The sequence below is a fragment of the Enterobacter sp. Res13-Sevr-PEC09-46 genome, from assembly GCF_015672585.1.
Classification (GTDB): Bacteria; Pseudomonadota; Gammaproteobacteria; order Enterobacterales; family Enterobacteriaceae; genus Enterobacter; species Enterobacter hormaechei_C.
On the sequence record NZ_JADABR010000014.1, the window covers coordinates 54,357 to 96,099 of the forward strand.

31 protein-coding genes and 2 tRNA genes (1 of these 33 running past the window's edge) are annotated in these 41,743 nt (G+C 54.6%); 21 read left to right on the plus strand and 12 right to left on the minus strand.

Going from position 1 to position 41,743, the window contains the following annotated elements; translation table 11 throughout:
• On the minus strand, window positions 1-277 hold the start of the coding sequence (locus IMQ56_RS07885; protein ID WP_196063788.1) for an N-acetylmuramic acid 6-phosphate etherase. 587 nt of this gene lie to the left of the window's left edge; 277 of the gene's 864 nt are visible here — the first part of the coding sequence; its start codon is at window positions 275-277; the stop codon falls past the left edge of the window.
• 153 nt (window positions 278-430) lie between these two features.
• On the opposite strand from IMQ56_RS07885, the gene IMQ56_RS07890 reads away from it, so the two are divergent.
• Together IMQ56_RS07890 and dcuR are read left to right on the plus strand one after the other, a co-directional pair.
• Window positions 431-2,047, plus strand: coding sequence for a sensor histidine kinase (locus IMQ56_RS07890; protein ID WP_023294962.1), 1,617 nt, complete (start codon window positions 431-433; stop codon window positions 2,045-2,047).
• Complete coding sequence (gene dcuR, locus IMQ56_RS07895; protein WP_003859556.1) at window positions 2,044-2,763, plus strand: two-component system response regulator DcuR; 720 nt, start codon at window positions 2,044-2,046, stop codon at window positions 2,761-2,763. Before IMQ56_RS07890 ends, dcuR begins: the two co-directional genes overlap by 4 nt.
• On the opposite strand, the gene IMQ56_RS07900 is transcribed toward dcuR, so the two are convergent.
• Both IMQ56_RS07900 and IMQ56_RS07905 read right to left on the minus strand, forming a co-directional pair.
• Window positions 2,744-3,706, minus strand: a complete 963-nt coding sequence (locus IMQ56_RS07900) for an FAD:protein FMN transferase (protein ID WP_017383329.1) — start codon at window positions 3,704-3,706, stop codon at window positions 2,744-2,746. The genes dcuR and IMQ56_RS07900 overlap by 20 nt on opposite strands.
• 58 nt (window positions 3,707-3,764) lie before the next feature.
• Complete coding sequence (locus IMQ56_RS07905) at window positions 3,765-6,545, minus strand: flavocytochrome c (protein WP_048247131.1); 2,781 nt, start codon at window positions 6,543-6,545, stop codon at window positions 3,765-3,767.
• Window positions 6,546-7,153: 608 nt separating this feature from the next.
• Between IMQ56_RS07905 and IMQ56_RS07910 the strand changes: the two genes are divergently transcribed.
• Window positions 7,154-8,662 carry an anion permease gene (locus tag IMQ56_RS07910; protein WP_017383327.1) on the plus strand — a complete coding sequence of 503 codons (1,509 nt, stop codon included), beginning with the start codon at window positions 7,154-7,156 and terminating at the stop codon, window positions 8,660-8,662.
• 52 nt (window positions 8,663-8,714) lie between these two features.
• Complete coding sequence (gene fumA, locus IMQ56_RS07915) at window positions 8,715-10,364, plus strand: class I fumarate hydratase FumA (RefSeq protein ID WP_196063789.1); 1,650 nt, start codon at window positions 8,715-8,717, stop codon at window positions 10,362-10,364.
• On the opposite strand, the gene IMQ56_RS07920 is transcribed toward fumA, so the two are convergent.
• Complete coding sequence (locus tag IMQ56_RS07920; RefSeq protein WP_133982967.1) at window positions 10,353-11,258, minus strand: LysR family transcriptional regulator; 906 nt, start codon at window positions 11,256-11,258, stop codon at window positions 10,353-10,355. The genes fumA and IMQ56_RS07920 overlap by 12 nt on opposite strands.
• 95 nt (window positions 11,259-11,353) lie before the next feature.
• Here IMQ56_RS07920 and IMQ56_RS07925 point away from each other — a divergent pair, with 95 nt between their 5' ends.
• The 3 genes from IMQ56_RS07925 to IMQ56_RS07935 all read left to right on the plus strand — a co-directional run bounded on the left by IMQ56_RS07925 (window position 11,354) and on the right by IMQ56_RS07935 (window position 15,006).
• A complete protein-coding gene (locus IMQ56_RS07925) occupies window positions 11,354-12,649 on the plus strand; it encodes a serine hydrolase (RefSeq protein ID WP_047735596.1) in 1,296 nt (431 codons plus the stop codon).
• Window positions 12,650-12,909: 260 nt separating this feature from the next.
• A complete protein-coding gene (locus IMQ56_RS07930) occupies window positions 12,910-14,211 on the plus strand; it encodes an MFS transporter (protein ID WP_047056225.1) in 1,302 nt (433 codons plus the stop codon).
• A gap of 6 nt (window positions 14,212-14,217) precedes the next feature.
• On the plus strand, window positions 14,218-15,006 hold the full coding sequence (locus IMQ56_RS07935) for a substrate-binding domain-containing protein (protein ID WP_047063120.1): 789 nt from the start codon (window positions 14,218-14,220) through the stop codon (window positions 15,004-15,006).
• Here the strand turns inward: IMQ56_RS07935 and IMQ56_RS07940 are convergent.
• A complete protein-coding gene (locus tag IMQ56_RS07940; RefSeq protein WP_017383321.1) occupies window positions 14,978-15,880 on the minus strand; it encodes a LysR family transcriptional regulator in 903 nt (300 codons plus the stop codon). The genes IMQ56_RS07935 and IMQ56_RS07940 overlap by 29 nt on opposite strands.
• A 266-nt stretch (window positions 15,881-16,146) precedes the next feature.
• Here IMQ56_RS07940 and mtfA point away from each other — a divergent pair, with 266 nt between their 5' ends.
• Window positions 16,147-16,944, plus strand: coding sequence for a DgsA anti-repressor MtfA (gene mtfA / locus IMQ56_RS07945; RefSeq protein WP_045615595.1), 798 nt, complete (start codon window positions 16,147-16,149; stop codon window positions 16,942-16,944).
• 3 nt (window positions 16,945-16,947) lie between these two features.
• On the opposite strand, the gene IMQ56_RS07950 is transcribed toward mtfA, so the two are convergent.
• Window positions 16,948-18,147 (minus strand): MFS transporter, encoded by a 1,200-nt coding sequence (locus tag IMQ56_RS07950; protein WP_196063790.1) that lies wholly within the window; start codon window positions 18,145-18,147, stop codon window positions 16,948-16,950.
• A 138-nt stretch (window positions 18,148-18,285) separates the two neighbouring features.
• Between IMQ56_RS07950 and IMQ56_RS07955 the strand changes: the two genes are divergently transcribed.
• The 9 genes from IMQ56_RS07955 to IMQ56_RS07995 all read left to right on the plus strand — a co-directional run bounded on the left by IMQ56_RS07955 (window position 18,286) and on the right by IMQ56_RS07995 (window position 29,297).
• A complete protein-coding gene (locus IMQ56_RS07955; protein ID WP_047728034.1) occupies window positions 18,286-20,028 on the plus strand; it encodes an IucA/IucC family protein in 1,743 nt (580 codons plus the stop codon).
• Window positions 20,028-20,975 (plus strand): GNAT family N-acetyltransferase, encoded by a 948-nt coding sequence (locus IMQ56_RS07960; RefSeq protein WP_090278763.1) that lies wholly within the window; start codon window positions 20,028-20,030, stop codon window positions 20,973-20,975. Before IMQ56_RS07955 ends, IMQ56_RS07960 begins: the two co-directional genes overlap by 1 nt.
• The gene (iucC, locus tag IMQ56_RS07965; RefSeq protein WP_277950793.1) at window positions 20,972-22,714 is read left to right on the plus strand and encodes an aerobactin synthase IucC; all 1,743 of its coding nucleotides are present in this window, start codon (window positions 20,972-20,974) and stop codon (window positions 22,712-22,714) included. The genes IMQ56_RS07960 and iucC overlap by 4 nt, the downstream gene beginning before the upstream one ends.
• Window positions 22,711-24,036 (plus strand): SidA/IucD/PvdA family monooxygenase, encoded by a 1,326-nt coding sequence (locus IMQ56_RS07970; protein ID WP_048247129.1) that lies wholly within the window; start codon window positions 22,711-22,713, stop codon window positions 24,034-24,036. Before iucC ends, IMQ56_RS07970 begins: the two co-directional genes overlap by 4 nt.
• Before the next feature lie 26 nt (window positions 24,037-24,062).
• Window positions 24,063-26,252, plus strand: a complete 2,190-nt coding sequence (locus IMQ56_RS07975; RefSeq protein WP_032654151.1) for a TonB-dependent siderophore receptor — start codon at window positions 24,063-24,065, stop codon at window positions 26,250-26,252.
• A 163-nt stretch (window positions 26,253-26,415) separates the two neighbouring features.
• A tRNA-Asn gene (locus IMQ56_RS07980) sits at window positions 26,416-26,491 on the plus strand.
• 329 nt (window positions 26,492-26,820) lie between these two features.
• Complete coding sequence (locus IMQ56_RS07985; RefSeq protein ID WP_017693121.1) at window positions 26,821-27,147, plus strand: phage holin family protein; 327 nt, start codon at window positions 26,821-26,823, stop codon at window positions 27,145-27,147.
• On the plus strand, window positions 27,134-27,523 hold the full coding sequence (locus IMQ56_RS07990; RefSeq protein WP_032654154.1) for a M15 family metallopeptidase: 390 nt from the start codon (window positions 27,134-27,136) through the stop codon (window positions 27,521-27,523). Before IMQ56_RS07985 ends, IMQ56_RS07990 begins: the two co-directional genes overlap by 14 nt.
• Before the next feature lie 247 nt (window positions 27,524-27,770).
• A complete protein-coding gene (locus tag IMQ56_RS07995) occupies window positions 27,771-29,297 on the plus strand; it encodes an aryl-sulfate sulfotransferase (RefSeq protein ID WP_017693119.1) in 1,527 nt (508 codons plus the stop codon).
• Window positions 29,298-29,402: 105 nt separating this feature from the next.
• On the opposite strand, the gene IMQ56_RS08000 is transcribed toward IMQ56_RS07995, so the two are convergent.
• Window positions 29,403-30,578: a cytoplasmic protein gene (locus IMQ56_RS08000; protein ID WP_085939390.1), complete on the minus strand. Its 1,176-nt coding sequence runs from the start codon at window positions 30,576-30,578 to the stop codon at window positions 29,403-29,405.
• A 132-nt stretch (window positions 30,579-30,710) separates the two neighbouring features.
• Here IMQ56_RS08000 and IMQ56_RS08005 point away from each other — a divergent pair, with 132 nt between their 5' ends.
• The 3 genes from IMQ56_RS08005 (at window position 30,711) to IMQ56_RS08015 (ending at window position 34,921) form a co-directional block, all read left to right on the plus strand.
• Window positions 30,711-32,264, plus strand: coding sequence for a bifunctional UDP-sugar hydrolase/5'-nucleotidase (locus tag IMQ56_RS08005; protein WP_032648835.1), 1,554 nt, complete (start codon window positions 30,711-30,713; stop codon window positions 32,262-32,264).
• Window positions 32,265-32,392: 128 nt separating this feature from the next.
• Complete coding sequence (locus IMQ56_RS08010) at window positions 32,393-33,955, plus strand: bifunctional UDP-sugar hydrolase/5'-nucleotidase (RefSeq protein WP_180240593.1); 1,563 nt, start codon at window positions 32,393-32,395, stop codon at window positions 33,953-33,955.
• 84 nt (window positions 33,956-34,039) lie between these two features.
• Window positions 34,040-34,921: a nucleoside-specific channel-forming protein Tsx gene (locus IMQ56_RS08015; protein ID WP_039270462.1), complete on the plus strand. Its 882-nt coding sequence runs from the start codon at window positions 34,040-34,042 to the stop codon at window positions 34,919-34,921.
• A 154-nt stretch (window positions 34,922-35,075) separates the two neighbouring features.
• Here the strand turns inward: IMQ56_RS08015 and cbl are convergent, their stop codons facing one another.
• Together cbl and nac are read right to left on the minus strand one after the other, a co-directional pair.
• Entirely contained in the window at window positions 35,076-36,026 is a 951-nt protein-coding gene (gene cbl, locus IMQ56_RS08020) for an HTH-type transcriptional regulator Cbl (protein WP_017383311.1), read from the minus strand.
• Between the two features lie 96 nt (window positions 36,027-36,122).
• The gene (gene nac / locus IMQ56_RS08025) at window positions 36,123-37,040 is read right to left on the minus strand and encodes a nitrogen assimilation transcriptional regulator NAC (protein ID WP_003859531.1); all 918 of its coding nucleotides are present in this window, start codon (window positions 37,038-37,040) and stop codon (window positions 36,123-36,125) included.
• A 320-nt stretch (window positions 37,041-37,360) separates the two neighbouring features.
• Between nac and IMQ56_RS08030 the strand changes: the two genes are divergently transcribed.
• Window positions 37,361-37,436 (plus strand) — tRNA-Asn (locus IMQ56_RS08030).
• 135 nt (window positions 37,437-37,571) lie between these two features.
• Here the strand turns inward: IMQ56_RS08030 and ldtA are convergent.
• From ldtA to IMQ56_RS08045, 3 genes are all read right to left on the minus strand, one after another.
• Entirely contained in the window at window positions 37,572-38,504 is a 933-nt protein-coding gene (gene ldtA, locus IMQ56_RS08035; RefSeq protein WP_015572412.1) for a L,D-transpeptidase, read from the minus strand.
• A gap of 62 nt (window positions 38,505-38,566) precedes the next feature.
• Window positions 38,567-41,260, minus strand: coding sequence for a cation-transporting P-type ATPase (locus IMQ56_RS08040; protein WP_015572411.1), 2,694 nt, complete (start codon window positions 41,258-41,260; stop codon window positions 38,567-38,569).
• A 47-nt stretch (window positions 41,261-41,307) separates the two neighbouring features.
• The gene (locus IMQ56_RS08045) at window positions 41,308-41,739 is read right to left on the minus strand and encodes a universal stress protein (RefSeq protein ID WP_023303952.1); all 432 of its coding nucleotides are present in this window, start codon (window positions 41,737-41,739) and stop codon (window positions 41,308-41,310) included.
• Between the last annotated feature and the right edge of the window lie 4 nt (window positions 41,740-41,743).

Genomic DNA, 41,743 nt, shown 5'->3' on the forward strand with positions numbered 1-41,743 from the left:
CGGGGTGTTTGCCCGGCGCAAACGCTTCTGCCGCCTGCTCCGCCACGCGTCCGGACGCGCCCGCGCCGGTCAGCACCAGACGTCCGCCGTGACTAAGCGTCGCCGCCGCGTTATCCACCACGCGGGCCAGCATACTTAAGTGAGGGGTAAGTGCAGATGAGATTTGCGCGTCATGCTGGTGTATGACGTTAAGCATATCCAGCGTCGATAATCTGTCGATGTTCGTGGTGCTGGCGTGCCGTCTTTCCCTGGCCGTACCGGTAAGCATAATGCTCATAAACTGCCTCCTTATTATGAGTACCCTCACACTATAAAGTGTTTTATATAGGTCACCTGAGAGGAGGCTCACGAAACGCCTCTCTTTACATGGCTTTATGAAACGCCCGTCATCAGCGATAATTAGCCCTTTCTTATTCATCGCGGAGTGTTAATGAGCGATTTGCAGCCCTTCCCCCCGACGCGCAAGCGCCCTATGAAGCTGAATACGCTGGTTACGCTGATGGTGTGCGCGATTATCGGCTCGGTGCTGCTGGTGGTCTTCGCGCTGTACTCTGTGCAGATCACCCGCGCCACGCGCGATGACGTGAAAGATACCGCGCTGGGTATCGCCAGGACGCTGGCCGACAGCCCGGAGATCAAGCGTGGCCTGATGGAATCGCCGCAGGCTGGCATCATCCAGCCGATTGCCGAGGCGGTGACGAAGCGCAACGACCTGCTGTTTACCGTGGTCACCGACCTGCGTGGGATCCGCTATTCCCATCCAAACGAAGCGCTGTTAGGTTTGCATTTTATTGGCGACGATCTGACGCCCGCCCTGGAAGGGAAAGAGAATGTCTCCGTTAACCGCGGCGCGCTCGCAGAAGCGTTGCGCGTCTTTACGCCCGTGTATGACGACCAGCACGACCAGATCGGCGTGGTGGTGGTGGGTATTTCGCTGAATAAAGTTGAAGATCAGATTGCCCGCGGGCGGCTCAACGCCGTGTGGACCATCTTATTCAGCGTTCTGATGAGCTCAGTGGCGATATGGGGTCTGGTCCGGGTTCTGAAACGTATCCTCTTTGGGCTGGAGCCTTACGAAATCTCAGCCCTCTTTGAGCAGCGCCAGGCCATGTTGCAGTCCCTGCGTGAAGGCGTGATGGCCGTGGATATGCATGGGCGCGTGACGATGATTAACCACACCGCCAGAGAAATATTACTCCTGACCTCGGGCCAGCACTCCGAAAGCAGCAGTGAACCGCTGCTGGCCAGCCTGCGCGAAGTATCCAGGACCGGCATTGCCCGCCAGGATCAGGAGATCGGCTGTAACGGGCGGCTGCTGCTGTGCAACATGGTCCCCGTGAAAAGCCAGAATCAGGTGATCGGGGCGATCAGCACGTTCCGCGATAAGACCGAAATCAGCCAGTTAATGCAGCGTATCGATGGCATGGTCAGCTACGTTGATGCCCTGCGCGCTCATACGCACGAGTTTATGAACAAGCTGCACGTGATCCTCGGCCTGCTGCACATGAAGCGCTACGATAAGCTGGAGGAGTACATCATCCAGACCGCGCAAAATTATCAGACGGATATCGGCGCAATACAGCGCAAAGTTAAATCGCCGGTCATTGCGGGCTTCCTGCTGGGTAAAATTAACCGCGCTAAAGAGGCCGGAGTGACCCTGACGCTGGCGGAGGAGAGTCAGCTTCCCGACACCGCCAATGAAGAGCAGGTTGCGGTGCTGATCACCGTGCTGGGCAATTTAATCGAAAATGCCCTGGATGCGATGGAAGGCCAGCCGGAAGGCGAGATCGGCCTGCTGCTGCATTATCAGAACGGCTGGCTGAGCGGTGAGGTCAGCGATGACGGTCCCGGCATTGATCCCGAGCGGCTGGAGGCTATTTTTACAAAGGGCTACTCAACAAAAGGTGAAAACCGCGGCGTTGGGCTGTTCCTTGCGCGTCAGCAGATCCAGAATCTGGGCGGAGATATTACCGTCGAGTCGGAGCCTGGCGTATTTACCCAATTTTTTGTTCAGATCCCCTGGGATAGCGAGAGGAATATCGCGTGATAAATGTGTTAATTGTCGATGATGACGCCATGGTAGCCGACCTCAACCGTCTGTATGTTAACCGCGTTGAGGGTTTTAGCTGCTGCGGCGTCGCTTCCACGCTCAACCAGGCCGAGGCGTTGATCGCCAACCCAGGCCAGCCGATCGATCTGGTGCTGCTGGATGTCTATATGCAGCAGGATAACGGGCTGGATCTGCTGCCCATCATCCGCGCGTCGGGCCGCCCGATTGACGTCATCATGATCTCGTCGGCCTCCGACGCCGCAACGATCCAGACCTCAATGCACTATGGCGTGGTGGATTACCTGATTAAACCTTTCCAGTTCCCGCGTTTTGAAGAGGCGCTGAACGGCTGGAAGGCAAAGCGCAGCCTGATGGGATCGCATCAGTATTATGAACAGGCCGACGTCGACAGGCTGATCCACGGCGGCGCGCCGGAGCTGGCCGACAGCAAAAAATTACCGAAAGGCCTGACGCCGCAGACGCTGCGCACCATTTGCCAGTGGATCGACAGCCATCCGGAGATAGAGTTTTCCACCGACGATCTGGCGAATGCGGTCAACATTTCCCGCGTCTCCTGCCGCAAATACCTGATCTGGCTGGCGCAAATTAATATCCTGTTCACCAGCATTCACTACGGCGCTACCGGCCGGCCGGTATATCGCTACCGTTTGCAGCCGGAACAGGTCGGCCTACTCAAACAGTACTGCCAGTAATTCGGTAGCTGTCGTCCAGAAGGGTAAAACGGAAGTGGTGCATCGAGGAGATCACCACTTCTTTTGTTTTGGTGACAAAGATGGCTTCAATATCGGGGCGCGAACGCAGCGCGGCGCAGCCCTTTTCCACGCCCATGCCGTAGATCAGCGTGGTCCAGATATCGCCGTCGAGGGAGTCTGGCGAAATAATCGTCACGCTGTCCAGTTCGTTATCCAGCGGGTAGCCGGTGCGTGGGTCAAGTATGTGGTGATAACGTTTGCCGTTCAGCTCGAAGTAGCGCTCATAGGTGCCTGACGTCACCACCGACCGGTTTTCGACCGTCATGGCGCCAATCAGCGCGTCACCGGCGAACGGTTTTTTCAGGCCGACGCGCCAGCCGCCCTCCGGCGAGCCTAACGTCTGGACGTTGCCGCCAAGGTTGATCAGCCCAAGTTCAACGCCCTCTTTATGCAGGTAATCCCGCACCCTGTCGGCGATATAGCCTTTAGCAATGGCCCCCAGATCGATCTCCATTCCCTGGCGAGTAAGGAACACGCTGCTGTTGGCTTCATCCAGCACCACGTCCGCTGGATGCGTGATGCCCAGCAAGGCGGCGATCTCGTCCGCGGGCGGTACCGCGTCCCCCTTAAAGCCAATTTTCCAGCGCTTCACCAGCGGGCCGATCGCCAGGTTAAAGGCGCTGTCCTTAAGCAGGCTGGCCGCTTTCGCGCAGCGGATCAGCTCGAACACCGGGCGACTGACGGCAACCGGATGCTGACCGGCCGCATGGTTGATGTCCATTACCTGGGAGTGCGCTCGGTTAACGGTGAGCAGATCTTCGTACTGTTTGATCAGGCGAAACACGCGAGAGGCAAGCGCTTCGTCATGGGAAAAGAGTTTCAGGAGGATGGGCGATCCCATCAGAACGGCGGAGTAGCTGTAAACGCGATGGCTATCAGGCATTTCATGAGTCCTCAGATGTAGCCCCGGCAGGCACCGCGCCGCCGGGGAAACAGGAGCCTTACCGTGTTTTCGAACGCATAGCCGCCTGATGTCCTGCAAGCGTACCAAAAATAATGATATCTGCCACCGCGTTACCGCCGATGCGGTTACCGCCATGGATGCCCCCGACAACCTCACCCGCAGCAAACGCTCCCGGCAATACGTTGTGGTTGCTGTCCAGCACGCAGGTTTCTGTGTTAATGGTCACGCCGCCCATGGTGTGGTGAACGCCCGGTGCAATCTGAATGGCGTAGAACGGCCCTTCGTTGATTGGCGCACGCAGCGCGGTGGTGCGACCGAAATCATCGTCGTGCTGTTTCTCCACAAAGCCGTTGTAACGTTCCAGCGTTGCCAGGAACTGGTGGTGATCCATCCCCAGCTCTTCCGCCAGGGCTTTTGGCGAGCTGGCGCTGGTAACAAACCCTTTTGCGATGTACTCATCCGCGGCTTTGTTTTTGGCGCGAACATGCTCGTCAAAGACGATGTAAGCGTATTTCTCCGGCAGCGCGATGATCTGCGCCGAGACTTTGTCGCGGGTCGACATTTCGTTATAGAAGCGGTTGCCCTGCTGGTTTACCAGAATCGCCCCGCCGCCGCGGATGGATTCGGAAATCAGATACGACGTTTTCTGCTCAACGGTTGGGTGGATCTGAATTTCGCCCATATCCACGGTGCCCGCACCGATACGCTCCAGCAGCGCGATACCGCCTCCGGTCGCCCCTTTGTGGTTGGTGGTAACGAACCCTGCCAGATCCGGACGGTATTTCACCACCATCTGGCTGTTGGCGCTGAAGCCGCCCGTTGCCACAATCACGCTTTTGGTTGCCACGGTGAGGGTTTCGTTCTCTTCGGTGGTCAGACGCACGCCGGTCACTTCGCCATTTTCGAAAATGATGTCGCTCACGGAGGTATCCAGCATCACCTCGATGTTGCGCTTGTTGACGTTACGCACCAGGCCGCTGATCAGATACCCGCCCACTGCGGAACCGTCTTTCGGACGGTGCGTACGGTCGATGCTCATCCCGCCGGTGGTGGTAATGTCGTTCAGCATAATGCCGCGCGTGGCCAGCCATTCGATAGCCTGCGGCGCGTTCTCGACAAAGCGACGCAGCAGTTCAGGGTCGTTCTTGTTGCCACCGCCTTTCAGACTTTCCTGGTAGAACAGCTCTTTGCTGTCCTGAATACCTTTCACGCGCTGGAAGCGGGTCTCCGCCGCGTTCATCCCGGCCGAGGCTTTAATGGTGTTCCCGCCGATGGTGGGCATTTTCTCGACGATCAGCACGCTCGCGCCTTCGTCATGCGCCTGAATCGCCGCTGCCAGACCGGCGCCGCCGCTGCCGACCACCACCACATCCACGCTTTTAGTCTCATTCGGGTCAGCGCCCTCTTCCGCCGCCAGCGCTTTGCTGGATTTCAGCATCGCCTTCGAGACCGCTTTTTTCACCGCCTCGCTCTGGCTGGTCGCGCCGGTGATAGCATCCACGTGCGGGGTGTTGGCGTCCAGAATACGGGTACGGATCTCTTCGAAGCTGGTGACAAACTCCACGTCTTCACTCGGGCCGGAGGCCAGTTCGATATCGGCGATGCGGTCGGTTTCGAGGCTGACGTTAATCACCAGCTCGTTAGCATCGTCCTGCACTTTTTCAATAAAGGTGCCCGGTTTGAATTTAGATTCGCCCATGCTCATGTCGCGGATCATCGCTTCCACCAGCGAGAAGCGCCACAGCGGTTCCGGGATGCTCAGTTCTTCGCGTCGGGTGCTGTCCATAAACAGCTCCAGGCTTTCGCCCGCCGCGATGCGATCGGTCCAGTCCGGATAGGCGATGGTGGCGCGGCCAACGGCAATCAGGTCGTAACCGTGATCCAGCGCTTCATTCACATCCGTGGCATTCACCACGCCGCCAACGCCCATCACCGGTACCTGCGCCAGCGTGTCAGAGCGCATGGCGCAGTATTTTTCGATAAGTGGCGTCGGGTCCTGAGTATCGACGATAGAAGGACGCAGGGCGGCGCCAAGGGAGAAGTGGAGATAATCCACCCCGCGCGCGGCCAGTTTTTCCAGCAGATACAGGGTGTCTTCGAAGCGAATGCCCGGGACTTCAAGCTCTTCCGGAGAGAAACGGTAGCCAATGATAAACGCGTCGTCCGCGTACTGGCGCACCATCTTGTGGGTAATGTCCAGCACCGCCAGCGGGAATTTCGCGCGGTTTTCGCGGCTGCCGCCCCACTCGTCGTCGCGCTGGTTAGAGTTCGGGGAGAAGAACTGCTGGATCAGATAGGTATTCGCCCCGTGGATTTCGACGCCGTCGAACCCGGCCTGAATTGCGCGGCGCACGGCTTCGCCAAACTTGCCGATCATGCCTTCCACCTCTTCCGCGGTCAGGGCAACCGGCGTGGCGGCACCGTCACGCGGCGCGGCAACGGCGCTTGGGCCAACCGGCGTGCGACCGCCGATCAGTTTTGGGTCGACCATGCGACCGCCGTGGTAGATTTGCAGCAGGGCTTTGGAGCCTTTTGACTTAATGGCGTCAGCGATTTTTGCCAGCCCGGCGATTTTCTCGTCGTTATCAATGCCAATTGCGCCCGGGAACGCCAGGCCGAGATCGTCAACAAAACAGCACTCAACGATGATGGTGCCAATGCTGCCAGCGCGGGCGCGGTAGTACTCCACCAGCTCGCTGGTCACGGTACCATCGTAATAACCGGTACAGGTTGTCATTGGGGCCATTAACAAACGGTTTTTCAGTTCAGTACCATTCGGTAATGTGAAGGGGCTTAAAATACGTTCGTTAGTGCTCATAATAGAAACTCCAAACTTTAAAAATTAAGAATTCGTTATCGGGATGATTTTTTATTTCGTGTTTTTTGCCGATGTCATGATAGTAATATAAAGCTTTTTTTAGTTTCCAAAGCCATTACGTTAGTTAATAAACTATTTAATCCCTTCGGTAACATTAATAACACATTGGTGTTAGCGGGAATGTTTCACCTGTTCACAATAATTTAAAAAAAGTTAAATTAGAAAAGGTCAAACCAATACACCACGCCCGGTAAAAAACCTTATAATACAACAACAAAGAAAATCACCAAAATTTAAATGTTATAGTTTTGATACATAAAATGCGTAAAATCAGCGAATAACCACACTACTCAGAGTGGTTATTATAAAAAGTATAAAAATAGCCATTCAGTTCCGTTTTTTTGATCGCGATCAATAGTTATGGCATTCAAAAGAGCAATATAAAAACATCATCATTTTTTATTTAGCGCAAACCAAAATGCGTTAAATCGCTATTAGTGAAAACACAAATCCGCACCTTAAATAACTAAAAAAAGCAAAAAGGATATTTCAATCGAATTTGTGTTTTCGCCGGGCGACGAATTTTTGACAACTTAAGACGTGAAACTATGAATACAAAAACTGCTGTAACGCCTCCTGCGGCGAATCTGGCATCAAATGGAACAGCAAAACGACTGCTGATGATGGCTTTGCCCGTCATTGTTGCCGTCCTGCTGTTGTTTGTCCCCGTTCCGGAAGGGCTGCCGCCTTATGCGTGGCACTACTTCGCCATCTTTGTCGGCGTCATCGTCGGCTTAATTTTCGAACCGCTGCCGGGCGCCGTGATCGGTCTTACCGGCGTCGTGGCGATTGCGCTGTGCAGCCAGTGGGTACTCTTTAGCCCGGAACAGCTGGCTGACCCAAAATTCAAGCTGGCGGGCGCCTCCTTTAAATGGGCGGTCAGCGGGTTTGGTAACTCCACCGTCTGGCTGATTTTCGGTGCCTTTATGTTCGCCGCAGGCTACGACAAAACCCGCTTCGGCCGCCGTCTGGCGCTGATTCTGGTGAAGTACCTGGGCCGTCGCAGCCTGACGCTCGGTTACGCCATTACGTTTGCGGACCTGCTGCTGGCCCCGTTCACCCCGTCCAACACCGCGCGCAGCGGCGGGACCATCTACCCGATCATCGCCAACCTGCCGCCGCTGTACGGTTCAAAACCCAATGACCCAAGCGCGCGCAAAATCGGTTCATATCTGATGTGGGTAGCCATCACCGCGGCCTGTATCACCAGCTCGATGTTCCTTTCCGCTCTGGCACCTAACCTGCTGGCGCTGGCGCTGGTAAAAAGCACGGTTGGAATTGATATCTCCTGGGGGACCTGGTTCCTCGCCTTCCTGCCGCTGGGCATCCTGCTGATCCTGACCATGCCGCTGCTGGCTTACTGGTTCTACCCGCCGGAAGTGAAGGTAAACAACGAAGTACCGCTGTGGGCGACCCGTGAACTGGAAAAACTGGGCAAACTGTCGCGCAATGAGATCCTGCTGCTGGTGTTCGTGTGCTGTGCGCTGCTGATGTGGATCTTCGCCGCGGCGTGGATTGAACCGGCCATGGCTGCCCTGCTGATCGTTGGCCTGATGCTGTGGACCGGCGTGCTGGAGTGGAACGATATCACCGGTAACAAAGCCGCGTGGAACACCTTCGTCTGGTTCGCCACCCTGGTGGCGCTGGCGGATGGCCTCTCCTCCACCGGTTTTATCAGCTGGCTGGGTAAAGAAGGCGGCCTGCTGATGAGCGGTATCTCTCCGGGTGTCGCCACCATCGTGCTGCTGCTGGCGTTCTACCTGCTGCACTACCTGTTCGCCAGCACCACCGCGCACACCACGGCGCTGCTGCCTGCGATGCTGACCATCGCCTCCACCATTCCGGGCATGAATATGGAAGTGTTCGTTCTGCTGATGGTGACCTCGCTGGGCGTGATGGGGATCATTACCCCCTACGGTACGGGTCCAAGCCCGATTTACTACGGTAGCGGCTACCTGCCAACCAAAGACTACTGGCGCCTCGGTACCATCTTCGGTGCCATCTTCCTGGCAGCTCTGCTGCTGATTGGCTACCCGTGGATGTCCATGATGTTCTGATTCCTGACCGCCGGACATTTCCTCCGGCGGTTAAATTTTTGTGGAGCAAGCTATGTCAAACAAACCCTTTATCTACCAGAACCCCTTCCCTCTCGCGCATGACGACACCGAATATTATCTGCTGACCAAAGAGCACGTTTCCGTTGCCGAGTTCGACGGTCAGGAAGTGTTGAAAGTCGAGCCAGAGGCGTTGACCCTGCTGGCACAGCAGGCCTTCCACGACGCGGCATTTATGCTGCGCACCTCTCACCAGAAGCAGGTTGCGGCTATTCTGAGCGACCCGGAAGCCAGCGAGAACGATAAGTACGTTGCCCTGCAATTCCTGCGCAACTCCGAAATTGCGGCGAAAGGCGTGCTGCCCACCTGTCAGGATACCGGTACGGCAATCATTATGGGTAAGAAAGGCCAGCGCGTCTGGACCGGCGGCGGTGACGAAGCGGCGCTGAGTCAGGGCGTGTATAACACCTATATTGAAGACAACCTGCGCTACTCGCAGAATGCGGCGCTGGATATGTATAAAGAGGTGAACACCGGCACCAACCTGCCCGCGCAGATCGACCTCTACAGCGTTGATGGTGACGAGTATAAATTCCTGTGCATGGCGAAAGGCGGCGGTTCCGCCAATAAAACTTATCTGTATCAGGAAACCAAAGCGCTGATCACCCCGGCGAAGCTGAAAAATTATCTGGTTGAGAAGATGCGAACCCTCGGCACCGCGGCCTGCCCGCCTTACCATATCGCCTTCGTTATCGGCGGCACCTCAGCGGAAGCCACGCTGAAAACCGTCAAGCTCGCCTCTGCGCGCTACTACGATGGCCTGCCAACCGAAGGCAATGCGCACGGCCAGGCGTTCCGCGACGTCCAGCTTGAGCAGGAACTGCTTCAGGAAGCGCAAAACCTCGGCCTTGGCGCGCAGTTCGGCGGGAAATACTTCGCGCACGATATTCGCGTGATCCGTCTGCCGCGCCACGGCGCCTCCTGCCCGATCGGCATGGGGGTCTCCTGCTCCGCTGACCGCAACATCAAGGCGAAGATTAACCGCGACGGGATCTGGATTGAGAAGCTGGAGCACAATCCGGGCCAGTATATTCCTGAATCCCTGCGCCAGCAGGGAGAAGGCGACGTGGTAAGCATTGATCTGAACAAGCCGATGCCCGACATTCTGGCGCAGCTTTCCTCGCACCCGGTATCCACCCGCCTGTCGCTGAGCGGCACCATCATCGTGGCGCGTGACATCGCCCATGCGAAGCTGAAAGAGCTGCTCGACAACGGGGAAGAACTGCCGCAGTACGTTAAAGATCACCCGATTTACTACGCAGGCCCGGCGAAAACGCCAGAAGGTTACGCGTCTGGCTCCTTAGGCCCAACCACCGCCGGGCGTATGGACTCCTACGTGGACCTACTGCAATCCCACGGTGCGAGCATGATCATGCTGGCCAAAGGTAACCGCAGCCAGCAGGTCACCGACGCCTGCCATAAGCACGGCGGCTTCTACCTCGGCAGCATCGGCGGCCCGGCGGCGGTGCTGGCGCAAAACAGCGTCAAGAGCCTGGAGTGCGTGGCGTATCCTGAACTGGGAATGGAAGCCATCTGGAAAATTGAAGTGGAGAACTTCCCGGCGTTTATCCTGGTGGATGACAAAGGCAACGACTTCTTCCAGCAGATCCAGAATAAACAGTGCAAAGGGTGCTCACAGCGCTGAACGTTTCCATAACGCCGGAAGCAGCGACAGCGTATCGTTGATCAACCCGCGCTTGTCGCTGCCAGGCTTCCAGATAGTGACCATCGTCTGGCTTATCCCCTGGCTGCCCACTTCGGTGGGCAGCCTTTTTACATTTTTCCACTGCGTTGCCTGAAGATGGGTCGGCAAAAACCCCCAGCCGCAGCCCTGCTCCAGCAGGCCGCGCAGCATCTCCAGTTCGTTAGTGAAAAGCGTGTGCCCTGAAATTTGCAGGCGACGGGCAACCGGCTCGTCTGACGCGGGATGCATAATCACCTGTGGCACCAGAGAGAGATCGAGCAGCGACACCGGCGCCGCAACCTCCGCAAAAAGCGCCGTTGCGGCGTAAAAATCCATTTCGATCGCCCCCAGCGCCCGCCACTCCATCTCATTGCCCACGCTGCGGTTGCGCGCCTGGCAGATCCCCAGATCGGCCTGACCGTTTGCCAGCATCGCTTCCGCCTCATCGCGCGATGCGCTGGTCAGGCTCAGGCGGATCTTTTTCGTCGCCAGTGTGGCAATCAGCGCCTGTAAAAAAGCTCTGGGGGTGAACGGATCGTAAGCGAGGGCGATGTCCTGCGTCGCGCTGTCCGGTACCGATCTGGCAAACGCCTCAAACGCTTTAACCTGGCGCATCAGCAGGTGCGCCTGCCGCTGAAGCTGCTCCCCCTCCGGCGTCAGGCGCAGGCTGCGCCCCTCCCGCAGGAACAGAGCATAGCCCAGCCCATCCTCAAGGAAATCGATCAGATCCCGCAGGGTAGTACGATCTTTGCCGAGTTTACTGGCCGCCTTCATCAGGCTGCCGTGTTCAGCGACGGCAGTGAACGCCTCAAGCTGGGCAAAGGAATAGATCAGTGATGCCACGCCATTCTCCACGCAATTTTTACGGGGGATTTTCCCCCATAACGCGTTTTTTATTATAGGCCGCAGGTTCTTAAACTGAAGTCCTTCCTGAGCCAAACGAGATAAATATGAAAATCAAAACAAACCGCACGCTGCTCGCGGCGCTGGTTGTCAGCAGCCTGCTCTCGCCCGCCGTTATGGCGGCCTGCAACGGTACCGACCTCACCACCTGTCCGGCGCCTTTCGATGCCAGACTCCCGGACGCGCATACCATGCTCACCTGGAGCCAGGCCGATCGCGTGGTGGGCTTTCGCAATGACTACCGCAACTACGCAGGGGATGTGTTCCGCCACGGCAACGCTACGCCGCTGCTGCCCGCAGAAAAACCGCTCACCGATGCCCGCTATCAGGTGAAGGGTAAGAGTTACACTATTCAGGATTACCTGAAACGCCAGAACGTCAGCGGCATGCTGGTGCTGAAAAATGGCAAAGTGGCCTATAAATACCTGGGAGAAGGCAATACCGACTCAACGCTCTGGACGTCGCGCTCCGTGGGCAAATCCGTAGTCTCCGCGCTGGTGGGTGTTGCAATTAAAGAAGGGAAAATCCACTCCCTGGACGACCTTGTCACCCAATACGAACCTGATTTAAAAGGCACCGCCTGGGAGGGCGTAACGCTAAAACAGCTCATCACCCACACCTCTGGCGTGGCGTGGAACGAAGATTACACCAACCCGCAATCTGACTTCGCCCGGCTTACCGAATGCGAAGCGAAGCCGGGCACCTACAACTGCGTGCGCACCCTGGTGAAGGGGTTACACCGTGAACACCCGGCGGGCGAAAACTGGTCCTATTCCTCGGGTGGCGCCTGGCTGTTAGGCGATGTGCTTGAGCGCGCCACCAGCATGACGCTCGCGGCGTATCTGGAGAAGACCATCTGGCAGCCGTACGGCATGGCGAGCGACGGCGTGTGGCATGCCTACAGCAAAGGCCAGCACGACGTGGGTGCGCATGGGTTCAACGCCACGCTGGAAGACTGGGGGCGTTTCGGGGAGTTTATCCTGCATAACGGTACGCTGCCGGACGGGAAGCAGATCCTCCCCGAGGGCTGGGTGAAACAGTCCTCAGCCTGGACACAGGCCAAAGGATCGGTGTCCGACGCGCATCCGAAGGGGTTATACGGCTACCAGTGGTGGAACAACGAAGTACCAGCCACCGCCACACACGTGGAGCCGAAAGTCGAAAATTCGCTGAAGGATTCCCTGTGGGCGCTGGGTATATTTGGTCAGATGATCATGGTTAATCAGAAAGAAAATCTGGTTATCGTCCAGTGGTCCACCTGGCCGCAGGCAGAGCCGTCATTCAGCGCCCAGCCGCTGGAAGCGTCGCTGATGTTTAGCGCGATTGCGAACGCGCTGCGCTGATAATCCCAAGCCAGGCCCCGCCTGGCTTCTCACCTGCGCGATGTCACAAAACCGATATATCAGCAACTTAGCGAAATCGAGTAAATAAAAGATCACCAAAATGTTAAGTTATTGTTGAATATGTAAATACTGGTCAACGCTTTGTCATTAATGCACCACACGCATCAGTCCATGCGCTATTTGCGCTTATTAATTTCCACTTCCTGATCCAGTTTTCAGAAACAGACGAGCATAACGTCACTATAAAACTGGAGATAATCATGGTTTCCTCAACCTCACCTGCAACGCTTCGTGCCAAAGCGGGCGCGATTTTCCGCGTCACGTCGGGCAACTTTCTTGAGCAATTCGACTTCTTTCTGTTCGGCTTTTATGCCACCTACATCGCCCATACTTTTTTCCCGGCAAGCAGTGAATTTGCGTCCCTGATGATGACCTTCGCCGTCTTTGGCGCGGGCTTTCTGATGCGTCCGATCGGGGCCATTGTGCTGGGGGCTTACATTGATAAAGTGGGTCGCCGTAAAGGGCTGATCGTCACCCTGTCAATTATGGCCGCCGGAACCTTCCTGATCGTGCTGATCCCTTCTTACCAGAGCATTGGCCTGTGGGCGCCGCTGCTGGTGCTGACCGGCCGCCTGTTGCAGGGTTTTTCGGCAGGCGCCGAGCTGGGCGGGGTTTCGGTTTATCTGGCGGAGATCGCCACGCCGGGCCGCAAGGGTTTCTACACCAGCTGGCAGTCGGGTAGCCAGCAGGTCGCCATTATGATCGCGGCGGCGATGGGCTTCGCCCTGAATGTGGTGCTGCAAGAGAGTGCCATTCGCGAATGGGGATGGCGTATTCCGTTCCTGTTTGGCTGTCTGATTGTGCCGTTTATCTTTTTCCTGCGCCGCAAGCTCGAAGAGACCGAGGAATTCAGCGCCCGTCGCCACCATCTGGCAATGCGTCAGGTCTTCACAACACTGCTCGCCAACTGGCCGGTAGTCGTCGCGGGCATGCTGATGGTGGCGATGACCACCACCGCGTTTTACCTGATCACCGTTTACGCGCCGACCTTCGGTAAAAAAGTCCTGATGCTCAGCGCGTCGGACAGTCTTCTGGTCACGCTGCTGGTGGCGGTGTCCAACTTCATCTGGCTTCCGGTGGGCGGCGCGCTGTCGGATCGCTTCGGGCGTAAACCGGTGCTGATCGCCATGACGCTGCTGGCGCTGGCGACCAGCTATCCGGCGCTGACGATGCTGGCCGCAGCCCCGAGCTTCTCAATGATGCTGACCGTGCTGCTGTGGCTCTCTTTCCTCTACGGCCTGTATAACGGCGCGATGATCCCGGCCCTGACGGAGATCATGCCAGCAGAGGTGCGCGTGGCGGGCTTCTCACTGGCTTACAGCCTGGCAACGGCGGTCTTTGGCGGTTTCACGCCGGTGATTTCGACTGCCTTAATTGAGTACACCGGCGACAAAGCCTCCCCGGGCTACTGGATGAGCTTTGCCGCCGTTTGCGCCCTGCTGGCAACGCTTTATCTCTATCGTCGTCGCACGTTAATCCTGCAAACTGCCGTTAAGGAGTGATCCCTCATGCTTACATTCAGAACGGTGATTGCCGCCCTGACCTTCGCCACCCTCAGCGCGGGCGCGCTTGCGCAGGATGTGACGGTGATGATTTCTGGCGGCTTCAAAGCGGCGCTGGAGAAGCTGACGCCGCAGTACGAAGCGCAAAGCGGTGACAGGCTCATTGTGATCTCCGGCCCGTCGATGGGCAAAACGCCGCAGGCCATTCCGGCCCGGCTCGCCCGGGGCGAAAAAGCGGACGTGGTGATTATGGTGGGCGATGCGCTGGCGAAACTGGAACAGGATCGCAGGACGGCGGCGGGCTCCCGCGTGGAGCTGGCGGATTCGCCCGTCGGGATGGTCGTCAAAGCGGGCGCGCCGGTGCCGGATATCAGTACGGTGCCTGCCCTGCGGCAAACGCTGCTGAAGGCGCATTCCATAGCTTATTCCGACAGCGCCAGCGGCCGGTATGTAGAGAGTCAGCTGTTCCGTAAGCTGGGCATCGACGGCCAGGTTCACGATAAAGCGCACCGGGTTGAGCGCATCCCGGTGGCGTCTGAAGTGGCAAAAGGGAAATACGATCTCGGCTTTCAGCAGGTGAGCGAGCTTCTGCCGGTCCCGGGGGTGACGTTTGTCGGTAAGTTGCCTGACGACATGCAGTACATTACCCGTTTCGCCGGAGCCGTAACGCAGAAGGCTGACCATCCCGAACAGGGAAAAGCGCTGCTGGCCTTTCTCTCTTCGCCACAGGCCGCCAGCGTCATTACGGCAACGGGCTTAACGCCCGTCAGTGCACCTCGCGATACTGCTCGGTAATCAGCGTTTCGAGTTCGGCAGCAATATAGGACTGGATCCGCCCGCGGCGGCGGATCAGCCCCACGGTTCGCCTGACCTCAGGCTCGGTTAAAGGTACCGACGTCAGCAGCGAATGCTCTGCGCGGGGCATTGACATGGCGGGAACGGCCGCAATGCCGATCCCGGCTTCAACCATCCCCAGCATGGTCGTCACGTGCCGCGTTTCGCAGATGCTGGGGCGCTCAGGCCGAATATGCCCGACCCGCTGGTCGAGAAGATTGCGGTTGCCGGAGGTCTTATCCAGACCGATATAATCCTGCTGATAAAAAGCCTGCCACGTCAGGCTTTTTCTTTTTGCAAGCGGGCCGTCGCGCCGGCAGGCAGCCACGTAGACATCCTCCACCAGCGGGACAAACTCGATGTCGGGCTGCAAACTCCGGGCAAAGCAGATACCAAAATCCGCCTGTCCGCGGGTGACGGCCTCGATAACATTTCCGGCGCTGCTGTCGATCAGTTTTATGCGCACGCGGGGGTAACGGGACTGAAAGCGGCGGATAACATCCGGCATAAAGTAACAGGCGGCGGACGGCACCGTCGCCACGGTGATTAGCCCCGTACGCTCCTCGCTGGCCTTATCGATATCCGAAAGCATGGACTCCACATCAGCAAGCAGCTGTCCGCATCGGTCGGCAAAGGTCTGTCCATACAGGGTCAGCGTGACGCGCCGGGTGGTTCTGTCGAACAGTTTTGTCCCCAGTGCCGCCTCCAGCTTTTCAATTCTGCGACTCAACGCCGACTGGGAAAGGCAGATAGACTCCGCCGCAAGACGGAAATTGCCATATTCCAGTAAAGCGCGGAAGGCATAGAGATCGTTGAGGTCAAAATTGACGGGCATACTGACGGGATCCTTAAGCACGGTAGGGTAAGAAGAGATTTATCATAGTCGCGCACGACATACTTCACAAAATGAAGGGGATACCCCTAAAGCGCTATCAACCTGACGGCACATAGTGATAGTTTATGCGGGCTGGATTCCTCTTAAACAGGCTGCCAGTCTGCATGCAGCCGAAGAGGAGTGTCATACTGCTTAACAGAGTATGTTGGCATGCTAACAGCCCCTGACCTTTCCATTTTGTTCACGTGCGAGTAACGAGCAAAGCGATGATTAAGTGGCCCTGGAAAACGAACGACGCTGGTCGAAATATGGCGCTGCCCTGGGATGAGGCTCTGGCGATCCCCGTGCTGGCGAATCTCTTGCCTGAAGAGCAATCAAAGCTGATTCAGCTGGCCGAGCGTTTTTTACAGCAAAAACGGCTGGTACCGCTACAGGGCTTCGAACTGGATCCGCTTAAAAATTCCCGCATCGCCCTGCTCTTCTGCTTGCCGGTGCTGGAGCTGGGTATCGAATGGCTGGATGGCTTCCACGAAGTGCTGATCTACCCGGCGCCGTTTATCGTCGATGATGAGTGGGAGGATGACATCGGGCTGGTGCACAACCAGCGTATGGTGCAGTCCGGGCAAAGCTGGCAGCAAGGGCCAATCATCCTCAACTGGCTGGATATTCAGGACTCGTTCGATGCCTCGGGCTTCAACCTGATCATTCACGAAGTGGCGCATAAGCTGGATACCCGCAACGGCGATCGCGCCAGCGGCGTGCCGCTGATCCCGCTGCGTGAAGTCGCGGGATGGGAGCACGACCTGCACGCGGCGATGGAAAACATTCAGGATGAGATAGACCTGGTGGGTGAAAGCGCGGCCAGCATTGATGCCTATGCCGCGACCGATCCCGCCGAGTGTTTTGCGGTACTGTCCGAGTATTTCTTTAGCGCACCTGAGCTTTTCGCTCCGCGCTTCCCGGCGCTGTGGCAGCGTTTTTGCCATTTTTATCAGCAGGATCCGCTCCAGCGTCTGCGGCAAAGTGAGGACGCAGCCAGCACCTCCCCTCATCCGTTCCACTGATGTTTAAGGGGTACGATTCGTCGATCGTACCCACACGCTCACCGCAAGAAACAGCAGCGCCATTCCCCATGCGGCAGTAATCAAAAACTGCTCACCGTAAAAGCGCGTCACCACGGGTACCAGCAGCGCGCTGGCCCCGTACCCCAGCGTATGGCTGGTGGCGATCACCCCTGCGCCTTTGCCCGTCGTCAGCCGATCGTTGAGCAAAAGCTGGTATCCCGGCGTTGCCATGGCGGCCCCCAGCGAAGTGATGACAATTCCCACGTAGAACAGGGCTAAACTGGCGAGACACATCAGCCCAAGACCCGCCACCATCAAGACCGCGGCAATTAAGAGTAAAACTCTCGGGGTAAAATGCTGCGGGCGTACCACCAGAAACTGCGCCGCCAGGGTCGCCAGCGCGGCCAGGCTCAGCAGCAGCGCGACATGATGGCTGATTTGCACGGCATCGCCATAAAATAACGGGTGAAGATGCGGCGATAAACCAAGCTGCATCAGGCTGACCAGCGCCGCCAGCAGCAGTGCCAGCACCAGGAAAGGCAGCATGGAGGCCTGTAACCGCGTCGACTGGTGCGCCACCGGCGGCAGCGGGGGATCGGCGGCTTCGCGCAGCACCAGCAGCAGCGCGATAAACGGCGCCAGCGCCATCAGCCAGAGCGGTGCGACCGGGCTGACGCTGAGCATCAGCGCGGCCAGAGGCGGTCCCAGCAGTCGCCCGCAGCTAAGGCCAGAGCTTATCGTCGCCAGCGCCGCCATCCTTTTATCCAGCCCCGCGCGTTGAATGGCCCACGTCTGGGCCGCAGGCACCAGCCCTGATACCGTCAGGCCGTACAGCATGCGCGACAGCACCAGGCCTGCCATTCCCCAGAGAGCATTCAGCGCGCCGTTCGCCATCGCCCACACCACCAGCGCCATCACGACAAAGCTCGCCAGATAGCCTCCCAGCGAGGCCAGCATAACGATCTTACAGCCGTGCCGCTCGCTCTGGCGTCCCCACCAGGGCGATGCGGGTAAAAAGAGCATCGAGCCGAACATCAGCAGCCCGGCCCAGACGGAGAGCGACAGTCCGGTCAGGGAGACCAGCTGCGGCAGCATAACCAGCAAACCGTTTTGCCCAATACCTAATAAACCGGCGCCCAGTGCCAGGGGCCAGTTAGTTTTAGGGGTCACAACGTCAGTGAGATTCTCAGTACGGGTGCGCATAAAATTGTGAAGATAATGTCAATAAATGTGTGGAAATTATGAAGTTTATGAAAACAAATATTGCAAAAATAGTTGCCACTGTAAACAGAATGAATATCATAACGAGAATTATTATCAGTCATGGAATGAGGTACAACTATGCGTACTCTGCCCCGCTCCGCCGGTACAGATGTTGCGGCCCAGTGTTTTTTGAACGCGCTGCTGCGCGAAACGAAGGACTGGCATTATCTTCCCGCAACCCGTGCGGATGAGTTATCACAGATTCATATCCCGCTCTCCCCAACCCAGGCCATTCGGGTTCCGGTACGCTATTTCTCCCCCACGCAGCATCACCAGTATCGTTTTCCGGCAACGCTGATTCAGGCCGACAGCGACGGCGGTGACACGGTCACATTTCATCAACTGATTGATTTCATTCTTCAAAAAGAGACGGTAAAAGGCGAGCTGGATGCCGATACGCTGGCTCGCTTTAAGCAGCGCGTCCTGGAAAGCCATACGCACACCTGGCAGGCCATTGATTTACGCCACAACTGGGCAAACCTGCGCGATAAGCCGCTGACGTTTGCCGAAGCGGAACAGGCGCTGCTGGTCGGCCATGCTTTTCATCCTGCCCCAAAGTCGCACGAGCCGTTCAACGAGGCCGAGGCGCGTCGCTATCTGCCGGATTTCGCCTCCCGCTTCCCGCTGCGCTGGTTTGCGGTTGAGCATGAGCTGATTACCGGCGACAGCCTGAATGTCTCCCTGCGGGAACGTCTGCTGCGCTTTGCAGCGCAGAGCGCGCCGGCCCTTCTCGGTCACTTCACCGACACCTGCTGGCTGCTGCCGATGCACCCGTGGCAGGCCGACTATCTGCTGGAGCAGGACTGGTGCCAGCGTCTGGTAGAAAAAGGCGCCCTGCGCGATCTGGGCGAAGCCGGTGCGCAATGGCTGCCCACCAGCTCTTCCCGCTCGCTGTACAGCGAAACCAACAGCGACATGATTAAGTTTTCCCTGAGCGTGCGGCTGACCAACTCCGTGCGCACGCTGTCGGTGAAAGAGGTTAAGCGCGGCATGCGCCTGGCACGGCTGGCGAAAACGGCACGCTGGCAGGAACTCCAGGCGCGCTACCCGACCATGCGCGTGATGCAGGAGGATGGCTGGGCGGGGCTGCGCGATGAGCACGGCGTCATTCAGGAAGAGAGCCTGATGGCCCTGCGCGTCAACCTGCTGTTCGATACCCCTGAAACGCAAACCAACGTGCTGGTGAGCCTGACCCAGGCCGCGCCGGACGGCGGCGACAGCCTGCTCGCCGCGGCGGTGCGTCGTCTGAGCCAGCGTCTGGATCTCCCGCTCGCCCAGGCCGCGCGCTGCTGGCTGGACGCTTACTGCGACCGGGTATTGCTTCCGCTGTTCAGCGCCGAGGCGGACTACGGTCTGGTCCTGCTGGCGCACCAGCAAAATATCCTCGTTGAGATGCAGCAGGATTTCCCCGTTGGGCTGATCTACCGCGACTGCCAGGGCAGCGCCTGGACCGAAGGGGCCGACGCGTGGCTGAAAGAGGCAGGTGAAACCGAGGTGGAAAACCGCTTCGGTGAGAGCCAGCTGCTGCGCTACTTCCCTTATTACCTGCTGCTGAACTCTACCCTTGCCGTCACCGCCGCGCTCGCCGCCGCCGGTTTCGACAGCGAAGAGAACCTGATGTCCCGCGTGCGTGACGCGCTGGCCGAACTGCGCACCACGGCGAAGCAGACCCGCTGCCTCGATTACGTGCTCGACAGCCCGACCTGGAACTGCAAAGGCAACTTCTTCTGCTACCTGCACGATCGCAACGAAAACACCATCGTCGATCCGGCGGTGATCTATTTCGACTTTAGCAACCCGTTTTATAAGGAGAAGGCGTGATGGCAAACGCGAATATCGTCCATTCCGGCTACGGCTTTCGCTGCACGGTCACGGAACAAAACCTGCCGCTGACGCTGGGTCTCGACGGCAGCGCGGTGCTGGAGCGGCTGACCGGGCTCCCGGACGGCTGGCTGGTGGACGCCCTCGACCAGCTGTTTGTTGCCGCGCCCGCCCTGACCGGCATTACCCTGCCGTGGGCAGCCTGGCAGGATGAACCTCAGGCGCAGGCGCTGTTTAGCCTCGTTCACGGAGATTATCTGGCGCGTGAAATTTTCTGGCAGCTGCCGCTGTGGCTGAAAGGCGAACGTCCGCAGGCGAGCGGCGAAATGCAGTTTGATGAAAGCCGTCAGCTGTACTTCCCGCTGCGCCCTCACCGCCCGCAGGGCGAGGTGTACCGCCGTTACGATCCGCAGATTAAGCGCACCCTGAGCTTCCGCGTGGCGGACGTGGCGCTGGACGGCGAGCGTTTTACCCGCTGGATGAACAACCCGCGCGTCAATGCCTTCTGGGAGATGGCCGGTCCGCAGGCCGAGCAGGAGAACTACCTGCGTCGCCAGCTCGACTCGACCTATTGCTATCCGGTGATCGGCTGCTTTGACGATCAGCCGTTCGGCTATTTTGAACTCTACTGGGCGGCAGAAGACCGCATTGGCCGCCACTATCGCTGGCAGCCGTTTGACCGTGGGCTGCACATGCTGGTGGGCGAAGAGAACTGGCGCGGGGCGCAGTATATCCGCAGCTGGCTGCGCGGCCTTAGCCACTATCTGTATCTCGATGAACCGCGCACGGCGCGCATTGTGGCCGAGCCGCGCTTCGACAACCAGCGTCTGTTCCGCCATCTGGCGTCCGCTGGTTTCGACACGGTGAAAGAGTTCGACTTCCCGCACAAACGCTCCCGTCTCATCATGAGCGAGCGTCATCGCTTCTTCCACGAGGTGGAACTGTGAACGCACTCTGGCAGAAAGTGAACCGCGAGATGGTGGCGAAGATCCTCGCCGAACTGGAATATGAACGCACCCTGCGCGCCGAGCCGGTTACGGCGGACAACTGGCGCATCAGTATGGGCAACGCGTGCTGGCAGTTTCGCGCCACGCGTGGGATATGGGGCTGGCTGCATATTGACCCTGATACCCTGACCACCACCAGCGGCGCGGCGGTCGAAGCGGAAAACGCGCTGCTGCAACTGGCCACCGTGCTGGAGATGAGCGACGCGCAAACGGCGGAGCACATGGAAGATCTCTACGCCACGCTGCGGGGTGACATGCAGCTGTTGCAGGCGCGTGAAACGCTGGATGCCGATGCGCTGATCCACCTCGACCCGGACGAACTACAGTGCCTGATGCGCGGTCACCCGAAGTTTATTTTCAACAAGGGACGCCGCGGCTGGGGGCTGGATGCCCTGCGCCTGTACGCGCCGGAATATCGCGGGCGTTTCCGCCTGCACTGGGTCGCCGTGCAGCGCGAGCGTCTGGTCTGGAGCAGCGACGCCGATTGCGATATTAACGCCCTGCTCTCCAGCGCCATGGACGATGCCGAGCGCGAGCGGTTCGACGCCCGCTGGCAGGAGCTGGATCTGGACGACAGCTGGCTGCCGGTGCCGCTGCACCCGTGGCAGTGGCAGCAAAAAATTGCCATTCATTTCCTGGCGCAGCTCGCGCGCGGTGAGATGGTAGAGCTGGGTGAGTTCGGCGATGAGTATCTGGCGCAGCAGTCCCTGCGCACGCTGACCAACGCCAGCCGTCGCACGCCGTATGACATCAAGCTGCCGCTGACCATCTACAACACCTCCTGCTATCGCGGTATTCCGGGCAAGTATATCGCCGCCGGTCCGCTGGCCTCGCGCTGGCTACAGCAGCAGTTCGCCAGCGATGCCACGCTGATTCACTCCGGGGCGCAGGTGCTTGGCGAACCCGCAGCCGGATATCTGTCGCATCCGGGTTATGCCGCATTGCCTGAGGCGCCGTACCGCTATCAGGAGATGCTGGGGGTGATCTGGCGCGAGAACCCATCCTGCTATTTACAGGATGGCGAACAGGCGGTGCTGATGGCGGCGCTGATGGAAACCGATAACCAGGGGCGCCCGCTGATTGACGCGTGGATCAAACGCTCGGGGTTAACCGCTGACGCATGGCTGGAAAAGCTGTTTGAGGCGACGGTGATCCCCTTCTATCACCTGCTCTGTCGCTACGGGGTGGCGCTCATCGCCCACGGCCAGAACGTCACGCTGGTGATGAAAGATTACGTTCCGCAGCGCATTTTGCTGAAGGATTTCCAGGGCGACATGCGCCTGGTGGATGAAGATTTCCCGCAGATGCAGAGCCTGCCGGAGCAGGTAAAAGCGGTGACGGCGCGCCTCAGCGCGGATTACATCATCCACGACCTGCAAACCGGCAACTTTGTCACGGTACTGCGCTTTATATCCCGCCTCACCCTGCAATGCGGCGTGAGCGAAACCCGCTTCTATCAGATCCTGGCGCTGGTGTTACGTCGCTATATGGCCGCCCATCCGGATCTTGCGGCGCGCTTCGCCAAATTCGACCTGTTTAAGCCGCAGATTATTCGCGTGATCCTCAACCCGGTCAAACTGACCTTCTCTGAACACGACGGCGGCAGCCGCATGCTGCCGAACTACGTCTGCGATCTTGATAACCCTCTTTTTCTGGTCTCCCAGGAGTCAGCGCAATGAAAACCTATGATTTCATCGGCATTGGTATCGGTCCGTTCAACCTCAGTATTGCCGCGCTGGCAGAGGGGCTGGACGGTTTTAGCTCGCTGTTTCTTGAACGCAAGCCGCACTTCTCCTGGCACCCGGGGATGATGGTGCCGGACTGCCATATGCAGACCAGCTTCCTGAAGGATCTGGTCAGCGCCGTGGAGCCTACCAACCGCCACAGCTTTCTGAACTATCTGGTACAGCGCAAAAAGTTCTACCGTTTCCTCACCACCGAGCAGCGCACCGTGTCGCGCGAGGAGTTTGCCGACTACCTGTGCTGGGCGGCGGATAACCTCACTAACCTGGCCTTCAGCCAGCAGGTACAGCAGGTCAGCTTTGATGAGCAAAACGGCCTGTTTGAGGTCGTGACCCAGCGGGATCGCTTCCTGGCGCGCCACGTCTGCGTGGGGATTGGGAAGCAGATCAATCTCCCAGACTGCGTCACCGCGCAGGACGACACCTGCTTCCACGCCAGCGAAATGATGCTGCGCACGCCGGATTTAGCGGGCAAGCGCGTCACCGTCGTCGGCGGCGGCCAGAGCGGTGCGGATCTGTTTTTAAATATCTTCCGTGGGGAATGGGGGCAGCCGCTGAGCCTCAACTGGGTGTCGCGCCGCAACAACTACAACGCGCTGGATGAAGCCGCGTTTGCTAACGAGTATTTCACGCCGGAGTACGTGGACAGCTTCTCGACCTTTGGTGACGACGCCCGACGTCAGATGTTGCAGGAGCAGAAGATGACCTCCGACGGGATCACCACGGAGTCGCTGCTGGCCATCTATCGCGCCATGTATCACCGCTTCGAAGTGCTGCGCGAAAAACCCTGGGCGCATCTGATGCCGTCCCGCTCGGTGACGGCGCTGACGCGCCAGGAAACCGGACATCGCCTCAGCATCCAGCATCACCTGGACGGCGGGCGCGAACAGCTGGAGAGCGACGTGGTGATTTTCGCCACCGGCTACCGCGCCGTGCAGCCCGCGTTTCTCGCCCCGCTCTCTTCCCGACTGCGTCTGGATGAGAATGAAGCCTTCTGCATCAACAACGATTTCACCCTTGAATGGGACGGCCCGCAGAGCAACCGCCTGTTTGCCGTCAATGCCGGGATGCACCGTCTCGGTATTGCCGAACCCCAGCTCAGCCTGATGGCCTGGCGCGCGGCGCGAATTTTGAATCGCGCTCACGATGACGAGCCGTTTGAGCTGGCAACCACCCCCGGCGTGATCCACTGGCGGAGCACCACCAGCCCGGAGAGCAGCCAGGTTTTTAAAACATTAATGAAGACCACCGAGTACTGACACACACATTCAGGATCAACATAACAATGAAACGTTCTCATCTTTGGGTTTTAAATCCGTGCTTGCTTGCCATGCTTTCTACCTCTGCGTGGGCGGAAGAACAAAAGGAAGAAGATATTGTGGTCTCCGCCAGCCGGGCACATCGCAGCGTGGCAGAGATGGCGCAAACCACCTGGGTTATTGAGCGGGCGGAAATTGAGCAGCAGGTTCAGGGCGGGAAAGAGATTAAAGACGTGCTGGCCCAGCTGATCCCCGGCATGGACGTCAGCAGCCAGGGACGTACCAACTACGGCATGAACCTGCGCGGTCGCTCCATGATGGTGATGGTGGACGGCGTACGTCTGAACTCTTCCCGCAGCGACAGCCGCCAGCTCGACTCTATCGATCCGTTCAACATTGACCGCATCGAAGTGATCTCCGGCGCCACCTCGCTGTACGGCGGCGGCAGTACCGGCGGTCTGGTGAACATCGTCACCAAAAAAGGCCAGCCGGAGACCGAAGTGGAATTCCAGACCGGGGCAAAAAGCGGGTTTAACAGCCATAACGACCATGATGAGAACGTCTCCGCAGCCGTGAGCGGCGGCAATGACAACGCCTCTGGCCGTCTGTCGGTCTCCTATCAGCGCTACGGCGGCTGGTATGACGGCAACGGCGACGAGGTGATTATCGATAACACCCAGACCGGCTTGCAGTATTCCGACCGTATCGACGTGATGGGGACAGGCACCATCAACATCGACGATCATCAGCAGCTCCAGTTAACCACGCAGTACTACAAGAGCGAATCCGACGGCAAGCACGGCCTGTTCCTTGGGGAGAATTTCGCTGCGGTCACGGGCGATGCCAAAGCCTATAATAAAGATAACCTGAACTCTGACCGTATCCCGGGCACAGAGCGTCACCTGATCAACCTGCAATACTCGAACACCGATTTCTGGGGTCAGGATCTGGTTGCGCAGATTTACTACCGTGACGAGAGCCTGACCTACTACCCGTTCCCGACGCTGAGCAAAGGCGCGGTGACCAGCATTGGCGCGTCCCAGCAGAAAACCGATTTTTACGGCGGCAAGCTGACGCTAAACAGCAAGCCGATGGACGACCTGACCCTCACCTGGGGTGTGGATGCCGACCACGAAACATTCGATGCCAACCAGCAGTTCTTTGACTTGAGCAAAGCGGCGGCGAGCGGCGGCATGGAGCTGGACAATGCCTACAACGTGGGCCGTTATCCGGGTTACAGCATTACCAACCTCGCGCCGTTCCTGCAAGCCAGCTATGACATTGACGCCATCACCCTGAGCGGCGGCGTGCGTTACCAGTACACCGAAAACAAGGTGGACGATTTTGTCGGCTACGCCCAGCAGCAGGCAATCGCCACGGGCAAAGCGACCTCCGCTGACGCGGTGCCGGGCGGGAAAACCGACTACAACAACTTCCTGTTTAACGCCGGGATCCTTGGACGTCTTACCGAACAGCAGCAGCTGTGGTTTAACTTCTCCCAGGGCTTCGAGATCCCGGACCTGGCGAAGTACTACGGCTCCGGCACCTATCAGCTGGTCGATGGTCACTATCGCCTGCAAAACAGCGTCAACGTGAACGACTCAACGCTGGACGGTATTAAGGTCAATGCCTACGAGCTGGGCTGGCGCTTCACCGGCGATAACCTGCGTACCCAGGTGGCGGCGTACTACTCGCTCTCGGATAAAACCATCACCATCAACAAGAGCGACATGACCATCAACCTGGAGGACGACAAACGTCGTATCTACGGGGTTGAAGGCCAGGTGGACTATTTCTTCACCGACAGCGACTGGAGCACCGGGGCGAACTTTAACGCCATCAAGTCCGAAACGCGTGAAAACGGGAAATGGGAGAAGCTGACGGTCGACAGCGCCAGCCCGTCTAAAGCCAGCGCATGGGTTAACTGGGCGCCGGGCGACTGGGCCCTGCGCGTGCAGAGCACACAAACCTTCGACGTGTCTGACGCCGACGGTAAGAAGATTGATGGCTATAATACCGTTGATTTCCTGGGCAGCTACGCCCTGCCGGTGGGCAAAGTCAGCTTCAGCGTGGAAAACCTGCTGGACAAAGACTACACCACCGCCTGGGGCCAGCGCGCACCGGGGCTGTATAGCCCAACCTATGGCTCACCGGGTCTTTATACTTATAAAGGCCGTGGACGTACGTTTGGCCTGAACTACTCCGTTCTGTTCTGATCCTGCGCGCCGCCTGCGGGCGGCGCATTTTGCTGTGCAATTTGAAAGCAAATTTGCTATTAAATCATCGGTTTGCTGAAATTCTCGGCAAACGAACAAAAACGATGTTTTCCCCTTTGACAAGGCGCACGCAGGTCGATAATATGCGCCTCGTTCACACGATTCCTCTGTAGTTCAGTCGGTAGAACGGCGGACTGTTAATCCGTATGTCACTGGTTCGAGTCCAGTCAGAGGAGCCAAATTTGAAAAGCCTGCTTTTAAAGCAGGCTTTTTGCTTTTCAGCGCATGAGAAATGCAGGACGGCGCCCGTTGCCGTTTTAGTGTTTACCCCCACCTCCTCACCTGTCCCTGTTATATATTCCACTAATAAATAGAATCATTAATATTAATAACACATAACTATCATTCATCAAATATCGATCGGCAAAAACTATTAATTACATTCCGTGTGATATTCATCACAAAACGGGATTGCTCAACGTTTATTATTTACCGCATAGCAAAAGCAAATCGTTAGACCAGGAAAAATAATCTCATCAAGAGCTAAAGTTTTTTACTTATATACCCTATGGAGGTAATTGCTTTGCCATGGAAAGACCCATCATCAAATGCATTTTTTAGCTGGCTTTACATAATATTATTTGGCGCGTGGGGAGGACTTGTCAGATATCTCCTTGACGTTAAGTCTGGCCAGTCGGGAAGAAGTTTATTTTCTGCGTTAGCACAAATTATTGTATCAGGATTTACCGGTGTACTTGCTGGGTTGATGTCACAAAGCCTTGGTTCAGTATTTCATACTTCACTTGCAGTCAGCGGTATATCAGGTGCAATGGGTGTTGTTGCTCTTAATTATTACTGGAAGAAAATCTCTGGAGATAGTAATGATAAATCATGAATTTAGTAGAAAGACTGAAAAGAACCTTAAAGGAGTACATAAAGATCTTTCGGAGGTGATGAGAAAAGCATTGAAATTATCGCCTGTTGACTTCGGTATTTCTGAAGGGGTAAGAAACCAAAAACGACAGCTTGAGCTATTAGCATCAGGGAAATCCTTAACGTCTAAAAGCAGGCATTTAACGGGGCACGCCGTCGATGTATTCGCGGTCATCAACGGTACCGTTTCATGGGATTTTAAACATTATCAGACAATTGCAACGGCTGTTTTTCAGGCCGCTAAGGAGTTATCAGTTGATATTGAGTGGGGTGGCAACTGGACGGAAATAAAGGATGGCGTTCATTTTCAGCTATCACGAAAGATGTATCCTGAATAGAACCTAACACTTTTGACATGTATATTTCCGCAGAGAATACAGCGCATCGTTATTTTCCGGATGATTAACCATGTTCTTTTTACATAAATTTTATAATAGGAGAATGAGAATACAAAATCGCTTTTAATTATCACAGCACAAAATTATCCGTCAGGCGTTTATTTACTCGTTATTTATACAGGCGATGCTTAATTGCGCTGACAAAAAAACCATATATCTTATTGAATGAAATAAAAGGAATACCATCATGACAATTACTTATATTAAAACTGAACTTGCACCAGCCGACAACCAGCTCGCTGCATACCTTTATTTTACCTCAGATACCCCGGTAAGTTATTCTTACACTGTTACAAAAAGGACGACCAGTCCAACCAGCGTAGATTTTACCTATACATCGGATCTCATTTATGGTGTTACTCAAACCATTAAAATCCCTGTTATTGGTCTTTATGCGCAATATGCAAACAGTGTGCAGGTCGTATTTAAGGATGACACGGGTACTGAAGTTTTCAATCAGCCATTTATCATCAGTACAGAAGATCAGGAATATGATACATCTGTCATCTTCCACCTCGATATTGAGCAAACCGATCCTGCACTATTTACCTCTGTATGGGGAAACAGTTGGTTAATGGAATCCACTGGCCGAGGTTATGACCAAAATGGTGACCTGCGTTTTAACTTCTTATCGGTTTATCATCTCCAACCGCTGCGGATCCACAATGGCTACCTCTATACCGGCAGCGACGAAGATATGGCGTGGTACGGCCGTAGCTTTTTCAAAATTGATATCATGGGCAATGTCGTCCTTGAATTCGACATGCGTGATGCTGATGGCAATCACTATGCAAATACTCATGATGTAGTCTGGGACTCCGCGGGCGACATTTATATGTTTGGCACCGATAGCCCTAACCGACTAACCAACACGATGGCGCAAGATGCGCTGGTTCTGAAATTTAACGATCAGACAGGGAAAATGATTTGGGCGAAAAACTATACCAGCGAATATAGTGGTTCTCAAATTCTGAATAACAATACGCCTAATGATGTCCATTTTAACTCTCTTACATGGATTGCAAGCAGCCCAAATAACGAAGAAGCCATTATTGTCCATTCTCGCACAACGAGTACAACTTTTGGTATCTCTATCGTTGATGGCAGTATCTTGTGGGCAATCGACACAGGTAATTTCAACCCTCAGTTCCCGGCAAAACAAGCGACTATTCATATTGATAATTCGGGTATTACTCATTTTGAAAATGGTGCCCATACGGTGTGCATTACGAATAATAGTGCTTTTTCTGCCAGTATCGATCCTACCGCAGGAAAATTTGTCTTATCAGTGTTCGATAACCGATCTTGCGTAGATGAAAATGGCAACCCCGTTATTCGTCCGATAAATGACGCAGCGACGTCGGACCCCTATCAAACAGATCCAGCCCGCATTCTGTTCTATGCGGTCGACTTAGCAGCAGGCACCGCTGTTGAGATTCATGCGCCTGTTGAACTCCCAACGACGCCTATCCTCCAATGGACCGACTTTATGGGAGGCGTGTTTGATCATGGTGATTATTTCACTATTTTTACCTGCCATGCGCGCTCATTCTTTATCAGTGACGTAGACGGTAATATGGTTGCCTCTATCTATGATGTGATTTCTTTATCTGATGGCGCTCCTCAATACCCAGGGGAGGCCTACCGTGCAAGATTATTTAATGAAACGGAGCTTACTGACGTCATCACTGCGGCATCTATTTATGCAAATTAATCAAATGATGTAACAATCTGGAACAGATGCAATTGATCACTGTATATGTTAATAGGGGGTCATGTCGAGCCATGACCCCTTGATGCTATATACGAAGCGCACAGGTCATGACTTCATCGCCGAAAAGATTGAGCCATTATTCATACCTGAAGGCGCTAATGTAAATTTATCGTTATAGTCTTGCGCCAGGGAAAGTAGTATTTGCGTCACCCGCCCTGCGGATAGTTGCGCGCTGCGACTAAAATGCGTTTGTTTATATAGCCAGTTGATAAAGCACCTGCTGGCCGTTAAAGAGAGCCTTTTAGCGTTACTGCTATCCCCCCCTGTTAATGGGCAAACCATCTTACGGTTTCTTCCCTGCTCCCAAAGCTGCCACTGACTTTGCCACCAGCCATGCTGTGACGTTCTCTGAAAATTCCAGGGTATATCACTATCATTATCGTTGATTTCTTCTTCTATAAACCACATTTCACCTTGCCCCAGGCGAAACAAATTTGCCCAGGCGGTAATGACTGCTCCCCGAAGAAAGCATTCGTGTGAAATAACATGCATCTTTACCTCAGGAAAGAGGAGATTCAGTATTCGAAAATGCCCGTGAGCCGCTATCACCGGGCGCACAATCGAACCTCTGGCGTTACATTTCAGAGCCGCGCTTCCATACTGTATTTCATCGAACTGGCTCCGACGCAGAAATTGTGTCTCTCGCATATCAACGCGTTTTACAATATCAGCGTGATGCAAATCAGGCTCGATATTTCCCTTCCAGTGATAACGTAATGTTTCCCCACTTTGATGCTCAGTAAAATTAGTGGAGAGATGAATAATATTACCGCGAATGGCATCAAAACTGATCAGGACATACAATTTCTGTTCTGCAATTCTCCCCTGGAACGGTACAACCAGTGACACAGTTTCAATACGTTCTGGATACACTATTTTTCTTTGCTTTTGCTGTTTGGGTGTCCAGACTTTTTTGCAGGCGCGGCACTGAACGCGCTGTGTCCCCCGTGGGTTATAACCATAACAAATAGTTTTCGGGCAATAACATTCAGGGCAAAAATAACCGTTTTCTAAGGCATAGGCGCTTAAGCAAGAAAAAAGCCATTCATTAAATTGTTGTTCATTAAACAGAGGGGGATAACTCCCACATGCCCGGCAGTGCAATGCTGGATATCCCAGCCTGTAGTCTGGCCAACTGTAATCTTCAGATGCTGAGACTGGCAGCCCTAAATTACGGCAACCAAACGATTTACAGGTATTAATCGTAAACAGAATCAATATTAATCACCAACGATTTGAATGGGTCGGTGATTTTGCCGCATAACTCTTGCATAAGTGTGTGAGCAGGTTCGCATAAAAAATCCTTTCAGAACGTAAAGTAGCGAATCTTTATATGACTGAAAGGAACGACTTATGAAGATAAAGTTAATCGCTGCGGGTATTCTGACGACGCTACCATTTTGGGCCTGCGCTAAGGACGTCACCATCCTTTATACCAATGATCTCCATGCTCATGTAGAACCTTATAAAGTGCCATGGATTGCTGACGGCAAACGGGATATTGGTGGCTGGGCGAATATCACTACTCTGGTAAAAGAGGAAAAATCAAAAAGTAAAGCGACATGGTTTTTTGATGCAGGTGACTATTTCACTGGCCCTTATATTAGTAGCTTAACGAAGGGAAAAGCAATTATTGATATTATGAATACCATGTCGTTTGATGTTGTAACGATAGGTAATCATGAATTTGATCATGGCTGGGATAATACATTATTACAGCTAAGCCAGGCGAAATTCCCTGTCGTACAGGGCAACATATTCTATGAGAACAGCAGCAAATTATTCTGGGATAAACCTTATACCATCGTCGAAAAAGATGGCGTGAAAATTGGCGTCATTGGTTTGCACGGCGTGTTTGCCTTCAATGATACCGTCTCCGCGGCAACGCGCGTAGGCATTGAAGCGCGGGATGAAATTAAGTGGTTACAGCGCTATCTGGATGAACTGAAAGGCAAAGTCGACCTGACCGTATTGCTGGTCCATGAAGGTACACCGGCGCGTCAGTCCAGTATGGGAGGGACCGACGTACGACGTGCACTGGATAAAGATATTCAAACTGCAAGCCAGGTGAAAGGTCTGGATATTCTGATTACGGGACATGCGCATGTCGGTACGCCGGAACCGATTAAAGTTGGCAATACGCTGATCCTCTCGACCGACAGCGGCGGCATTGATGTGGGGAAACTGGTACTGGACTACACGAAGCCGCATCAGTTTACGATGAAAAATTTTGAGCTTAAAACCATTTACGCCGATGAGTGGAAGCCCGATCCGCAAACGAAACAGGTTATAGACGGCTGGAATAAGAAACTGGATAAAGTAGTTCAACAAACGGTGGCGCAGTCGCCGGTTGAGTTGACGCGCGCGTATGGTGAATCAGCCCCGCTGGGTAATCTGGCTGCGGACGCTCTACTGGTGGCTGCGGGTAAAAATACTCAGCTAGCCTTGACCAACTCGGGCGGCATTCGCAATGAGATCCCGTCGGGCGCGATTACGATGGGTGACGTCATCAGTACGTTCCCCTTCCCTAACGAGCTGGCCACAATGGATCTTACGGGTAAACAATTACGCACGTTGATGGAACATGCCGCAAGTTTAAGTAATGGCGTCTTGCAGGTTTCAAAAGGCCTGGAGGTGAAGTATGACAGCAGTAAACCAATCGGTCAGCGGGTCGTCGTATTTACCCTTAATGGCAAGCCGATTGAGGATGCGACAGTCTACCACATTGCCACTCAGAGCTTCCTTGCTGACGGCGGCGATGGTTTTACCACCTTTACCGAGGGTAAAGCGCGTAATACAACAGGCGGTTACTACGTTTCTAATGCCGTGATCGATTACTTCAAAGCGGGTAACACTATTACGGATGAGCAGCTCAACGGCATGCGCGTTGCTGATGTGAAAAAGTAAAGGTTATTACCATACAGGCTTTTGGCGCCGCATTGGTGCTGAATGCATTGAAATAAAATAAACGTTTAAGGGTTCATACCTCTACATGGACCCTTTTCAAGCTATTGTTTTTTTCAAGGGAATTGATTATGAAGAAAAATATAAAGCTGAGCCTGATTACGTTATGTTGGTTCGCAACGTTAACCGCCTCAGTTCATGCAAAAGATGTAACAATTTACTATACCAACGATCTACATGCTCATGTCTCTCCTGGGAAACTACCCACCGTTGACAAAGAACGTTTGGTAGGAGGTTTTGCGAATATAGCGACCATCGTCAATGATGCTAAGAAAATAAGTAAAGATGTTTTTTTCTTTGATGCAGGTGATTACTTTACCGGGCCCTATATAAGTACCCTGACCAAAGGCGAAGCCATTATTGATATCATGAACACCATGCCCTTTGATGCTGTGTCAGTGGGAAACCACGAATTTGACTATGGCGTTGATAACATGGTTAAGCAGTTATCAAGAGCACACTTCCCCATTTTGTTAGGTAATGTTTTTTATACCAACAGTGAAAAGCCCGTCTGGAATACCCCCTGGACGATTGTCGAAAAAGATGGCATCAAAATTGGCGTAATCGGGGTACATCAGAAATTTGCATTTTATGACACGATTGCGGCCAAGGCTTACGCTGGTTCAGAGGCGCGTGATGAAGAGCCTTATATTCAAAAAGGGCTTGATGCCTTAAAAGGTAAAGTAGATATCATCGTGCTGCTTATTCATGAAGGTACGCCAGCGCGCCAGTCAAGCTATGGAAACAAAGACGTAGCCAGAATGCTACAAGCTGATATCGATACCGCGAAGAAATTTAAGGGTATTGATGTATTAATCACAGGCCATGCCCATGTAGGGACGCCAGAACCGATTAAAGTTAATGACACTCTCATTGTTTCAACGGATGCCTATGGTACTGACATTGGTAAATTAGTATTGGATTTTAACCCTCAGACGATGAAAATTGAGAGTTACAAAGGTGAATTAATCACTGTATTTGCTGATGAATATAAACCTGATCCAAAAGTACAGCTTAAAATTGATGAGTGGAATGCCAGGCTGAAAAAAATCACTGGCCAGGTTATTGGTTCGACAACGGCGCACTTTACGCGTTCATATGGGGAATCATCACCCGTCGGTAATTTGATAATTGATGCCATGATGGCAAAAGTGCCGGATGCCGTCGTTGGATTACAAAACAGCGGAGGGATACGTGCTGATTTCCCACAGGGAAATTTAACCTACGGCGATGTTATTACCACCTTCCCGTTTAATAATGACCTGGTTGAAATGGATCTTACCGGAAAAGATCTTACCGATTTAATGATCCATGCGACTAATCTCACCAATGGTATTTTGCAAGTATCAAAAAGCGTTCATGTTGTCTATGACAGTACAAAACCGCTGGGCAAACGTCTCATTAAATTCACTGTCAATAATCAACCCATAGATCCGACCAGGATATATCGGGTTGCTACACACTCATTTTGTGCGACAGGTGGCGATGGATTTGAAGCATTTTTAAAAGGGAAAAATATTAAAACTATTAACAGCACTACCTCTGCCGATTCAATTATTGATTATGTGAAGGCGCATAGCCCAGTTAAACCCGATCATGAAATGAGGGTGACTGATGTAAGCGCAGCAAAATGAATTAAACAAGAAGTGATTAAATACTGACATGTATTTTAAATACCACTCGCTTTTCAACATACTCCCATTAAAGGAAATACACGCATGAAAAAAATGAAATATCTTTTACCAGGCGCATTGATAATGCTCCCCATGATTGCGTTTGCGGACTCTGGTAATAATGAATATCTATCAGACTGGTGGCATCAAAGCATTAACATAGTCGGCAGCAACTCTACTCGCTTTGGGCCACAAAAAAGGTCGGATCTCTATCCAGAATACCGTGCGTGGGCCCATGTGGATTGGTTTGATTTTTACGGCTATGCGGATTTGCCTAAATTTTTTGGTTTGGGAAATGACAACGACATTGGTATTTGGGACAATGGCTCGCCATTCTTTACAGAAATAGAGCCACGTTTTAGCATCGACAAATTAACGGGACTTGATTTGAGCGTTGGTCCATTTAAAGAATGGTATTTTGCTCACAACTATATTTATGATGCGGGTACTAACGAAGGACAGCGTCAAAGTACCTGGTATATGGGAATCGGGACGGATATTGATACGGGATTACCGATGACTTTATCTGCAAACATCTACGCTAAATACCAGGGGAATAATTATAACGCCGCCAACGAAAACGAATGGGATGGATATCGCTTTAAATTAAAATATGCTATTCCTTTAACTACACTGTTTGGCGGGAAGCTAAATTACGTCGGTTTCACCAATTTTGATTTTGGCTCAGACTTAAAAGACGAATCAGGTGGCGAGCAACCCTTTTACTCCCGTACTAATGATTCAATAGTTTCTACCCATATCCTCAGCTTAGTTTACTCTCACTGGAGCTATGGCGCGACCCTTCGTTATTTCTATCATGGTGGGCAATTTGAAGAAGGCAGTAAAGCATATAATAGCAAAGGGCAGATCACCCGTATAGACTCTACGGGGTGGGCCTACTATTTAACTGCCGGATACACTTTTTAAATATGTCTAAAAGGAATTAGCCATTAAGAAATAAAATAATAATGCCATTCATTTATGGATGGCATTATTTTATTTAACCCGGTACACGTATCACCCAGGAAGACTTAGAGCCACTCTTACCGTTCCCGGCAGACAATGCGCCGCCGGGCAAAAACTAAATCTGATAATCAATCGCCACCTCTTCCGGCTCCATCACCTGGCGTTTGATCTCATCTACGGAGAGCCCCGCATTGCACAGCTCGATAAAACGCCACACATAGTTACGCTGAAGCTGCCCGCGCTTCAGCCCGAGCCAGACGGTGTTCGCATCGAACAGATGACGCGTATCCAGACGCACCAGATTACCAGCCTCATATTCGCCGCCAGACTGCTCGGCCACCAGGCCAATCCCCAGCCCTAACTCGACGTAGGTTTTGATCACGTCGGAATCCTGCGCGCTCAGCACCACGTCCGGCGTGAGCCCTTTACGCTTGAACGCTTCATCTATGCGCGAACGCCCGGTAATGCCCTGCCGGTAGGTGATAAGCGGCCATTTGACGATCTCTTCCAGCGTCAACGGTGAAACCTGGTTCAGCGGGTGTTCGGCGGGTAATAGCAGGCTGTGGTGCCAGCGGAACCACGGGAACGCCACCAGCAGCGGGTCATTGCTCAGCCGTTCACTGGCGATACCGATATCGGCCCCACCGTTATGCAGCAGCACTTCAATTTCCTGCGGCGTGCCCTGGATCAGTTCGAGACGTACGTCCGGGAAGATCTCACGAAATGCTTTGATAACCGTCGGAAGGCTGTAACGCGCCTGTGTATGGGTGGTGGCGATAGTCAGCACACCGGAAGCGTCGTTGGTAAAGAGATCCGCCAGCCGACGAACGTTGCTGGCCTCGTTGAGAATGCGCTCAGCGATGGTCAGCAATGCCTTGCCTGGCTCGGTCATACCCAGCAGGCGCTTGCCGCGACGGATAAAAATCTCAATGCCTAACTCCTCCTCCAGCTCGCGGATATGTCGGCTGACGCCCGACTGAGAGGTGTAAAGCATATTGGCGACTTCGGTCAGGTTGTAATCCCGCCTGGCCGCCTCACGAATAATTTTAAGTTGCTGGAAATTCACAATTCACTCCGGCGCATCTGACATAAGGCTATTGTTAGAGTCAGGCGGGCTGGAGAACAAATAATAAAAACCAGCATCTTATGCTTATTTGGAATATCAGCTGACGAGTTGCAGCTCGCGATTTTCCAGCGACGGCTTACTGACCAGAGACATCAGGATCTCTTTCACCGCCTGCGCCTGCGGTGACAGGGAGCCGCGCGCGGACATATTCAACGACAGCGGTAAGCTCATGGATGGCGTGGTGATGCGGGCCATCCAGCCGTTCGCCGCGCTGCACAGTGAACGTGCGGCAGACTCGGGCAGAACCGTTACACCCATGCCGCTGGCAATGGCGGCAGTCAGCGTGGAGATGGAATCAATCTCGCCGATAATTTTGGCCGTCAGACGGCGCAGCGAGAACGCTTCGTCAACGCGCACGCGCACGGCACTGTAGTCGCGCGGCAGGAACAGGTTCATCTCTGCCACAGCGGTTAAATCAATGCTCTGACCGGGGCAATCACGGGTACCGACCAGGTAAAGATCTTCCTTCAGCAGCGGCTGGCTGGTGATCCCGGCAACCGGGGAGCGATCGTACAGCACCGCCATATCCAGCTGACCGTTGAGCAGTTTGTCATTGAGCACGGAACCACTGTTCTCATGCAGATAAACCAGCACTTCCGGTAGCTCCGCGCGCACTGCCTGTAGCAGCGGCATGGTGACAGACGATGCGGCCGTTCCCGGCGCCAGGCCAATGGAGACATGGCCGCTCAGGGTCTGACCCACATTGTGCACGGCCAGCTGCGCCTGTTCACACTGACGCAGGATCGTGCGGGCATGGGTATATAAAATTTTTCCCGCTTCGGTAGGCGTTACGCCGCGCTTGGTGCGGATCAACAGTTGCTGGTCCATTTCGCCTTCCAGAGTCGCGACCTGCTGGCTCAGCGCAGGCTGCGCGATATGCAGCACTTCAGCCGCCTGGGTCAGGCTGCCGATATCGACGATTTTTACGAAGTATTTCAGTCGTCTTAAGTTCATGTTGCCCCCTGTTCGAAAATAGCGTGCCGGTAACGGCTGTGTTGTTAAACAGGTTTTGCAATATGGATGCCAGTTTTTTGCAGCGGGTGTATGTCGCTGCTAAGCGGCTGAAAATAAGGAAAGCCAATCACTGGTGCCTGTTTTGAGACGGGGACAACGGTTTCCGATCTGCCCCATTCGGGGTATGTCTGCACAATAATGGTGCATTCCGTTGGCAAAAACGTCACTTTGCTGGTTTTGTCAGCAAACAGTTCAAAGTCGGCGATCCATCCTTTGACAAGGCGTACGCAGGTCGATAATATGCGCCCCGTTCACACGATTCCTCTGTAGTTCAGTCGGTAGAACGGCGGACTGTTAATCCGTATGTCACTGGTTCGAGTCCAGTCAGAGGAGCCAAATTTGAAAAGCCTGCTTTTAAAGCAGGCTTTTTGCTTTTCTGCGTTCGGTCAGTTTGTCGGGTGGCGCTGCGCTTACCCGACCTACATTCTGCGTTCTGTAAAATTGTCGGGTGGCGGCTTCGCCTTACCCGACCTACGGTCCTGTAGGCCCGGTAAGCGCAGCGCCACCGGGCATAGCAAGCTTCACCGGCATCCCCGACCGCCGTTCCAGCTCAGCGCCCGCCCCTTCACTTATTAGCTGCGTCCTTTGTGCGGCTGAAATGGGCAGCGGCACCTTATTTGTCGATTCAAATTCCGCGCGATTGCGTGACAGCGGCTCGTGAACCTCTACCCAACGGCTACCGTCCGGCTCGGTGGTCACCTTTAAGGGCTGATCGATAAGCTGTACCCTCGTCCCCACCGAAACGTTATCGAACAGGTATTTGATATCGTTATTACGCAGGCGAATGCAGCCCTGGCTGACGCGCAGACCAATGCCGAAATTTGAGTTGGTACCGTGGATCGCGTACAGCCTGCCGATATAGAGGGCATACAGCCCCATCGGGTTATCCGGCCCGGCGGGAACGAACGCGGGCAACGTTTTCCCCTCTTTCGCGTAAGCGCGTCGCGTATTTGGCGTGGGTGACCAGGTTGGGCCTTCCTGTTTGCGCTCAACGGCGGTTACCCAGTTACGCGGCGTTTCGCGCCCGGCCTGACCGATGCCAATAGGCAGCACCTCAACCGTGTTGCTGCCGGGTGGATAATAGTAAAGTCGCATTTCCGCGACGTTCACCACAATCCCCTCGCGCACCGTTGGCGGCAGAATAAGCTGCTGGGGTACCACCAGCTGTGTTCCGGCTCGCGGTAAAAACGGATCCACCCCCGGGTTGGCTTCCAGCATATTGCTCAACCCCTGTCCGTGCTGCGCTGCAAACGCTTCGAGCGGCAGAGTATTGCCCTCAGGCACGGTGATGGTGATCGGTGCCCCCACCAGGCGGCTGCCCTCGGGAGGGAGGGGGTAGGTTACAGCAGATGCAGCGGGAACCAGAATACCAAGCGTAAAAACGAACGAGGCAAATCGAATCATAGTGTTCTGTACTCAGTCAAAGAGAAAGCCTGCCGGTGGGCAGGCTTAGCCTACTCATTCAGTCATCTTTTCGTCGTGCGCCATCTCCGGGTAAGGACTTTTTCTGCTTCAACAATCATGAACATCGCAAACCCAATCAGGAAGGTAATGATCCAGTAGCGGAACGGTAGCGCTTCGGTACCGAACAGCATTTGCATGAACGGCGCATAGATGATCAGAAGCTGAAGGGCCAGAAGTACGCCGCTCACGATCCATATCCCCTTGTTAGCCAGCAGACCTTTACTCAGGGAAAAGCCGTCGGTGACGCGGCAGTTGAGCATGTAAAACCACTGGGCGGTGACCAGCGTTTGCAGCAACACGGTGCGAATGAACTCCGGTGAGTAGCCGCGTGGTTGCAGCCAGGCCTCCAGCACAAAGGCGCTGATGGCAATCATCAGGCCGACAAACACCACTCGCCAGATGGCATAACCGTCCATCACATGCAGGTTAGACTTACGCGGCGGCCGGTTCATGATGTCCTTCTCACCCGCTTCAAACGCCAGGCCAAACGACAGCGTTGCCGAGGTTGCCATGTTCATCCACAGGATCAGTACCGGCGTTAGTGGGATCAGGTTCCCCGCCAGCAGGGCAATAATGATCAGTAAGGCCTGGGCGATGTTGCTCGGGATAACGAACAAAATGGTCTTTTTCAGGTTGTCGTAGACCCGACGCCCTTCATGGACCGCCCGGGCAATGGTGGCAAAGTTATCATCCGTTAACACCATATCGGCGGCTTCTTTGGTGACTTCAGTACCTTTGATCCCCATCGCGATGCCGACATCCGCCCGCTTCAGCGCCGGCGCATCGTTCACCCCGTCCCCGGTCATCCCGACCACTTCCTGCTTACTTTGCAGCGCCTGCACCAGGCGGAATTTATCTTCCGGGCTGGTGCGGGCAAAGATATCGTATTTTTGCGCCGCCTCGCTCAGCTGGTGGTCGTCCATCGCCTCCAGCTCGCGCCCGGTAATGGCGCTCGCCGCGTTGCCAATACCCAGCATCTGTCCAATGCTCATCGCCGTTTGTGGATGATCCCCGGTAATCATTTTCACGCGAATACCCGCCTGCAAGCAGTCGGCAATGGCCGAAATGGCTTCCGGGCGCGGGGGATCCATCATGCCCGCAATGCCGAGCAGTATGACCCCTTCTTGCAGATCCGCATGCGTCAGCTCGCGCTGCCCGCTGGCAGCCGGTTTCCAGGCCGCAGCCACCATGCGCAATCCCTCGCGCGCATACTCTTCAATCTTCTCTTCCCAGTAGTGCAGGTTGAACGGCTCCAGCCCGTTTTGGGTCTGCTGGTGCTGGCAAAGACGGAAAAGGACGTCCGGCGCACCGGTGATTAACATCACCTCTTCGTCGCCCAGGCGATAGAGAGTGGACATGTATTTATATTGCGAATCAAATGGGATTTTACTGCGCAACTCGGCGTCAATTGCCGGAAGCGGGATTTTGGCCGCCAGCACCTTCAGCGCGCCTTCGGTTGGACCGCCGGTGATTTTCCACAGCCCCTGCTCATCTTTGATCAGCTGGCTGTCATTACAGAGATCGACTGTGCGCAGATAGCGCTCAAGCACAGATCCCGGGGTCACGGTGACCGGTGTCGGATCGTCAACGGGGTGAATAGTACCCACCGGCTCGTAGCTGTCTCCCTCCACGCGGTAGGTGGTGTCCGCGGTAATCACCGCTTTTACCGTCATCTCATTCATGGTCAGGGTGCCGGTTTTATCCGAGCAGATAACCGTCATCGCCCCCAGCGTTTCTACGGTAGGCAGCTTACGAATAATCGCCTTGCGACGCGCCATCGCCTGCACGCCCAGCGAGAGGATGATCGAGATAATGGCCGGTAATCCTTCCGGCACCGCCGCCACCGCAAGGCTAATCAACGACAGCACCAGCTCTGATACGGGCATATCACGGAAGATAAGACTGAAAACGAACAGCGCCAGCATCATCACCAGAATGGTGATAAAAATGGTCTTGCCGAGCTTGTCCATTTGCACCATCAATGGGGTACGGTGTTTTTCAATGTCTGACATCATCTGGTTGATATGGCCGAGTTCAGTCTCTCCACCGGTCGCCACCACCAGCCCTTTTCCTCCGCCGGAGCTGACGGTGGTGCCAGAATAAAGCAGGTTGTAACGGTCGCCTAACGGCAACTCCCCGTGGAGCGCATCGCTGCTCTTCTCCACTACCGTGGATTCGCCGGTGAGAATAGCTTCTTCCACCCGCAGGTTGTGCGCCTCTGTCACACGAAGATCGGCAGGAATGCGATCCCCGGCGCGTATCACGACGATATCTCCGGGCACCAGCGCTGTCGTCGGGATAGTTTCATGGTTGCCCTGCCGGATGACCACAGCCTCGCTGGAGAGCATATTGCGAATACTTTGCAGCGATTTCTCCGCATTGCTCTCCTGAATATGGCCAATCAGGGCGTTAATGATGGCTACCCCAAGAATGACAAACATATCCACCCAGTGTCCCATTATCAGCTTCAGCAGCGCTGCCGCCAGAAGAACGTAAATAAGGACATCGTTGAAATGGGCCAGAAAGCGCAGCCAGCCAGGTTTACCCGGTTTTTGCGGTAAGGCATTTTCGCCGTATTTTTCCAGCCTGGCGGTCGCTTCTGTACTGCTGAGTCCGTCGAGGCTGGATTGGATATTTGTCAGGGTTTCATCAACGGTCTGTTGATAATACGGGCGGTGAGGCTTTTCTGTTATCATCGTTCCTTCCTCGGGTTCTTTTCAGAAATCACCTTGCTTTCATGACATTAACGAATAACGAAAACAGGAACATGCGCGTAACGAACGATACTCGCCGCCTCTGACCCTAATAAATGAGTTTGAATATTGGGATTACGCGATCCCACAATAATCGCACCGACGTTAAGTTCATCCGCCAGTTTGATTACCTCATCACGTATATTCCCGCTGCGAACATGAAGATGGACATTTGCTTCCGGCAGGTTGATTTTTTTTACCAGCGCAGCCAGTTTTTCTTTAGCATTATTAATCATATATTCATCCATCTTTCTCGCGTCTGCAATAAAACCGCGGGTCAGTTCTGCCGAGAACTTTGGCATAACGTACAGCAGATGGACATCACCCGATGCGCTTTGCGCCAGGAATTGGGCATGCTGTAGCGCTTTATCAGACAACGCTGTTTCGTATACATCCACCGGCACCAGAATCGTTTTATACATATCA

Bases quoted from the DNA above. Each gene is read 5' to 3' on its own strand.
- IMQ56_RS07985 (WP_017693121.1), top strand. From the start codon at position 26,821: ATGGAGGTAATTGCTTTGCCATGGAAAGACCCATCATCAAATGCATTT.
- IMQ56_RS07950 (WP_196063790.1), bottom strand. From the start codon at position 18,147: ATGCGCACCCGTACTGAGAATCTCACTGACGTTGTGACCCCTAAAACT.
- IMQ56_RS07955 (WP_047728034.1), top strand. From the start codon at position 18,286: ATGCGTACTCTGCCCCGCTCCGCCGGTACAGATGTTGCGGCCCAGTGT.
- IMQ56_RS07990 (WP_032654154.1), top strand. From the start codon at position 27,134: ATGATAAATCATGAATTTAGTAGAAAGACTGAAAAGAACCTTAAAGGA.
- IMQ56_RS08040 (WP_015572411.1), bottom strand. From the start codon at position 41,260: ATGATAACAGAAAAGCCTCACCGCCCGTATTATCAACAGACCGTTGAT.
- IMQ56_RS07940 (WP_017383321.1), bottom strand. From the start codon at position 15,880: ATGCCCGTCAATTTTGACCTCAACGATCTCTATGCCTTCCGCGCTTTA.
- IMQ56_RS08010 (WP_180240593.1), top strand. From the start codon at position 32,393: ATGAAGAAAAATATAAAGCTGAGCCTGATTACGTTATGTTGGTTCGCA.
- ldtA (WP_015572412.1), bottom strand. From the start codon at position 38,504: ATGATTCGATTTGCCTCGTTCGTTTTTACGCTTGGTATTCTGGTTCCC.
- IMQ56_RS07975 (WP_032654151.1), top strand. From the start codon at position 24,063: ATGAAACGTTCTCATCTTTGGGTTTTAAATCCGTGCTTGCTTGCCATG.
- IMQ56_RS07930 (WP_047056225.1), top strand. From the start codon at position 12,910: ATGGTTTCCTCAACCTCACCTGCAACGCTTCGTGCCAAAGCGGGCGCG.
- IMQ56_RS07935 (WP_047063120.1), top strand. From the start codon at position 14,218: ATGCTTACATTCAGAACGGTGATTGCCGCCCTGACCTTCGCCACCCTC.
- IMQ56_RS08005 (WP_032648835.1), top strand. From the start codon at position 30,711: ATGAAGATAAAGTTAATCGCTGCGGGTATTCTGACGACGCTACCATTT.
- IMQ56_RS08015 (WP_039270462.1), top strand. From the start codon at position 34,040: ATGAAAAAAATGAAATATCTTTTACCAGGCGCATTGATAATGCTCCCC.
- IMQ56_RS07925 (WP_047735596.1), top strand. From the start codon at position 11,354: ATGAAAATCAAAACAAACCGCACGCTGCTCGCGGCGCTGGTTGTCAGC.
- mtfA (WP_045615595.1), top strand. From the start codon at position 16,147: ATGATTAAGTGGCCCTGGAAAACGAACGACGCTGGTCGAAATATGGCG.
- fumA (WP_196063789.1), top strand. From the start codon at position 8,715: ATGTCAAACAAACCCTTTATCTACCAGAACCCCTTCCCTCTCGCGCAT.
- IMQ56_RS07900 (WP_017383329.1), bottom strand. From the start codon at position 3,706: ATGCCTGATAGCCATCGCGTTTACAGCTACTCCGCCGTTCTGATGGGA.
- IMQ56_RS07905 (WP_048247131.1), bottom strand. From the start codon at position 6,545: ATGAGCACTAACGAACGTATTTTAAGCCCCTTCACATTACCGAATGGT.
- IMQ56_RS07970 (WP_048247129.1), top strand. From the start codon at position 22,711: ATGAAAACCTATGATTTCATCGGCATTGGTATCGGTCCGTTCAACCTC.
- IMQ56_RS07910 (WP_017383327.1), top strand. From the start codon at position 7,154: ATGAATACAAAAACTGCTGTAACGCCTCCTGCGGCGAATCTGGCATCA.
- IMQ56_RS07960 (WP_090278763.1), top strand. From the start codon at position 20,028: ATGGCAAACGCGAATATCGTCCATTCCGGCTACGGCTTTCGCTGCACG.
- IMQ56_RS07890 (WP_023294962.1), top strand. From the start codon at position 431: ATGAGCGATTTGCAGCCCTTCCCCCCGACGCGCAAGCGCCCTATGAAG.
- IMQ56_RS08045 (WP_023303952.1), bottom strand. From the start codon at position 41,739: ATGTATAAAACGATTCTGGTGCCGGTGGATGTATACGAAACAGCGTTG.
- IMQ56_RS07995 (WP_017693119.1), top strand. From the start codon at position 27,771: ATGACAATTACTTATATTAAAACTGAACTTGCACCAGCCGACAACCAG.
- nac (WP_003859531.1), bottom strand. From the start codon at position 37,040: ATGAACTTAAGACGACTGAAATACTTCGTAAAAATCGTCGATATCGGC.